Here is a 53,427-nt window from a genome sequence, read left to right on the forward strand (position 1 = left end):
GAGCGCGCGTTCGCGCGCAAGGACGAGGAGGGCAGCGTCGGTCCCGCCGCGCCCGACGACGCGCTCGCCGGGGAGTACGACGCGCTGGTCGAGGCGACGCCGACGACGCTGGGCGACGCCCAGCCAGGCTTCGACCACGTCCGCGCCGCGCTGGAAGCCGACCGTCACGTCGTGCTGGCGAACAAAGGTCCGGTGGCGGAGCGCTACGACGACCTGCGCGCGCTCGAACGCGACAGCGCCGGCCGCGTCCGGTTCGAGGCGACCGTCGGCGGCGCGATTCCGGTGCTCTCCACCATCGACGCGCGCGGTCCGGAGAACGTCACCGCGGTTCGAGGCGTGCTCAACGGGACCGCGAACTTCATCCTCTCGCGGATGGCTGCGGAAGGACTGAGTTACGAGCACGTGCTCGCGGAGGCCCAGGACCTCGGCGTCGCGGAGGCCGACCCCACCTTCGACGTCGACGGCACGGACGCGGCGCTGAAGTGCGTCATCCTCGCGAACGTGCTCACGTCCGGCGGGTACTCCCTGGAGGACGCGACGGTCGCCGGCATCCAGGACCTTCCGGGGAGCGCGCTCGACCTCGCCGCCGAGGACGGTCGGACCGTTCGACTCGTCGGCGAAGTCGACGACGGCGTTCGGGTCGGTCCGCGCCTCGTCCCGGAGCACGGGACGCTGGCCGTCTCGGGCACGCGCAACATCGTCCAGTTCGAGACGCGTCGCGGCGGCCGACTGAACCTGAGCGGCCGCGGTGCGGGTGGTCCGGAGACGGCGACCGCAGTCCTCGCGGACGTGAATCACCTCGAACGGAGGTCGTAAAGCGGCGGTTTCGCCACTTCAATCGAGATGTGAACCGTGCCAATCGTTGGCAACAACCGCCAGACGGCACGGAGATGGACTGCATAGCGTATCGAAATGGTTTTAACCGCTTCTGCCAAATCATTCCGACAGAGCGCGTCTGCGCGTGAGATAATAATGAGCGAAGACAAACCGCACCAGAATCTGGCCATTATCGGCCACGTCGACCACGGTAAGAGTACGCTGGTCGGGCGTCTCCTCTACGAGACGGGGAACGTACCCGAGCACGTCATCGAACAGCACAAAGAAGAGGCCGAAGAGAAGGGCAAGGGCGGCTTCGAGTTCGCCTACGTGATGGACAACCTCGCCGAAGAGCGCGAGCGTGGTGTCACCATCGACATCGCCCACCAGGAGTTCGACACCGACGAGTACTACTTCACCATCGTCGACTGTCCGGGCCACCGCGACTTCGTGAAGAACATGATCACGGGCGCGTCCCAGGCCGACAACGCCGTGCTCGTGGTCGCCGCCGACGACGGCGTCGCACCCCAGACCCAGGAGCACGTGTTCCTGGCCCGCACGCTCGGTATCAACGAGCTCATCGTCGCCGTCAACAAGATGGACGTCGTCGACTACAAGGAAGACACCTACAAGCAGGTCGTCTCCGAGGTCCAGGACCTGCTCAAGCAGGTGCAGTTCAACACCGAGGACGCCTCGTTCATCCCGATTTCGGCGTTCGAGGGCGACAACATCGCCGAGAAGTCCGACCAGACCGACTGGTACGACGGCGAGATCCTTCTCGACGCCCTCAACGGTCTCGAGGCTCCCGAGCCGCCGACGGAGGCCGACCTTCGCCTCCCCATCCAGGACGTGTACACGATTTCGGGCATCGGTACTGTCCCGGTCGGACGCGTCGAGACGGGGATGCTGAACACGGGCGACAACGTCAGCTTCCAGCCCAGCGACGTGGGCGGCGAGGTCAAGACCATCGAGATGCACCACGAGGAAGTCCCGGAGGCCGGCCCCGGCGACAACGTCGGGTTCAACGTCCGCGGCATCGGCAAGGACGACATCCGCCGCGGTGACGTCTGTGGCCCCGCCGACGACCCGCCGTCGGTCGCCGACACGTTCACGGCCCAGATTGTCGTGATGCAGCACCCCAGCGTCATCACGGCCGGCTACACGCCGGTCTTCCACGCCCACACGGCGCAGGTCGCCTGTACCATCGAGTCCATCGACCAGAAAATCGACCCCTCCTCCGGCGAAGTCGAGGAGGAGAATCCGGACTTCATCCAGAGCGGCGACGCCGCCGTCGTCACGGTGCGCCCCCAGAAGCCGCTCTCCATCGAGCCGTCCAGCGAAATTCCCGAGCTCGGCAGCTTCGCGATCCGCGACATGGGCCAGACCATCGCCGCCGGTCGCGTCCTCGAAGTCAACGAGAACTAAACGATGCAGCAGGCACGAGTCCGTCTCGCAGGTGCCAACCCGTCGGACCTCGACGACATCTGCGACGACGTTCGCGAAATCGCCGAGAAAACCGGCGTCTCCCTGAGCGGACCGATTCCGCTCCCGACGAAGACGCTGGAGGTTCCCACCCGCAAGTCCCCCGACGGTGAGGGGACCGCGACGTGGGAGCACTGGGAGATGCGCGTCCACAAGCGCCTCATCGACCTCGACGCCGACGAACGGGCGCTGCGGCAGCTGATGCGCATCCAGGTTCCCAACGACGTCAGCATCGAAATCGTCCTCGAGGACTAACTCCCCAACTTCTCTCCCTTTCTTTCCGACTTCCAGCCGTGGCTGTCGCGTTCGCGCCGCGAGCCGCGGCGACCCCACCCGCTCGGCACGCCGTCCGTCACGACCTTTTTGCCGACTCGACGACAACTCGGGTGTATGTGTGCGTCCCGCAGTCCGACGATCCAGACGCTGACCGTCTTCGTCGTCGTGTTCGCCGTGCAGTCGGGCGTCCGGCTCGTCGCGCCGGCCGCAGCGGTCGGCCTGTTCGCGCTCGCACCGCCGCTCGCGGTGCGGCCCTGGACCCTTCCGCTGAGTGTCTACGCCCACGCGAACCTGCCGCACCTGGTGTCGAACGCCGTCGCCCTGTTGTTCGTCGGCCTGCTCGTCGAGCGCGTCACGACGACCGTCCGCTTTCACCTCTTTTTCCTCTCGATCGGGATGGCGGCCGGCGTCGCGCAGGTGTGGATCGGCGGCCTCTTCGGCCCCCCGACGGCCGTCCTCGGTGCCAGCGGCGCGGTGTTCGGCCTCTTCGGCTACCTGCTCGCCGCGAACCCGGTGACCCGGGCCGTGGTCGGACGGCTACAGCTCTCGCGCGGCGTCCAGGTCGCGCTCGTCGCCGGCCTCGCGCTGGTCGTGACGCTCACCACGGCCGCCCCGGGCGTCGCGCTCGTCGCGCACTTCGCCGGTCTCGCACTCGGCCTCGTCGCGGGACGGCTTCACCTGCTCCGTACCGAAACACAAGGTACTAATAATCGCCAGCCGGTATGAACATGCGAGGGCTCGTAGATCAGCGGTAGATCGCTTCCTTCGCAAGGAAGAGGCCCGGGGTTCAAATCCCCGCGAGTCCATACGCGAACGAGCTTTTTTGCGAGCGAGCGAATGGCGAGCAGGATTGTATCAGCAGTGTCGAACTTCGGAACGCATTTATAAATAGCGTGAAACGATTGCCGTACGCCAGGCCCCGTCTTCGTCAGCGGCGAAACCGTTTCCTTGCGTACCCTCGAACGCGAAGACCTCCCGTTCCTTCACGAACATCGCAACCGCCCCGATGTCCGCCGGTCGTTGGGTCGCGTTCATCCGCAGAACCGCGAGAAGCTGGACCCGGACTTCGAGGGGTACATGGCGAATGCGGTCAATCTCCTCGCCTGCGTCGACGGCGACCCCGTCGGATTCGTCGCGCTGTTCGACTGGGACGAGTCGTCGGGACGGGCCGAATTAGCCTACTGGGTTGCCCCGGACCACCAGGGTAACGGCTACGGTACTGAGGCGACCGAACTCGCCGTCGAGTACGCTTTCGACGAGCGCCGGTGTCACCGACTCGTCGCGGGAGCGCACGAGACCAACGACGCCTCGCGGGCACTCCTCGAAACGCTCGGATTTCGGGAGGAGGGCCGCCAGCGTCAACACGTCTTCGTCGACGGCGAGTACGTCGACACCGTACTGTACGGCCTGCTAGCCAACGAATGGCGGAACTGACTCGCTCTTCTCGGAGTCAGTTCGACACGACTCTGTCGGCCAACGAGGGCTTAGCAGAACACGCTCATAACAGGGGTGACTGACTCTTCGCCTTTCGACCTCCCCAACGCGTCGAGAAGGAGGGCTGTATATTGGCTTCGGAATACCGCTTCCGAGAATCATATAACTAACGACTCATCATAAGATATTTTATAAATAGTGCTTTCTACCACCGGTGTATGCATCGGCGAACGCTTCTACGCTCAATCGGTGTCGCTGGCGTCGCTTCTCTGGCCGGATGTTCGAGTAGCGGCAGGTCGACGGGCGAAACTCAGCCGGAACCGCGAACGAGCGGTACCGACGGCACGCAGTCGACCACTACCGAGACCTCGACGGCCCCGACTCCGACCGACGACGCGGGGACGACGATCACCGCGCGAAACGACCTTCGTCTCACTCTGTCCGACTTCGTCGTCACCGACCAGATCGTGTACGGTGACACCCGCAAGCAATCCGGTGACGGAAAGCAGTACTTCCTCACCCGGCTGAAGGTCAGGAACAACGGCACCGAGTCGGTCGACCCGCCAGCGCAGACCGACTTCATAGTCGAAGATGGCAGCGGAATCCGATACGGGGCGCTCGAACTGGGCGGTTTCAGTTACGGTAGCGACGAGCGGTCGTACGAGCAGCCGATCTCGGGGTCGGCGTACCAGGCCCCCCGTTCGCTGAAACCGGGGAAGATCACGGAGGGTCTGGTCGCCTTCGAAGCGCCGGCCGATATTAGCGATCCGACGCTTGCCGCACCGAATCTGGAGGGAGAGGACGTAGATACGGTTGCATGGGAGCTCTCGACCGCTTCCAGCCACGTGGTCTCGTTCGACACGGACGTCACTGCCCCCGACGGGAATATCGTCCAGCATCGCCAGTACACGTACGAAGTGACCGTGACGAACGCAGGGGGACGCGCCGGAAAGTACGAGTCAACCTTCTCGTTCAGCGGTGCCACCGTCCTTTCCGGGTCCACGACCGTTTCGGCGACGCTCGACGGCGGCGAATCGGCCACGCAAACGGTCACCGTCAGAGTGGTCGACGACGGGTCGTTCCGTGCGGACTTCGGAACGGAGACCATCACCGAGGCGACGATCGAACCCCCGACCAACGCTTTCGGGGACACGTGGACGACACCTGGCGGTCTCGAAGTAACCGTCCAGAATGTTCAGTTCACGGACGGCATCAGATACAGGGAAGACAACGAGACGCACACCGCGACGCCGAACGGTGGTCGGAAGTTCCTCGTCTTCGAAGTCATAAGCCGATACACCGGGACGGACGACAGCGTCGGATTCCCCGAGGATTTCACCGTGGAACTCCCGTCGGGAACGCGCTCGGACACCTACGACTTCCCCCTATGGAGCCGAACTGGACGACGGTACCGTCGACTCGCTGTACTCGCCGAGCACATTGTACGTCTACGAACCGGGCTCGGAAGAGCGAGGGTGGGTCGTCTTTACCGTCGGTCAGTCGGTCTCGCTCTCCGACGTCACAATCGCTACTACATGGGCTACCGGGCTCGGAAGCCCCCGCGATTTCGCCGAATGGACTGCCTCCGGTGAGTGACGTGCCGCCTGCTCCGGCGTTTTCCGTCGCGGGCGACCGGTTGCGCTGACGTCCCTGCGGGCCCACGTTCTCGCTTCAGCGGATGTCGGCCGATGGATTCGCTGTTCCTCGCGAACGTCTGGCGTTTCTGACCTGGCGCGTATCCCCGTCTTCTGTTGCGGTCGGTCGCTCGATGGCACCCGTTCGGTGGCGTCTCGACGCCGCGGAACGGACGGCGGTCGGACGACGCCGGAACTTCTCGCGAGTTGACCGTTTCACGACCGACCCGGCGCGTGAGCGTCGAACGCTGCCACGTGCGCGGAATGAGCGCGGTCGACGAACGGGACCGTTACACACTGTTTTCGCTCGCCCGCCCGCGGTTAGCCGAGGTATAACAAAGGGCGTGTGACGCCTTGGCTGAACCACGCCCGGTGCCCGGGTGTACCCGACCGACCGTCCGACGTCGCCGGAGGCTCTGGTGGTGAGCTGGCCTCTCACCGGGTTTCGGCCACGCCTCCTACGAAAGTTTGTCGTCTCGGGCGCTCGGAGTTCCCCTGTGGGTCGCGGATCGAACTTCTCGCCGGCCCACAGTTTGAAACCGCTCGATGGCCCACTGTCTGGTAGTAACTAACCATGCCCTCTGACAGGCTTGACGACGTGGACGCAGGCATTTTGCACCTACTGCAGCGTGACGCCAGAAATACGACCACGACGGAGATGGGGGATGCGGTCGGCGTGTCGGCGAGCACCGTCGGCAATCGCATCCAGCAACTCGAAGAGGACGGGATCATCGACGGCTACCATCCGCGAATCGACTATCACGACGCGGGGTTTCCGCTTCGGGTTCTGTTCGTCTGTACCGCGCCGATTCCGGAGCGCTCCGAACTCTCCGAACGGGCGCTCCAGATCGACGGCGTGGTGGACGTCAAAGAGATAATGACTGGCGTCGAGAACGTCCACGTCGAGGCGGTCGCGACCGACCGCGACGACGTGACCGTCATCGGCGGGGACATCGACGCCCTCGGTCTCGACATCGTCACCCAGAAGCTGGTGAAGAACGAACACATCCAGCCGTTCGACCACTTCGGCGACGACACCGCCGACGAGTAGTACCGGGTCCATCGCTGGCGACGGTGCTACCGGACGGACGGGCGACTCTGCCAATATCCTTATTCACCGGGGTTCCGTTCTATCCACCGTCGAAATGTCTCGTACGTCCTATAGCCGCAGTGACGGCGAGCGGCCCAGTACGGCCGTCGTCAACGCCCTCGCGGCCCACGAAGACACTGACGTCGGCGAAATCCGCCCACAGCTGTACGACGTGGTCGACCCGGACGCGCTCGACGCGCTGTTCGGCCCGCGTCTCGACGGTCGGCCCCGGACGAGCGGTCACGTCGTCTTCACGTATCTCGGTCATCGCGTAACCGTCCACAGCGACGGTCACGTCTACGTAGGTGAGGTCGACGAGACGGCCGAGTCCGGCGTCACTCCGGTGGACGAGTAGTCAGACGTGCGCATCGAGCTGTGACGCGACCGCGGCGACGTACCCCTCGCGGTCGTACCCCAGCCGCGCTCGCCAGACGTTCTCGTAGGAGGGGTGGAGTAGCGGCAGCGCCGTCACACCCAGTCGCTCGCAGTCGACGGGGTCGAGCACGTGCGCGAGGAATCCGTCCATGGGTATCGACTCGAACTCCAGCAGCGCCGTCGTCGCGTGCTTGCCGGTCGTCGCCACGACGCTCGGCTCGACCTGCGCGATCTCGGTCCGCAGGTGTTCGAAGCAGTTCGCCCGCTCTTCTGACCGGGGTTCGCGGTTGCTCCCGTCCTCCCCTTCCGGGAAGCACTTCACCGCGTTCGTCACGTAGAGGTCGTCAGGACCGTAGCCGGCCGCCTCGAACAGTTCCCGGACGCGCCGCCAGGAGTGGCGCGAGGTGTAGGCCATCCCCGTCCAGTTGCCGCCGCGCCAGCGGTCGGCGTCGGCGTCGCCTGCTCGCGGCTGGTCGCCGCTCGCCGTTTCCGTCGAGCGCGGCCCGTCGCCGAACGCCGGGGCCTCGCCGACGACCATCACGTCGGCGTCGAGCGAGCCGTTCCCCCACGCGATGCGGTTGCGGCACTCGACGAGTTCGGGACAGCGCGAGCAGTCGGGTTCGAGGACGTTGCGCGAATCCGGGTCCGGGAACTGGGGCACGGTCGGCGTTGGCGGCGTTGGGTACTCAATCCTCCGCTCGCGGAACCTATTTGTCGCCCGTCACACGAGTAACGCGCATGGACGACCCGACCGTCCGCTCGGCGACGGCCGACGACGTCGCGGACATCCGGCGCGTCACGCGCGAGTCGTGGCACGCCGCCCACGACGACGTCATCGGTACGGACGCCGTCGAGAGCGCGCTAGACGAATGGTACGACGTGGACAGCCTCGCGGAGTCGGTGACGCGAGACGACGGTCGGTTCCTGGTGGCGTGCGCGGACGACGACGTCGCCGGCTTCGCGCAGGCCGTCCTCGGCGACGAGGGGGAACCGGCGTGGCTCGCGCGCATCTACGTCGCGCCGGACCGGTGGGGCGACGGCGTCGGCACCGTCCTGCTCGACCGGATCGAAGGCTGGCTCCGCGAAGAGGGGGTCGACCGCCTCCGGCTGGCGGTCATGGCCGGCAACGACGTCGGCAACGCCTTCTACGAGAAACGTGGGTACGCGGTGGTCGAGGAGCGCGAACAGGACCTGTTCGCCGCGACCTTCGACGAGTACGTCCGCGAGAAGGAACTCTAGTCCTCCTCGACGACCTCGATACCGCGGTTGTTGACCGCGGCGGCGTCGAGACCGACTTCTTCGAGGAACTGCTTGTACTCGCGCTCGCAGGCCTCGGCGTCGGCCTGCTTGTCGCTGGCGCGATCACAGAGCGCCACGAGGTCCTCGGGCACGTCGTTCGTGTAGACTATCCAGTGGTTGATGAGGTCGCTGAGACGACGGATGGGGCTCGTGAAGTGGCCGTATATCTCGAAGTTGAGCGCGTGGTGACCGCCGAAGGGGTCGTTCATGTACTTCGCGCGCGGCATCACCTTCATCACCGCCCACTGAATCTTGTCGAGCTGGCGGCTCGGCGCTTCTTCGAGCGTGGCGTTGACGGCCTTCCGGGGGTCGTCCCACGCGCTCCCGGGGATGGAGACGCCGTCCAGGTCCTGTATCTCCTGGAGCGCCTCGTTCCACTCGTCCGGCGTCGGCTGGGGGTGGACGCGGTACATCGCAGAGACGCCCCGGTCCCACATGAGTTCGTGCGTGACCGCCTTGTTCGCCTTCAGCATCGACTCCTCGATGATGGTGTGGGCGCGGTCCCGGCGCGGGTTGAGAACGAGGCTGCCGTCCTCCTTGCGCTGTTCGTGCATCTGGTCGGCGAGTTCGAACGCGAGCTGGTTCTCCTCGTGCAGCGGCGCGCCCTCGTCGTCGATGCGGTTCTCGGCCTGCGTGTAGGTGAGCCGTTCGTCGCTACGGATGACGGACTTGTAGATGTCTATCTCCTCGTAGCCCAGCGTCTCCTTGTCGAGGTGCATCTCGACGGTGTGGGCGAGGCGGTCCTCGTCAGGGACGAGCGAGCAGACGGTCTCCGCCAGCATCGGCGGGAGCATGTGGATGGTGTAGGCGGGCAGGTACACCGTGTTGGCGCGTTCGACCGCCTCCTCCCACATGTTGGTGTCGGGCGTGACGTAGTGGGTCACGTCGGCGATGTGGACCCAGAGGACGTACTCGTCCTCGCGCTCCTCGACCGAGAGCGCGTCGTCGAAGTCCTGAGCGTCGACGGGGTCGGTGGTCCACGTCGTCATGTCCCGGAGGTCGCGGCGCTCGTCGACCTCCTCCTGTATCTCGGACTGGATGTCCTCGGTTCGTTTCTCGGCCTCGGTCATGACCTCCTGGGGGAACTCGTCGCGGATGTCGAACTTCTCGAACAGTTCCTCGCGGTGCTCTTCGAGTTGCTCCGCGATTTCGGGAGATATCTTGACGGGGCCCTGGCCTTCGGCCGTTCCGGCCTCGGCCTGTGCGTCGCTGGTCATGGCGAGACGTAGGAGAGTCGGGCAGTTAGGCGTATCGACTGGTCAGCCGCTGGTCCCGGTCGGCTCGACGGTCAGCCTTCCTCTTCGAGCGGCCCGTACCGGTCCCTGACCGTGGTCTCGTACCGGGCCAGGAACTCCTGCCGGTCGACGGTGCCGGCGTCGATTTCGACGAGGATGCCTTCGAGTTCGTCTCGGGGCTGGTGACAGAGGTCTCGGTGACAGTTCTTGCAGAGATGCTCGAACGTCTTGTCCTTGCGCTCCCAGCGGTTGCCCTCCTTGTCGTACTCTCTCGCGGCGTCGCGGCGAACGGCGGTCCCACAGGCGATGCAGACGACCGACTGCTTGTCCCCGTTCTTCCGGGAACCCCACATACCACTCCATTCGTTCCGCCCCTACTTCGCCCTTTTGACGACTTTCCGATACGTGTCCGGCGGTCGTCGTCCCGAAGGTCGGGGCTTTAAGCCGTGAAACGACGGACGGTGTGGTATGCAGGTCAAGTCACGCCACCACCTCCGGAGCGACGAGGTGCGCGAGATCGAGGACGCGCTCGCGACGACCCTGGGCGTCGACCTCGACGCCGACACGTACGAACTCGTCGAACTCGAGGACACGAAGTTCGACCTCGTGCTCGTGAACGGCGAGCAGCACGTCATGTACCTCGACGACGAGCCGTTTCTCACCGTCGAAGGGGCGAACGCCTACCCGCCGGAGCGTCGCGTCGTCACGGTCGACGCGGGCGCAGTGTCGTTCGTCAGCGACGGCGCGGACGTGATGCGGCCCGGCATCGTCGACGCCACCGAGGACGTCTCGGCCGGCGACCTCGTCGTCGTCGCGGAGGAGAGCCACGGCAAGGTGCTCGCGGTCGGCCGCGCCAAGACGAGCGGCGACGACATGGTCGGCGACTCCGGGAAGGTCGTCGAGTCGCTCCACCACGTCGGCGACGACCTGTACGAGTTCACCGTCTGACGGCTCGTCCCGGCCTACTCGCCGTCCCCCTCGCCCGCTCCCGGTTCGTCCGCCTCGCCCCCGTCGAGTTCGTCCGCCTCGTACGCCTCCTCGTAGCGCTCGACGGCCATCTCGTACCCCTCCCGGGCGAGTTCGTACGTCTCGCGCAGGTCCTCGACCGGCGTCTCGGTGGCGTCGACGCGCAGGTCGTCGTAGTATGGCTCCATCTCGCGGTCTTCGGTACGCTCGACCAGCAGCGCGGCGCTCTGGACGTAGAGGTCCTCGCGCTTGTCGCCGCCTTCGGCGTGGCCCGCCGCGAGCGCGTCGACCAGCCGCTCCGCCAGCGGCGCGTCCTCGTCGTCGCCACGGCCCGTCGGCTCCTCGCTCGCGCGCTCCTCGTACGCCCGCGCCGTCGCCTCGACGACGGCCTCGCCGGTCAGCAGGTTCCCGGCGACGGTGTAGTTCTCGCCGCTCGCGTGGCCGTACCAGCCCTTGCACTCCTCGCCGGAGAAGGCGAACGTGCCCTCCGCGTCGACGCCGTGAAGCTGGCGCTGGTCCGCGCCGTCGTCGGCGTGCAGGAGCGCCGGGAGGGCGTCCTCGACAGCCAGGCCGTCGTCCAGATACCGGATTCCCTTCCGCCCGAGTTCGACGTTGACGAGGCTCTGGGTCGCCACCGCGCCGTTCTCGCTGGCGAACGGGCACAGCGTCCCGACCGCGGGCAGGCGAGTCGTCACCGCGACGCCGAAGCGGCGCTGCTCGTCGCACGACTCGTCTTCGTACTCCTCGCGCACGCAGATGCTGAACGTCACGGTCGGGGCGTGGCGGCGCGACGGCGTGGCGGTTCGAGTCCGTTCGTCCCGCGACGCCGCCCGAGTCGAGAGCGAGAACTTCTTTGTCGCGCCCCGACCAATCCCGCCCATGGACGAAACCGAAGTCGTCGTGCGAGCCGTCCGGGAGGTCGGCGAGGACACTGTCGCGCTGGAACTGGAGACGCCGCCCGCGTTCGACGCCCGCCCGGGGCAGTTCGTGCAGATCCGCGGCGAGGTGGACGGCGAAGCGATAACGCGCCACTACACGCTCTCGTCGCCGGACGTCTTCGAGTCGCGCTCGAACGGCTCGTCTGACGAGTCCGAGGGCGGGGCGGAGACGTTCGAGATAACGGTCGGCGTCGACCCGGAGGGCGACCTCAGCCCCTGGCTCGCCGACCGGGAGGCGGGCGATACGGTCGGCGTCGACGGCCCGTACGGCGAGGCCTACTACGAGGGCGAGGAGTCGGTCGTCCTGCTCGCCGGTGGCCCCGGCGTGGGACCGGCGGTCGGCATCGGCGAGCGCGCGGTCGCGGACGGACACGACGCGGTCGTCGTCTACCAGGACGACGCGCCGGCCCACGAGGACCGACTGCGCGCGCTCTCCGACCGCGGAGCGACGGTCGTGATGACCGACCGGGCGCTGGCCGACGACGAGCGCGTCAGGGAGACGCTACGGGAGGCGACGGGCCAGCTCTTCGTCTACGGGTTCGCCGACTTCCTCGACGCCGCCGAGGAGGCGCTGGCGGAGTCCGGCCACGACTTCGCGGACGCGAAGGCGGAGAACTTCGGTCCCAGCTGAATGAAGCAGTACCCTTTTAGTACCCCGTGAAAATAACCCACTGCTAATGGGTCTCAGGTGTTCGCTGCTGGGGCACGACTACGCCGAATCCGAAATCGAGCGCGAGCGCGAGGAGGATGGCAACGAAGTCGTCGTCACCGTCCGGGAGTTCAAGGAGTGCAAGCGCTGCGGCGAGCGGAGCGTCGTCAGCGAGAACAAGGAAGTCACGGCTATCGAGGACCCGGAACCGAATCCCGAGCCCCCCGAGAGCGAGGCCGTCGACACGGAGCCGGCCGAGTCCGTCGCGACGAGCGCCGGGGAGTCGACGGAGCTGAGCGGCGACTTCGAGCCGCCGGAGACCGCCGAGGAAGACGACGGCGTCATCCTCGACGACGAGGACGACGTGGACGAGGAACCGGCGGAGCGCGACCACGGCGAGTGGCCGGAGTCCGACGACCACGGTCAGGAGTCGGCCGACCGCAGCCACGGCGAGTGGCCCGAAAGCGACGCGGACGACGAGGGTTTCGACGCCCAGGTCGACGACGGCGAGGACGCCGACGTGCAGTTCGGCGGCGGCCTCACCCCCGAAGCCGAGGAGGACGTCCAGTTCGTCGAGGCCGAACCGCACGAGTCCTCGACGCCCGACCGCGAGCAGGACGAGACCGGGTTCACTCGCGCCCGGGCGGCACCCCAGCCCGACCAGGCGACCACGTCGAACCCGGACGGGGAACTGGTCTGTCCGGAGTGTGGGAACGTCGACGAGATGGCCGACTCCTCGCTTCGAGCCGGCGACATCTGCCCCGAGTGTCGTAAGGGATATCTTAGCGAGCGCGACTGAACGCGAAAAGGGTATACATCCCGCTGTCCAACGTGTGTCTATCCATGAAGAAGTACAAGATGCGCCGCGGTGAGCATCTCGAGGACCGTATGCCGGACCTGAAAGCCGAGATAGAGGACTACTTCGGGCCAGTCACCGGCACCGAAGAGGTCGACGGCCACGAACTGTACGTGGTCGAGGAGCCGGAGAACCCGGTGTTCGACCGGATCGTCGCCGGGGCCGCCGAGTACAGCGGCAAGAAGGACAAGCTCGCGGTCCACTTCGACGAACGATCCGCGGAAGAGGTCATCGCCGAGGGGCACGCTGACGCGGCGGCGGAAGCCGTCAGCAAGAAAAACGAGTTCCTCCTCGAAGCGACCGGTCGTGACGCGAAAGCCCGTCGCGACTCGATGAAACGCGCCGTCGAGGACGACGCCGACGCCCCCGACGACGTCTAGCGACCGAGCTTCTCCCGACTGATACTGACGCCCGTCGGCGTGACGATAAGCTGGTCGTCACCCTTCTGGACGATGTCGCCGTCGACCTCGCGGGCTACCTGCTGGAGTTCGTCGGTGATGCGCTCGACGGTCGTGTCCTCGGTCCGGAGACGGGTGATGTCGGCGACGACGAGGTCCCCGTCGTAGATGGCGTCTTTTATGTCGATGACGTCCTGTTGCCCCTGAATCTCGGCGATGTGTACGCTCATCCCGGCGTCGTCGGCCGTCGTCTCGAAGTCGTCCAGGTCGAGTTCGACGTAGTCGTCGACGCTCCCGGTGGGCCGGTCTCCGAGGATTTTGCTCATGAAACCCATAGGAAAACTCCGCTCTTGAGCGAGTATAGTTCTTACGTCAGACGAATCGGTCCGTTCGTCGAGAGGCGCGCCCTCGGAGCGACCGCGAAACGAGTCGTCCGTCGACGCGCCGCGTTACTTCTCGACGACGACCGCGACCTTCATCCCGAGCGAGCGGTGGGGGTCGCAGTAGTAGAGGTACGTTCCGGTCACTTCTCGGTGTAGTCCCACCCGGACACGTCGTTCGACAGGAGTTCGCCGTTGACGTTCCACGTCCGCGGCCGGTAGGCGACGACGAGCAGTCCGGCGTAGAACGCCGCGACGCAGGCCGTGACGACGGTGCCGGGGATCCAGCCGATGGCCGCGCTGGCGGGCCACTCCTCCCCCGAGACGTACGCGGTCAGGTGGAAGAACCACGCCGCGAGCAGGACGAGAAAGAGCGGCAGGTACACCCGTCGCAGGCGATGGGCCAGCGCCTCTTCGAGGGTCACTTTCATCTTCGGCGTGTGGTAGTCGCGGCTCAGCTTCTCGCGCCAGTCGTCGTCCTCGACGTCCTGGCCGGGGTCGAGCCCGTAGGACCACACGTTCTGCTGGAGCATCCGCACCCTGGACCGCCAGATGTCGTACGCGCGGTAGCGTCGCGCCTCGATGAGCAGGAAGATGCTCACCGTGACGATGGCCAGCAGGACGATGTAGTGCGGGTTGGACCGGTTCGAGAACGCCCACGTCAGGATGGCCGCCATCAGCGTAATCGCCCAGTTGCTCGTCCGATCCAGTCGCTCGCGCCAGAACTTCATCCGGTGAATCTCGCCACGGTAGAGGTGCGCGAGCGACGAGCCCGGACCCATACTCTCCCGGAAGACGCCCTCGCCGAGTCGCTCGTCGACGGCGTGGCTGTCCGGGTTCGCCTCCTCGGTCACTTCCTCACTCTGGTCGGTCATGGTCAACGTCTCCGGAGTTCGCCCGCGGTTTCCGCTTCGATAGTCCTGTACGGGCGTGTAAAAACCGTGTGCTTCCGGTCAGTGGTGACGGCTCGCTCTCTCCCGGCCCCGGGACCACGCTTTTATTCGAGACGCGCCTAATCGGGCGTATGACAGACTGGTACGCGGTCGGAGTCGGATTCGTCGTCTCGGTGATCGCCGGCGTCTTCGCGTTCGCTATCCCGGGCGTCGGTCACGTCGGGGCGGGGCTGATCGGCGGCTTCGCGGCGGGCTACGTCGCCGGCGGCGGCCTCGGCCGCGGATTCTGGCACGGTCTGCTCGCCGGCTCCGTCGCCGGCGTCGCCGTCGCGCTCCTGCTCGGCCTGGCCGGGTCGGTGTTCGGCGGCCTCGCCGGCGGCCCCGTCGGGTCGCTGTTCGGCGGCGCGGGACTCTTCCTGGTCGCCGTCGTCGTCACGCTCCTGATGGCGCTTGACAGCGCGGTCGGGGGTGCCGTTGGCGGCTGGCTGAAGGCCCAGTAACCCGAGCCGTTTTCACTCGCGCGGTCGAAACCGCAGTCATGGCAGCGATAGACGCCGACACGATTCTTCCAGCGGAGCGCGTTCGCCAGGCGGTCGCGTCGGGGCGCGTCTCACAGCTCCACCGCGGCGACCGCTACGCCGACGAGGGCGACACCTTCGAGATAGACGGCGACCGCTTCGAGGTGGTTTCGGTGACCGAGCGAACGCTGGGCGACCTGACTGACGAGGACGCCCGGGCGGAGGGGTCGGAGGATTTGGACGCGTACCGGGAACGGCTGGACCGCGCGCACGAGAACTTCGAGTGGGACGACGACGCGACGGTGTACCGCCACCGGTTCGAGCGCGTCGAGTGAGGACGCTAGCGTCGTTCGGCCAGTTCCGAACGCAGGTCCGCGACGTCCATGTCTTTCATCGCCAGCAGGACGAGCAGGTGGTAGACGATGTCGGCGCTCTCGTGGGCTATCTCCTCGCGGTCGTCGTCTTTGGCGGCCAGCACGAGTTCGGTGGTCTCCTCTCCCAGCTTCTCCAGGACGGCGTTCTGGCCCTTCTCGTGGGTGAAAAGCGATGCGGTGTAGGAGTCCTCCGGCAGCGTCTCCTTTCGGTCCTCGATGACGGCGAAGAGGTCGTCGAGCACGTCGTCGGTCGGCGTCCCGTCGGCGTCTCGCCGCCCCGTCATGGACCGATCTCGGCGACGTCCCGGATGTCCTGGAGGTCGTCGAACTGCGCGCGCGACTGACGGCCGTCCTCGAACACTTCCTCGGCCACCTCGACGTTCGCCCCGGTGCGCGCCGCGAGCGCGAGCGAGTCGCTCGGTCGGGCGTCGATGACCGTCTCGCCCCGCGGCGTCTGGACGTGCAGCTCGGCGATGTACGTGTGGTTGGAGAGTTCGCTGACGACGACGCGCTCGACGCGCCCGCCGAGTTCCTCCATCACGTCCAGCAGGAGGTCGTGCGTGAGCGGGCGTCCGATGTCCTCTGCTTCCATCCCCCGGGCGATGCTGACGCCTTCCTCCAGGCGGATGAAGATGGGCAACACGTCGTCGTCGTCGTCTGGTGCGAGCACCACGATGGGCTGTGGCCCCTCGTCGGTCACGGCCACGCGCACCGCGTCGATTGTCACGTCCATAGCGCAATCGTCGGTCGCCATCGTCAAAAACTTGCTCACCCTCCGTCGAATCCCTCTCCGAGTTCCCCTCGTCCCTGCTCCTACCGGAGCATCCTTCCGGGATGCGACCGTATCTACGTCCATGTCGGAGACCAATCGGAAGTTCCTGCTGGCGAAGCGCCCCGAGGGGAAACCGGACCGCGACACGTTCGACCTGGTCGAAGCGGACGTGCCGGACCCGGGACCGGGCGAGGCGCTGGTTCGAACGCTCTACCTCTCGGTCGACCCCTACATGCGCGGTCGGATGGACGCCGGCGAGTCGTACGCCGAGCCCTGGTCGGTCGGCGAACCCCTCAAGGGGGGCGTTGTCGGCGAGGTCGTCGCGTCGAACGGTGCGGACGTCGAGGAGGGCGACGTGGTGACGGGCAACCTGGAGTGGGCCGACTACGTCACCGCGCCGGGGACCGACCTCCAGCCCGTGAACCCCGACCTCGCGCCCATCTCGACCGCGCTCGGCGTGCTCGGGATGCCGGGACGGACCGCTTACTTCGGCACGCGCGAGGTGGCCGAACCGAAGGCCGGGGACACGTTCGTCGTCACCGGGGCGGCGGGCGCGGTCGGCTCCGTCGCGGGCCAGATAGCCAAGCTGTCCGGCGCGCGCGTCGTCGGGTTCGCCGGCTCCGACGAGAAGGTCTCGTTCCTCGAAGACGACCTCGGCTTCGACGCCGGAATCAACTACAAGGACACCGACGACTACCGTGCCGCGCTCGACGATGCGGCTCCGGACGGCGTCGACGCCTACTTCGACAACGTCGGCGGCGAGATAACTGACGCCGTCTTCTCGAAACTCAACGTCGACGCCCGGGTCGCGGTCTGCGGCCAGATATCGCTGTACAACGCCGAGGAGATGCCGACGGGGCCCCGAAAGCTCCCGAAACTGATCGAGACGCGAGCGCGAGTGCAGGGATTCCTCATCGGCGACTTCGCGCCACGATTCGGTGAGGCGACTCGGAAGCTCGGACGGTGGGTCTCCTCGGGCGACGTCGAGTACCGCGAGACCATCACGGAGGGCCTGGAGAACGCTCCCGACGCCTTCCTCGGACTGTTCGAGGGCGAGAACATCGGTAAACAGCTCGTGAAGGTCGGCGAACGCGAGGCGTAGGTTCGTCGACGGAACGGCGAAAAGAGCACGTGGGCGACGCGTTACTTGTTGCGCAGGTGGATACGGTCGTCGTCGATGCGGTCGACGTGTTCGTTCCGCACCTCGTGGCTGTCGTCGGAGTCGCCCCAGCCGAGCATCGATTTGACCTTATCGGTCAGGTCCGCGTCGTCGTCTCGGTCTACTCGGGCGTTGCCGTCGTTGACGTTCGTGACGCGGCCGATGCGGGTACCGTCGCTGGTGACGACCGACTTGTCGACGTCGTCGGAGTTGATGTCTCGTGCCATTGCGTCTTACATTATCGTCCCTTCTCCTCTAACCGTGCTGGTTGCGTGTGCCAGCACCTGCTGTAGACGCTCCGGAGACGGCCCGAATCCCCTCGATTCGGTCGACCGGGTGACTCGGCGACGGCCTGGAGCCTCCGTCCGAGCGTGACCTCGGTCCGTTTTCCCTCTCCGTCGCCCGTAATCCGACGGACGACGCCGAACCGACGCCGACGTATCGGGATTCGACGTGAACTGCAGTTCTCCCAACGACTTTGTGGCGTCCGTCCGACGGGAATCGCATGATCGTCGTCCAGACGAGCATCCCGGTAGCATCGGACCGCCGCGACGAAGCGCTCGAAGTGATAGCCGCCCTCGTCGAGCGGTCACGGGAGGAGGACGGCGTCGTCGACTACCGGGCGACGACTGACCTCCAGGACCCCGACGTGGTTCGGTTCTTCGAGCGCTACGAGGACGAGACGGTGCTGGAGGCGCACGTGCGGACGGACCACTACCGGGCGTTCGTGGCGGACCTTCCGGACCTGACCGACGGTCGACTCGAAACCGTCCGGTTCGAACTCGACGAGGAACCGGAGGTAGTTCGGTTCGACGCCGCAGAGGCGAGCCTTCCCGACGCGGAGGGTGCCGAGAGGGCGTAAGAGCGCGTTTCGACCGCCGGGCAGCGATTCGATACAGCGTAGTTCGGTTTATCCGGGGTGCGACGCTCCGTCGGCGTCGCTCTCGGTGCCGACGTATCCCGTGCGAAACGTCTAGACGCGCAGCTGGGGATGGTGAGAGAACGGTCGAGAACGAGGGAACCGTTACTTCCCGCGGCCCTTGTCCTTCGTGTTGCTGGGCCGGGTGTGCTCGGTACCCTTGCCGCGCTGCTGGAGTCCCCGGTTGCCCTTACCGGCGCTGGTCAGGCCGCGGAACGCGCGCCCGCGGTGACTGTCGTCGCAGATCCAGTTGAGGTCGTCGTCGTTCTGGATGGCCGGGTGCTCGGGGTCGAGCAGAATCACTTCGTGCCACTTCTGGCTACCGTCCTCGCCGACCCAGTAGGAGTTCAGCACGCGGAGGTTGGGGAACTTGCGGCTGACCCGCTCCTCGGCGATGCGCTGGATGTTCTTGCGTCGACCGATGCGGTTGACGCCCTGGCGCTTGGACCGCCGGCCGGCCTTGAACCGCTGCTTGCGCGCGCCGCCCTTGCGGACGCTGGCGCGCGCGACGACGACGCCCTGCTTGGCCTTGTAGCCGAGTTCGCGGGCGCGGTCGAGCCGGGTCGGGCGGTCGATGCGCTCGATAGCGCCCTGGTCGCGCCACTCCTGTTTGCGCTGCCACTGGAGTTCGGCGAGCTTGCCGTCGTCCGGGTCCTTCCATGCATCTCGGATGTGCGAGTAGAAGCTCTTTGCCATGGTTATCACCACGGGCGTTGGATGGTTCAGCGAGTTCGGCGCGAACGCCTCCCGCGGTTCGAGACCGCGTACGCCACATTCCGACCTGCGTTCGCAGGCGCCCGCTGGTGCCCGTCGTCCCAGCGAGTCGTTCGTTCGTTTACCGTCTCGGGCTTTAAGGCCTTCGTCTTCCCGCCGAACCGGTCCCAACGGTTCGTCGCCGTTTCGGCGCTGTTGTCGCTAGCGGTCCCGGTCGCGTTGGTTTCTGAAACCGGCCAGAAACCCCAAACGTCTCCCCGTCGAAATACGACTATGAATCGAATACTACTATACAGAATCGCCGAATCGGAGGGTCGCTGATGGCCGTCCTCGAACTCGCAATCGCGTTCTTTGTCCTCGCGATAATCGCCGGTGCGCTGGGCGCCGGTGGCGTCGCCGGGATGTCGATGGATATCGCCAAGTGGCTGGTAATCGTCTTCCTCGTGCTGGCGATCGTCTCAATGGTCCTCTGAGAAGTCGCGGACCGTCTCGAACTCGCCGCCGGCGATTCCCGCGGCGAGCGCCGCCGCGTCCACCCCCGGAACGCGCCCGGGGTACTTCCGCTGGAAGTAGCCGACGACGTTGGACACGTCGCGTTCGAGGAACTCGTCGGCGTTCTCGTGGTCCGTGTCGACGGCCTGGGGCCAGTCGAAGATCGTGATGCCGTCGCTGGCGACGAAGACGTTGTACTCGCTCATGTCGGCGTGGACGTAGCCGAGTTCGTACGCCTTCGCCATCTCGCGGAGGATCAGGTCCAGGACGGGGACGACCTGTTCGTCCTCGAACTTCGCCCGGGCCAGTTCCACGCCGTCTATCTTCTCCATCACGATAGCGTGCCGGTTGTGGTCCACCGGCCGGGGAACGCTGACGTCCGGATAGAGCGCCTCCAGAGCGCCGTGTTCGCGCTCGGCGGCCTTCCGCGCGGTGTAGAGCCAGGAGACGTGCTCCCGGTCGGACGTGTAATCGCGCTCTTTCATCACTTCGCGGAAGTTGGTGTACCCCTCGCGGTGGTACTTCAGCGCCAGCGGGCGGAACGACTGCACCTCGTACACGTCGCTCTCCTTGCCGACACCGAGCGGCGAGCCGACGCCGTCGATGGTGTCCCGTTCGGCGAACGTGTGCAGCGCCAGCGCGTCGTACCCCTCGAATTTGAGCGTGTACCCCTCGTACTGGATGGTCTGCCGTTCGAGTAGCTCCCGGTCGAGACACCGGTCCAGCCGGTAGTCCACCTCCTCGGGCGTGAGCCGCGAGAACTCCGGTATCTTGCTCTTCTGGACCCACTCGCTGAAGCGCATCCCCTGCTCGACGCCCGACAGGAGGTGGAAGTCCTCCGCCTCCAGGTCCGCCATCTCGGGGGCGACGTTCCGCACCATCGCTTCCCGGTAATCGCCCGTCGCGTAAGGCGCTTGCGACCCCGAACGGCGTTGCCGTCGGAGACGTCGTTCCCGGGACGACTCGCGTCCTCGGAGGGCCGCCGTGCGTGCGCCGTGCGTGCACGCGTCAGACGAGCGTCATCCAGAGGGGAAAGATAATTAATCTGCGTTTGTAAAAGAAGGCCCAAGGATGGACTCCATTGTCGAAGACGCCATTGAGGAGGCTGAGGGGGAGCAACAGCCGCCCCAGCAGTCACAGATGGGTGGTGGCACGGACGCGAAGAAAGACCCCTCGCCCTCGGGGGCGATGACGGACGAAGAACTGAAAGACGTCCTCCAGGATCTCCAGACGAACATCACGGTCGTCGGCTGTGGCGGTGGTGGCGGGAACACCGTCAACCGGATGGCCGAAGAGGGCATCCACGGCGCGACGCTGGTCGCCGCGAACACGGACGTCCAGCATCTGGTCGAAATCGAGGCAGACCAGAAGATTCTGATGGGCGAGCAGAAGACGAACGGCCGCGGCGCGGGGTCGCTCCCGCAGGTCGGCGAGGAGGCCGCCCTCGAGAGCCAGGAGGAGATTTACGACGCCATCGAGGGCTCGGACATGGTGTTCGTCACGGCCGGTCTCGGCGGCGGCACGGGCACCGGAAGCGCTCCGGTCGTCGCCAAGGCGGCCCGCGAGGCCGGCGCGCTCACCATCGCCATCGTCACGACGCCGTTCACCGCGGAGGGCGAGGTCCGGCGCACCAACGCCGAAGCCGGCCTGGAGCGTCTCCGGGACGTGAGCGACACGGTCATCGTCGTCCCGAACGACCGCCTGCTCGACTCGGTCGGTAAACTCCCCGTCAAGCAGGCGTTCAAGGTCGCCGACGAGGTGCTGATGCGCTCGGTGAAAGGCATCACGGAACTCATCACCAAGCCCGGCCTCGTCAACCTCGACTTCGCCGACGTTCGCACCGTCATGGAGAAGGGCGGCGTCGCCATGATCGGACTCGGCGAGTCCGACTCCGACCAGAAGGCCCAGGACTCGGTGAAGTCCGCGCTGCGCTCGCCACTGCTCGACGTGGACATCAGCGGTGCGAAGTCCGCCCTCGTCAACGTCACCGGAGGTAACGACATGGCCATCGAAGAGGCCGAGGGCGTCGTCGAGCAGATTTACGACCGCATCGACCCCGACGCGCGCATCATCTGGGGGACCTCCATCGACGAGGAACTCGAGGGGACGATGCGGACGATGATAGTCGTCACCGGCGTCGAGTCGCCCCAGATATACGGCCGCAACGAGGCCGAGCAGGCCCAGCAGGCCAAGAGCAACGGCGAAGACATCGACTACGTCGAGTAACCGCAACCCAGTCTCTGACTTCGTTCTATCGCGCTCTCGTCGTTCGACGGTCCGCGACGACTCGCCAGCAGTCGCAGGTCCGACGACCGGAGGTAGTTCCGCTGGCAGCGCCCGGTCCTCGACACCGACCGCTCGCGCGAGATTTCCGACGAGCGTCTGCGCTGGCCGCGTCTCTCGTCAGCGATCCGACTACCTTGGAAAGATAGAAAACCCCGCATGGCCAAGTGGGGGTAACATGGACGTCAAACTCGACCTCTCGTCGTACGTTCGCGTGCTCAAACTGGCGAGCACGCCATCGTGGAACGAGTTCTCGAAGATATCGAAGATCGCCGGCGCGGGCATCATCCTCGTCGGCCTCCTCGGCTTCGTCATCGCCGCCGTCATGAGCTTCCTTCCGACATAACCATGGGCATCTACGCAGTCAAAACCACGGCCAGCCAGGAACGCACCGTCGCGGACATGATAATGAACCGCGAGGAGGAGGACATACACGCCGCCCTCGCGCCCGACTCGCTGACGAGCTACGTGATGGTCGAGGCGGACGACGACGGCATCCTGTCGCGCGTGCTCGACGAGATTCCCCACGCCCGGAGCATCGTCCCCGGGAACAGCGACATCTCGGAGGTCGAGCACTTCCTCTCGCCGACGCCGGACGTCGAGGGTATCGCGGAGGGCGACATCGTCGAACTCATCGCCGGCCCGTTCAAGGGCGAGAAGGCGCAGGTCCAGCGCATCGACGAGGGCAAAGACCAGGTCACCGTCGAACTGTACGAGGCGACGGTTCCGATTCCGGTCACCGTGCGCGGCGACCAGATTCGCGTGCTGGACTCGGAAGAGCGCTGACGCGCTCTTCGGCTCCCGCTCGCTTCGCTCGCGGGAACAGCGAGGAGCGGTGAACGAAGCGAACCGCTCCTCGGAACGGCGATAACGCGGCACACCAGTTCTCGGACACGCAGACCGCGTAGCCGCGCACACCGGAGACGTATCCGGACGGTTCTCCGTCAGTCGCGGGCGTGGACGGTGAACTCCAGCGCGTTGACGAGGTAGTGAGCGACGACGACCACCGGCAGGCTCTCGGTCAGGACGAACACGGCGGCGAGCGCGCCGCCGAGCAGGCCGGTCACCAGGATTCCGCCCGGACCCTGTGCGCCGTGGCCGAGCGCGAACGCCACCGTCGACCCGGCGGCGAGCAGCCACGGCGAGACGCCGAATCCGGCCGCGAACGCGCCGATGAGCGCGGCGCGAAAGAGCAACTCCTCGAACCCCGCGATGATGGGGAGGACGAGGAAGAGGAGGACGAACCACCCGCGCGCCGAGTCCGGCGTGAGTAGTTCGCGCATCCCCTCGGCGTAGTCGATGCCGAGAGCGTCGGCCACGTGCTGGCCGAGTTCGTTCGCGGCGAACAGCGCGACGCCGATCGCGACGCCGAGGGCGAGCGTCCGGAGCGTCACCGTCCCGACGCCGAGCGCGCCGGGCGGAACGGAGCCGATCCACGCCGCCGCGACCAGCACCGCACCGAAGAGGCCCTGGCTGACCGCGACGTTCACCAGCAGCAACTCGGGCGTGAGCGTCTCGCGGTCGCCGGTCGCCTCCCGACCGGTTTCGCCGTTACCGGTCGGTCGGTCGTCGCCCGCCTCGTCGTCGCTCGTCGGCGGCTCGCCCGCTACGGTTCCGGCTTCGCGCGCCGGTGCGCCGGTCCCGCCGGGAGAGTCGCCGTCGTGGGGCTCCGGCGCGGAGAGCGACGACTGGGAGGCCCGCGCGAGCGCGACCAGCATCGCGAGCACGAGGAGCGTCACCCCGGCGAACGACTTCCACTGCGGTGCCGGCATCGTGACCTTCTTTCTCACGGGCGGCGAAAAGACGTCCGGCTTCGGTCACGGGCGGGGGCGTCGTAGTGGCACCGTGGTTTCTGAGCACCCGGGTTCGACGGCTCGTCGTCCTCAGCGGCGATCGACGACGGTGAGGAGGCCGGTCGTCGCGTTGCTCTGTGAAACAGTTCGCATCGAACGGAGCGTCCGCTGACGGTCTGTCGAAATCGAAAAGGAAAAGCGGCGATTCGAACGTGTCGGCTACTGCGGACTGGGGTTGCCGTGGCCCGACGAACCGCTGCTGATGTCGTGTTCGAGGGCGCTCCCGGTGATGTTCTTCAGGCGGTCGACGAGGCTGTCCTGCTCGGGTTCGCCCGCGAGGGCGACCTCCAGGACCTCGCTGATGTGGCTGACGGGGATGATCTCTATCATCTCCTCGTACTCCTCCTCTATCATCACGTCCTGCTCGTTGGCCTTCGGGATGATGACCCTGTCGAGGCCGGCCTTCGCGGCCGCCTCTATCTTGTGGGTGACGCCGCCGACGGGGAGCACGTCGCCCCGGACCGACAGCGAACCGGTCATGGCGAGGCTCTGGTCGATGGGGGCGTCCTCCAGCGCGCTGATGACCGCGGTGGCGACCGTGATGGACGCCGAGTCGCCGTCGACGCCCTGCTGGCCGGCCTGGACGAACTGGATGTGGACGTCCTTCTCGCTCAGGTTCTCGTCGCTGTACTTCTTGATGATGGCGGAGACGTTCTGCACGGACTCCTCGGCCATCTCCTTGAGCTGGCCGGTGGCGATGACCTCGCCGGGACCCTGGCTGGGCGTGACCTCGGCCATCACGGGCAGCATGATGCCGGAGTCTTCGCCCATCACCGCCAAGCCGTTGACGCGGCCGACGACCTCGCCCTGCGAGACGGTCATCTCGTAGTCCTTGCGGCGCTCGATCATGTCGTCAGCGATCTGCTGTTCGATAGAGCGCGAGCGGCGCTTGGCCTGCAGGACGTGGTCGCGCGTCGTGAACTCGGCGTCCTCGGCGCGAGCGATGTCGCCCGCGACCCGGACGAGTCCGCCGAGGTCACGCAGTTTGAGCGTGAGGTGGTCCTTGCGCCCGGCGCGACGCTGGGCCTCGAGGATGACCTCCTCGATGGCGTCCTCGTCGAAGTGGGGCAGGCGACCGTCCTTCTCGACTTCCTGGGCGATGAACCGCGCGTACTTGCGGCGCATCTCCGGCGTGTCGTCGATGGTGTCGTCCATGTACACCTCGTACCCGTACCCCTTGATGCGCGAGCGGAGCGCGGGGTGCATGTTCTCCATCGCGTCGAGGTTGCCGGCCGCGACCATGACGAAGTCCGTCGGGACGGGTTCGGTCTGGACCATGGCACCCGAGGAGCGCTCGGACTGCCCCGTGATGCCGAACTCGCCCTCCTGGATGGCCGTCATCAGCTTCTGCTGGCTGCGGATGTCGAGCGTGTTGATCTCGTCGACGAACAGCACGCCCTTGTTGGCCTTGTGGATGGCGCCCGGTTCGACGCGGTCGTGGGACGGCGTCTCCATGCCGCCGGACTGGAACGGGTCGTGGCGGACGTCGCCCAGCAGTGCGCCGGCGTGCGCGCCGGTCGCGTCCTCGAACGGCGCGCTGGTCACGTCGCTGTTGTTGACCAGCAGGTTCGGAATCATGGCGTCCGACCCGCGCGAGCCGTAGCGGAACGCGAGGTAGATGACGCCGGCCGCGAGGATGCCCAGAAGTGGACGCTGGGCGATGAGGAGGGCGTACCCCACCACGATGGCGATGATGACCCACATGAGGAACGAGCGCATCTGGTTGCGCTTGCGGGCTTCCTCCTTGTGGGCGTCGATTATCTGTTCGCCCTTTCCGGCGGGGACCGTCCGAACTTTCGGCTCGTTCCCGTCGTCGGGATTGTGGTAGACGAGCACGTCCTGCAGGTCCTCCTTCGGGAGGAGCTCGCTCATCGCCTTGGCCAGCATCGACTTCCCGGTCCCGGGGGTGCCGATCATCATCACGTGGCGGCGCTGCTTCGCCGCCTTCAGGACCACGTCTCGGGCGTGGTCCTGGCCGATGACCTGGTCGACCAGTCGGTCGGGGATGTCGATCTCGTCGGTGCTCTCGATTTCGAGCCCACCGAGCAGGTCGTCCTCGGCGACCTCTTCGTCGACGTCGGCGTCGATGTCGCTGCCGAGTTCCTCGCCGAACTCCTGCTCGGTTTCTTGCTCCGATGGCGGAGCTTCGGTGTCGTTGCTCATAGAAATCGCTTCGTCGTATACGATTTGAGGGCTGGCGAACTGATATACTTTCTCCCTCCGGTCGACCCTACCGGTCCTGACAGACGAGCGTAAGGGCCGCCAACGACGACGTTACGGGCAGGCTAACGACTCGTCAGCCTTATTAAAGCACCGTACGACTTCCCGCGTATGACCCGCGGCTTCTACATCGGTCGCTTCCAGCCCTATCACAACGGCCACCAGAGCGTGGTCGAGAACATCGCCGAGGAGGTCGACGAACTCGTGGTCGGCATCGGCAGCGCCGGGGACTCCCACTCGCGTCACGACCCGTTCACGGCCGGCGAGCGCATCATGATGATAACGAAGTCGCTCGTTGACCTCGACCTCGTCACCTACGCCGTCCCCATCGAGGACCTGGACCGCAACTCCGTCTGGGTGAGCCACGTCCAGAGCATGAGCCCGGACTTCGACGTCGCCTACTCGAACAACCCGCTCGTCATCCGGCTGTTCCGTGAGGCGGGCGTCGAGGTGCGTCAGTCGCCGATGTTCAACCGCGGCGTTCTGGAGGGGACCGAGGTCCGCGAACGCATGGTCGAGGGAGAGGACTGGGAGCGACTCGTCCCGGACGCCGTCGTCGAGGTCGTCGAGGAGATAGATGGTATCGACCGCATCCAGCAGGTCAGCGACTCCGACGCGAACGGGGAGTGAACGCGGTCCGCTTCGTCCCGGTGCGAGGAGAACCGATTAGGCGCAGGCGTCCGAACCGCCGCCCATGATAACGCTCGCTTCCGACTTCGGCACGCCGTACCCCGCGGCGATGAAAGGCGTGATGCTCCGACGGACCGACGCCCGACTCGTCGACGTGGCCCACGACTTTCCCCGGCAGGACGTGCGCGCCGCCGCCTTCTGGCTCCGCGAGGTCCTGCCGCAGTTCCCGCCCGCGGTCCACCTTGTCGTCGTCGACCCCGGCGTCGGCACCGACCGCGCAGCGCTCGCGGTGCGGGCGGGCGACCACGCCCTCGTCGGCCCGGACAACGGCGTCCTGGTGCCGGCGGCCCGCGAACTGGCCGACGAGTCCGGCCTCGACGCGTTCGAGGTGGACGACGAGGACGCGGCGAGTTCGACGTTCCACGGTCGGGACGTGTTCGCTCCCGCCGCGGCGCGAGTCCACGAGGTCGGCGTCGACGCTCTCTCCGATCTCGACGGGGTCGCGCCGACCGACGAGTTCGTCGACCTGCGGTTCCCCGACCCCGTCGTCGGCGACGACGAGGTGACCGGCGAGATTCTCGCGGTGGACGACTTCGGCAACGCCGTCACGAACGTGCCCGGCGGGTTCGTCGACGGCGCGGACGAGGCGGCCGTGAACGGCGAGCGAGCGCCGGTCGCGCCGTCCTACGCCCACGTCGAGGCGGGCCAGCGACTCGTCACGGTGGGGAGTCACGGCAACGTCGAACTGGCGGTGAACCGCGGCCGGGGCGACGAGGCGTTCGCCGTCGCGCCGGGGGACGCGGTTCGACTGGAGACGTAGTCGGCCTACCGCACTTCGTCCCGGGCCGCCGCCAGCGCCGGGCCGAAGGCGACGAAGACGATGCCGGTCCAGAGGACGGCGAACACGAGCGCGCCGCCCTGCTGGTTCACCAGATAGCTCCCGAACGCCGTCCCGGCGTCCGGGTCGTACTGGTTCACGACGACGTAGAACGCGCCGATGGTGGGCACGTTCGCGACGAACATCGACGCGACGACGGCGAGCAGGTCGCGGGCCGGTCGCCACTCCGACTGCCAGTTCTCCGAGGCGAAACGAGACATGGGAGTGGCCTGCCGCCGCAGGGACAAAACGGTTGATACCGAGGCGTCGCCGGGACTGCGACGGCGGCCCACCGACCGAGACGGTCGCCGACCACGACCGAGACGGTCCGCCAACCATTAAGACTCGCCCACGCGCACTGAGAAGTATGTTCGACGCGGACGACTTGGAGGAGATACGCCGGGGGAAAGAGCAGTGGAAGGCGGAGACGCTCGAACCGACGCTGGAACGGTTCGGCGAGCGCAAGGAGGAGTTCGAGACCGACACGGGCGGCCAGACCGTCGAACGGCTCTACACGCCCGACGACGTCGCCGACTCGGAGTACGACGAGGACCTCGGATTCCCCGGCGAGAACCCGTACACGCGCGGCGTCTACCCGACGATGTACCGCGGTCGGCTGTGGACGATGCGCCAGTACGCCGGGTTCAGCACGGCCGAGGAGACCAACGAACGCTACCACTACCTCATCGACGAGGGCCAGACCGGCCTCTCCGTCGCCTTCGACCTGCCGACCCAGATGGGGTACGACTCCGACGACGAGATGGCCGCGGGCGAGGTCGGGAAGTCCGGCGTCGCCATCGACTCGCTCGCGGACATGGAGACGCTGTTCGACGGCATCCCGCTGGACGAGGTGAGCACGTCGATGACCATCAACGCGCCCGCCTCCGTCCTGCTGGCGATGTACGTCGCCGTCGGCGACGAGCAGGGCGTCGACCGGGAGGAGCTTCGGGGCACCATCCAGAACGACCTGCTGAAGGAGTACATCGCCCGGAACACGTACATCTACCCCCCGGAGCCCTCGATGCGGATCATCACCGACATCTTCGAGTTCTGCGCCGAGGAGACGCCGAAGTTCAACACCATCTCCATCTCCGGCTACCACGTCCGCGAGGCGGGAGCGACCGCCGCACAGGAGCTCGCGTTCACGCTCGGCAACGGCATTGAGTACGTCGAGGCCGCCATCGACGCGGGCCTCGACGTCGACGAGTTCGCTCCCCAGCTCTCCTTTTTCTTCAACGCCCACAACGACATCTTCGAGGAGGCCGCCAAGTTCCGCGCCGCCCGCCGCATGTGGGCCGAGATAATGGAGGAGCGGTTCGGTGCCGACGACCCCAAGTCCAAGCAACTGAAGTTCCACACCCAGACCGCCGGGTCGACGCTGACCGCCCAGCAGATAGAGAACAACGTCGTCCGGGTCGCCTACCAGGCGCTGGCCGCCGTGCTCGGCGGCACCCAGAGCCTCCACACGAACGGCAAGGACGAGGCGCTGGCGCTGCCGACCGAGGAGAGCGTCCGCACCGCGCTCCGCACCCAGCAGATTCTCGCCCACGAGTCGGGTGCCGCAGACACCATCGACCCCCTGGCCGGGAGCTACTACGTCGAGAGCCTCACCGACGACCTCGAAGCGGAGGCGTTCAACATCCTCGACACCGTCGACGACAAGGGCGGCATGCTGTCGGCCATCGAACAGCAGTGGGTCCAGCGCCAGATACAGGACGTCGCCTACGAGCGCCAGCAGGAGATAGAGGAGGGCGAACGGATAATCGTCGGCGTCAACGAGTTCGAGAGCGAGGACGAGGAGAAGGAGATGGACATTCAGGAGGTCACCGAGGAGGACGAACGGCGCCAGATAGACCACCTGAACGAGGTCAAGGCCGAGCGCGACGACGAGGAAGTGACGGCGACGCTCGACGCGCTCCGGGACGCCGCCGAGGGCGACGACAACCTGATGCCGTACATCGTCGACGCCGTGAAGGCGTACGCGACGGTCGGCGAGATATGCGGCGTGCTCCGGGACGCGTTCGGCGAGTACCGCCCCGGCGGAGCGGTGTGAACCGACTCCCGTCGCAGTAGTTCAGTCCAGTTCGCGCCGCCCTGCGACGTTCAGCGTCGCCGCCTACGTGGGCAGGGCGGGGAGCACCGTCTCGATGGGGCCGCGGTTGAACGTCTCGAACAGCTCCTGCAGTTCGGTTATCGTCGCCTCGTCCGTCCCCCTCGTCCGGAGGTCGTCGGGCGCGATTCGGGGCGGGTACGGCACCGAGTCGACGAACGCCTCGGTCGTCTCGTGCGCTCGCTCGCAAGCGCGGTCGAATGCCGGCGACTCGAACGCGGGTTCGAGGTCGTCCCACGCCGTGCGGAGGTACGCCGGCCACTGCGCGAGACAGCGGTAGATGCTCGGCAGGTCGTCGTCCAGGCCGTGGAACGCTCGAACGCCGCCGGCGGTGTCGGCGAGTTCCGCCGGCACGTCGTCGACCATCGTCGGCGAGCGGCCCCGGTCGCGGTCGAGCCAGGCGGGCATCGGTTCGGTCGCCGCCGCTCGCTCGTCGTCCCCGTCGCCGACCGGGTCGCCCCGCAGCGACCGGTCGACGACCTCGAACAGCACCGCGAGGCGCGGCGCGACGACGTCGAAGGTCTCCGCCTGCCCGGCGAGTTCCCGGAACTCGGCGGGTTCGAGACCGAGTTCGGCGCGCCGATAGCGGGGCAGGTCCCGGTCGCCGCTCTCGACCGCCGAGAGGACTGCGTCCCGGTACGCGACGGAGTACTGCCCGAACGCGCGCGTCGTGAACGTCGGCTTCACCTGCCCCACAGGTACCGGGTGAGTTCCGGGTCGTTGGCCATCAGCGTCCGGAAGATTCAGTTGACCACGGGCGCGTGGAACGTCGCGCGAACGTCGTCGTACACCCCGGCTCGCCACCCCGTTGCCTGGCTCTCGTACAGCTGTCGGTCGGTGTCCATGCAGGGTGTGCGGCGAGGAGGTCAATCAGTCTTTTCGCGCGACGGTCTGGCCCGGCGGAATCGGTCGGGTCGCCACCGAAAACGGTGGTCGTACTAGAGTGCCTTGACCCACCCCGGAATCGACGCCATGCCCTCTTTGTCCTCCCAGCCGTGCTCGCGGAGGTACTCCTCCAGCGTCGTGAACTCGAAGCCGAACGTCTCCTCGAGCGCGTCGACGTCGGCGTCGTAGCCGACCTCGTTGAACCACTCACACATGACGGTGAACTCCTCGCCGAAGTCGTCGTAGGCGTCCTCGATGGGGACGTGGTACGGCTCCACGTCGACGCCGGTGACCTCCGACAGCACGTCGGCCGTCTCGGCCAGCGTCTTCTCGTCGCCCGCGAGTTCGAACCGTTCGCCGACGAACTCGTTGGGGTTCTCGAAGGCGGCCGCCGCGGCGCGTCCGACGTCGTCCACGTCGACCATCTGGAGCGAGACGCCCTCCTCCAGCGGGAGGGCGACGGTCCCGTCCTCCACGACGTCCTCCGCGAAGGCCTCGAAGTTCTGGAAGAAGAACACGGGCTGGAGGACCGTCATCGGAAGGTCGAGGTCCTGGGCGTGCCGTTCGATCTCCCAGGCCGAGTCGAAGTGCGGAATGCTGGTGTCGCGTTCGTGGCTTCCGACGCCGCTGTAGACGAAGTGGTCGACGCCCTCCTCGTCGGCGACCTGGGCGAGGTTCTTGCCCTGACGGACCTGTGCGTCGTAGCCCTGCGTCCAGAAGTTCGTCACCGCGAACACCGCGTCGGCGTCCGCGACGTGGGACCGGAACGACTCCTGGTCGTTCAGGTCGCCCTCGACCATCGTCACGCCGCGGTCGGCGAGTGCCCGCGCCGCGTCGCCGTCGGCGTCGCGGGTCAGTCCGCGAACGTCGAACTCCGTATCGGACGCGAGCAGGTTGTCCACGACCGCGCCGCCCTGATTTCCGGTCGCGCCCGCGACGAGGACGCGCGTTCGCTCGGCGGTCATCGTTACGCCCACCCCCGCGCGCCGGTGACGGAATCGGCGTGCGATGCGACCGTTCTCGTATCGACTCCGGAGAGTGCTCTCATTGCGCTAGTCGGTTCGCTCCGGAACCGCTTGTACGCTATGTGACGCCGACACAACCACGTAACAGAGATGTTAGCGGGCGGCCATCGCGCCGATAGCAGTCGCTCAGAGCAAAGCCAGCAACTCGTCGACGTCCCGCTCGGCGTTGAAGACGTGAACGGACGCTCGCACGGCCCCCTCGGGATACGGCAGCGCGCGAATCGTGATCCCCGCCTCGTCGGCGCGTTCGACGAACGCCTCCGGGTCGTCGACTTCGAACGTCACCAGTCCGGACTCGTACTCGCGGGGACTCAGCAGGCGAGCGTCCCCGGCCGCGGCGATGCCCTCCTTGAGCTGGTCCGTCAACCGCTCGATGCGGCCCTCGATGGTGTCGTAGCCGAGCTCTTCGACGACGTCGATGGCCTCCCGGAGGCCGGCGTACGGCGCGGGCGAGACGGTCCCCACTTCGAGGCGGTGGGCGCCGGGTTCGTAGGCGTACTCCTCGGCGTTGGGGTCCTCGACGCTCCGGTAGCCGACGTGTGCGGGTTCGAGGTGACGCTCCGCGCCCTCGGCCACGTGGAGGAATCCGGCGCCGAACGGTCCGAGCAGCCACTTGTGGCCCGCGCCGGCGACGAAGTCCGCTCCCCAGTCGGTCACGTCGACCGCCATCTGGCCGGGGCACTGGACCGCGTCCACGAGCACGAGCGCGCCGGCGTCGTGTGCGACGTCGACGACGTCGGTGACCGGGAGCAGCGTCCCGTGCGTCCAGGTCAGCGAACTCAGACAGACGAGCTTCGCGCCCTCGACCGCCTCCCGCATCGCGTCGACGTCGAGGCGACCGCCCTCGGTCTCGACCACCTCGACCCGAACGTCGTGTCGAGCGAGGCGCTTCCACGGTAGGATGCCCGAGGAGTGTTCGAGGTCGGTTCGGACGACCGCGTCGCCCGGTTCCCAGTCGAGCGCGGCGGCGATGCGGTTGATGCCGTCGGTGGTGCTCTGGGTGAGCGCGATCTCCTCGGCGGTCGCACCGAGGTGGTCCGCGACCGCCTCGCGCGTCCGGTCGAACGCGTCGAACGCCGCGGAGTACATCCCCTCGCCCGCGGGCGCGTCGTACTCCTGATACTCCAGACACGACTCGACCGCGTCCACCACGCGCGTCGGACTCGGTCCGCTCGCGCCGGTGTTCAGATACGTCGTCCGCTCCAGCGCCGGGATGTCCGAACGGAGTTCTGTCGGCGTCACAGTGGGACGGCTCACGTTGCCCCGACGTAATAGCTCCCCGGTTGGTCGCGTCGGCCTCCGGGGGCGGCCGACGCCTCCGCGAGCGACGCGCGACGGTTTCAGGAGAACTATTGTCGGAGCGGCCGTCGGCTCGGATATGCAGCTCGACCACGTCGGCGTCGCCACCGACGACGCCGCGGAACTGGCGGATCTGTACGGCGAACTCTTCGACGCACCGGTCGCCCACGAGGAGGAGTTCGACGGCATGCGCGTCGTCTTCCTTGCGTTCGACGGGGGCTACTTCGAACTGCTCGAACCGATGGAGGACGGGACAATCGCGCGGTATCTCGACCGGAACGGGCCCGGCGTCCACCACGTCGCGCTCCGGACCGAGGACGTAGAGGGCGCGCTCGAAACCGTTCGGGAACGCGGCGTCGAACTCGTCGACGACGAGCCCCGACCCGGCGCGTGGGGCCACGACGTGGCCTTCCTGCATCCGAAGTCGACGGGCGGCGTGCTCGTCGAGTTCGTGGAGCACTGATGGTCGAGACGGCGGGTGAGAGGGAGAGCGCGGCGCGTCGACGCCGCGCGAGGGCGTTCACTTGAAGCGGAACGTCTCGAGGTTCTTCGGCGCGAACGTGCGGATGTTGTGTTCGTGGTACAGCGACGAGGAGAGGTCCTGGGTCGCGGACTCGTCGCCGTGGACGCAGAGCACCTTCTCGGGGCGCGGGTTCATCGTCTTCACGAAGTTCATCAGCCCCTGGCGGTCGGCGTGGCCGGAGAAGCCGTCCACGGTCTCGACGTCCATGTTGAGCGAGAGCGTCTTCCCGCGGCTGCGGCCGTTCAGCGGAATCTCGTCCCAGCCGTTCTGGATGCGGCGGCCGAGCGTCCCCTGGGCCTGGTACCCGACGAACACCATCGTGTTGTCCGGGTCGCTGCCGAGATGTTCGAGCCAGGACATGATGGGGCCGCCGGTGACCATGCCAGACGTGGAGAGCACGATGCACTGGTCGCCGTCGGCGACGTCCTGGCGCTCCTCCTCGCCGCCGTCGATGTGGTTGAACTGGGGCGCGAGGAAGGGGTTCTCGTCCTCGTGGAAGATGCGGTCCCGGAGTTCGTCGCGCAGGTACTCGGGATACGTCGTGTGGATGGCCGTCGCCTCCCAGATCATCCCGTCCAGGTGGACGGGCATCGTCGGGATGTCGCCGCTGCGCATCGCCTCTTCGAGGACGAGCATCATCTCCTGGGACCGGCCGACCGCGAACGACGGGATGACGACCTTGCCGCCCTCCTCGTACGTCTCGTTGATGACCTTCTTCAGGTGGCGCTCGCTGTCCTCCTGGTCGGTCTGGTAGTCGTTGCGACCGCCGTACGTGGATTCGAGGACGAGCGTCTCGACGCGCGGGAAGTCGTTGACCGCGCCGTTGAACAGTCGCGTGTCGGTGTAGTGGATGTCGCCGGAGAACGCGACGTTGTACAGGCCGTCACCGATGTGGAAGTGCGAGACGGCGGAGCCGAGGATGTGGCCTGCGTTGTGGAACGTGAGCTTCACGTCCGGCGCGATGTCGGTCACGTCGCCGTACTCGAGCGGGATGGTGTGCTTGATGGCCTCCCGGACCATCTCGCTGTCGTACGGCGGGGTGCGACCCTCTTTCGCCGCGACGTCGAGGTAGTCCAGTTGCAGCAGTCCCATCAGGTCGCGGGTCGGCTCGGTCGTGTAGATGGGGCCGTCGTAGCCGTACTTGAACAGGAGGGGGATGAGCGCGCTGTGGTCGAGGTGGGCGTGGGTGAGCACGACGGCGTCGATGGTGCTCGGCCCCGCCCCGAGCGCCTCCTCGACCTGGAGGTACGGCACGTCGTCGGAGCCGGGTTTGTCACCGCAGTCGATGAGGATGCGCGTCTCGGGCGTCGAGAGGATGAAGCTCGCGCGTCCGACCTCGCGACAGCAGCCGAGCGTCGTGATGCGAACCCACTCCTCGTCGCTCATCTCCTCGCGGTGTATCTGGCGACCCACCTTCTCGAGGATGGTGCGTCGCTCCTCGCGCTCCTGTTTCAGGAAGTTGCGCACGTTCGACACCGTCGACGATTCGATGGGTGGCGTGCGAACGACTTCGGGCGTCCAGCCGACCTGCTGGGTTATCTCGCGCAGCGTCGACCCGTGCTTCCCGATGACCATCCCGGGCTTCTCGGCCTCGACGACGACTTCGCCGGTGTCGGCGTGGAAGTCCAGGTCGGTCACGCCGGCCTCTTCCGGGACGACGTCCATAATCTCCTCCCGCGCGTCGTCGGGGCGCGAGAGCACGTCCGGGTCCGGACGCACGGTGATGCGCTTGCGAAGCTGGCTCGCCAACTTCCGGATGAGGTCGCCGTTGCGCGCGAACTTCTTCGGGTCGCGCGTGTAGACGACCAGTTCCGGGCCTTCGTACTTGACGTCCGACACTGAGATGTCGCTCGGTAACTCGCTCGTGATCTCTTCTTTGAGGTCCTCGAGTTGTTGTTCTACTTGGCTCATGGTGAGAAAGGTCCACTTCGTCCGTTCGGACAGCGTGTGCTGGAGGGTGTCGTCCGACGCCCATCGAGTCGTCGCAGCCAGCGGTCGACCACTGCACCGTGCAACGGCCTATCACCGTGACCACTACGACTGACAATACAGCACAGCATAGATTGTCTCGGTTTTCCGCGGGATTGCGCGCGAAGCGCGTGGTGTCCTCCCCGGAAGTGTATGGGGAGACGGAGGAAAACCCGCTTAGCAGAACGTAGACGGTGCGGTTATAAAAGCTTTCTCAAAATCCCTAAATCAACCGTGACCGTCGGTTCCCCCATGAACCTCTCGCCCGACGCCGTCGCCGACGAGCGCGACTGGGTCCGCGACCGAACCGAGGTGGTGACGCTCATCAACCGCGTCCGCGCCGACCTCGGCGAGACGTTCGACGTCGACGTCGACGCCGTCACCGAGGCCGCGTATCGCGAGGAGGTCGACGCCGTCTTCGCCGACGGCGACCTCGCCGTCAACGTCGCGGCGCTGGTCGGCCTCCTCAGGGACCTGGACGTCGAGGACGACTACCCCGGCTTCGTGGTCGACGAACTCCTCGGCCGCGAACTCGCCGGGATGCTCGCCGGCAACCAGCCCCTGCGCCTGCTCGGCGAGGCCACCTTCCACTACGCGGATGTTGGCCACCACCCCGACGCCGAGACCGCACCGGACCGCGAGGCGGCGGAACCGGCGGGCGTCGACGACCTGGAGGCCGCGCTCGCCGCGGGGTTCCAGACCCGGCTTCCGGGGTGGGACTGGCGCGAGGAGCAGAGTCCGTTCTCGGTCGAGTAGGCCGGTCACCGTCGCCCGGACCGGTCCCGACGCGGCGGGGCTAGTCCAGTATCGCCGCGTCTCGAAGTCTGCGTCGTCCCAACCGCCGAAAGTCTATCGCCTCCGACCGGACCGACTCGACGGGCACGAACCGGGCGTCCGCGGCGTCGGAATCGGCCGTCGCCTCGCCCTCGGTCGCGGCGCGGTCGACGCGGTAGTTTATCGAGCGACGGTTCGCCCGCGGACCTTCCGACATGACCGTTCCGACGAGTTCCAGGTCGGCGGGGTCCGCGACGAGTCCCGTCTCCTCGGCGAGTTCGCGGGCGGCGGCCTCGCGTGCTGGTTCGTCGTACTCCGGATGGCCAGCCGGGAGGTCCCAGCGACCTGCGTCCCGGCCTCCGGCGCGCCGAATCAACAGCACGCGGTCGTCCTCGCGGACCGTCACGCTCGTCGTCGGTACCGACTGTCGCCACCACGTACGGTCGCAAGACGGACAGTGGTCCCGGTCCCTCCCTTCGAACTCGACGGTCGCCAGTTCGCCACCGCAGTCGGAGCAGTAGTCCGGAGCGACTGCTATCATCGAGTTCGACCGCGCACCGCGTCCCCATCAATTCCAGGTAATTCGATAAGTCTATTCGGCAAGGGTTCGAGCGAGCGCCCGTGCAACACGCGACGCTCTGTTACCCCATCGAGGACGAACGCGTCCTGCTCATCCACAAGAAGCGCGGTCTCGGCGACGGGAAGTACGTCGGTCCCGGCGGCAAGCTGGAGGCGGGCGAGACGCCCCGCGAGTGCGTCGTCCGGGAGGTCGAAGAGGAGGTGGGCGTGACGGTCCGGGGCCCGGAGAAGGTCGGCGAGTTCCGGTTCGTCTTCGGCGACGACCCTCGGATGCACGTTCACGTCTTCCGCGCGTACGACTCTCGAGGGGACGCCGACGGAGACGCCCGAGGCGGACCCCGAGTGGTTCGCGTTCGACGACGTTCCGTACGACGAGATGTGGGACGACGACCGACTCTGGCTCCCTCACCTGTTCGAGGGCGAGACGTTTGAGGGGACGTTTCGCTTCGACGCCGACGGCGAAGAGATGGTCGACCACGAACTGACGTTCGGTGTGGCACTCTGACGCGACGACCGTCCGTCGCCGGCCCCTCGTCGCGTCCTCTAGCGCCGTCCCGTCAGCGTCGAACACGGCGGGTTTATTATTCTCGTGACTGACCATCGAGTATGAGCGACGACGAACAGGAACTCGGGATAACCGAGCGCAAGGAGTACAGTCCCGGCGAGTGGTACGCCGAAGTGGTGAAGAAAGCGGAACTCGCCGACTACGCGCCGATGGGCGGGTTCATCGTCACTCGGCCCCGGGGGTACGCGCTGTGGGAGGGCCTCCAGGACCACCTCGACTCGTGGTTCAAGGACACCGGGTCGCAGAACGCCTACTTCCCGGCGCTCATCCCCGAGAGCTACCTCGAACGCGAGAGCGACATCGTCGAGGGGTTCGACCCCGAGGTGGCGTGGGTCACCCACGGCGGCCACGACGAACTCGACGAGCGACTCGCCTTCCGGCCCACGAGCGAGAGCATCATCACGCCGTTCATGAGCAAGTGGGTCCGCAGCCACCGCGACCTGCCCATGCGGTTGAACCAGTGGTGTAGCGTCGTCCGCTGGGAGGCGACGGAGACGAAGCCGTTCTTCCGGACGAAGGAGTTCCTCTGGCAGGAGGGCCACACCGCACACGAGACCGAGGAAGAGGCGTGGGACGAGACGATGACCCGTCTCGGCCAGTACGAACGCGTCATGGAGGAGGTGCTCGCGGTGCCAGTCATGCGCGGGCGCAAGCCGGCACACGACAAGTTCCCCGGCGCGCACACGACGACGACGGTGGAGGCGCTGATGCCCGACGGCAAGTCCGTCCAGAGCGCGACGAGCCACTATCTCGGCCAGGGGTTCGCGGAGGCGTACGACCTCGTCTTCACCGACGAGAACGAGGACGAGCGGGTCGCCCACACGACCTCGTGGGGGCTGTCGTGGCGCGCGCTCGGCGCGCTCATCATGACCCACAGCGACGACCAGGGGTTCGTCTGTCCGCCCACCATCGCGCCCGAACAGGTCGTCATCGTCCCCATCTGGAACGAGGAGAACCGGGAGGAGGTGCTGTCGTACGCCGAGGGTGTCGCGGACGACCTGGAGGAGGCCGGCATCCGCGTCGAACTCGACGACCGCGACGAGCGCAACCCCGGCTTCAAGTTCAACGAGTGGGAGCTCAAGGGCGTCCCCGTGCGGTTCGAGATCGGCCCGAACGAGGTCGAGGACGACGAGGTCACCGTCGTCCACCGTCCCGACGGCGAGAGCGTCACCGAGGAGCGCGTCGACATCGTCGAGACCACCCGCGACCACTTCGACGCCGTCTTCGACAAACTGTACGAGGCCGCGGAGGAGAACTTAGAGGAGAACGTCCGCGAAGCCTACGAGGTTTCCCAGATTCTCGGCACCATCGGCCAGCACGGCGGCTACGTCAAGACGCCGTGGTGCGGCGACGAGGCCTGCGAGACGGTCGTCAAGGACGAGATCGCCGCCGAAATCGTGATGCTCCCGCTGGACCGCGACGAGGAACCCATCGGCGAGGAGTGTGCGGTCTGTGGCGACGCGGCCGAAGAGACCGCGTACTTCGCGAAGTCGTACTGAGTCCACGACCGCTCTTTCGCGACGGTGCGTTTCTCACAGCGGGGTTCGCTCTGGCCCGTACGAACCACGTACACCGAGACCCGGATGCCGTTCGTTCTGTCAATCTTCCGATTACCTCCGATTCGGGGCGTTCAGAAACCGGGGTCTCCGAGTTTACGGAACCGGCGTCCGCGGCTTCGGGCGCACGAACGAGGACTCGTGGACGGGGAGTTCCGCCTGAGTGCAATCGAATCGGCGGCATCGTCGGCGCCAGAGTTTATCAAAAACCGAAATGTTAGAAACGTTTTAGATACGCGGGTGAGGTAGAGGAGACATGGCCGAAGTCAATCTCGACGAGAAAGATTTCGATATCCTTCGCTGGCTGGACAGGGACGGCGACATCGACGTCGACGAGGTGAGCGAGGAGCTCGGCATCAGCACCTCGACGGTGTACTATCGCCTCGACAAGTACCGAAAGCAGGGCATCGTCTCGGGCACCGTCTCGAAACTGGACGCCGACGAACTCGGCCTCGAACTGACGGCCATCACCGAGATACGGTGCGATTACGAGTCCGAGTACGACGAACTCGGCGAGCGACTCTGCGACGTGTCGGGCGTGCGGACGGTGTACTTCGTGCTCGGGGAGCAGTCGTTCACGCTCGTCTCGCACCTCCGCGACCACGACCACCTCCAGGAGTACGTCAACCGCATCGTCGACATCGAGGGCGTCGACCACTCCTCGACGCGGGTGGTGCTGGAGACGTTCAAAGACGAGGAGCGCCTACTCGTCAACTACGACGAAAACGACTTGGAAGCGCTCATCGAAGGCGCGTAACCGCTACGACTTCTCGGTGACCGTTCATCTTCTTATCTCGAATAAAGGGGAAGAACGAACTTTTTTCTCCGGATACGATTCTGTATTTCGAAAATTTTTGCCATACTGTCACCGTTCGTTCACTATATAAGGGGGTATATTTGACAATAACATACCCTTGGTCCTTCAGGAGTAGCCTCTTGTATCGGTTCGCCATCCGTCCGCACATGACGCAGTCGACTCTCGCCGACCCGACCGACCAGCGGTCAAACTGCGGCGTCGGCGTCGTGATGGACCTCGACGGTGACGGGGGTCACGGCGTCGTCGCCGACGCACTCGAACTACTTGCGAACCTCGAACACCGCGGCACCACCGGCGCGGAGCAGAACACCGGTGACGGTGCGGGCGTCCTTCTCCGGCAACCGCGCGCGTTCTTCGACGCCGAACTCGACCGAGACCTCCCGGCCGAGTACGCCGTCGGCCAGCTCTTTCTTCCGCAGGACGCCGCCGCGCGCGACGAATGTCGGACTCTCGTCGAGGACGCGCTGGCCGAGGAGGGCCTCGACCTCTTCCACTGGCGCGAGGTACCCACGGACGACGAGGGGCTCGGCGCGACCGCGGTTGCGTCCGAGCCGGCCGTCTACCAGTGTTTCGTCCGCCCGGCGGCGGGGCAGTCGACCGACGAGTTCGACCGCTCGCTGTACGTCGGCCGGCGCGCGGTCGAGCGGGCGGTCGACGAGCGCGCGGCCGACCCGGACGCGGACGTGGACGAGGCCGCCGCCGACCGCTTCTACGTCTGCTCGCTCGACCGCCAGACCCTCGTCTACAAGGGGCTCCTGAAAGGCGACCAGCTGGCCGACTACTACCCGGACCTCACGGACGACCGCCTCGGGTCGGCGTTCGCGCTGGTCCACGCTCGCTTCTCGACGAACACGCTCGGAGCGTGGCATCTTGCGCATCCGTACCGCAACGTCGTCCACAACGGCGAGATAAACACCATCCAGGGGAACGCCAACTGGATGGCGGCCCGGGAGAGCGACCTCGACAGTGACCGCTTCGACGTGGACAGGCTCACCCCGGTCACGACCGCCGACGGGAGCGACACGGCCGTCCTCGACGACGTGATCGAACTGCTGGTCGAGGACGGTCGCGAGTTGCCCCACGCGCTCCGGATGCTCGTCCCGGAGGCGTGGCGCGGACGCGACGTGAGCGACGACCGCGAGGCGTGGTACGACTTCCACGCCTCGCTGGTCGAACCCTGGGACGGCCCCGCGCTGGTCGTCGCGACCGACGGCGAGCGCGTCGGCGCGGTGCTCGACCGCAACGGGTTGCGCCCGTGCCGGTACGACGTGACGACCGACGGCCGGCTCGTGATGGCCAGCGAGGCGGGAGCGCTCGACCACGACCCCGGGACCGTCGCCGAGCGCGGCCGGCTCGAACCCGGCCAGCTGTTTCTCGCCGACCCCGAGCAAGGCCGCATCGTACCGGACGAGGAGGTGTTCGCCGACCTCACGGACGAGCGGTACGCCGAGTGGGTCGACGCCGAGCAGGTCGAACTCGACGACCTGCCGGACGCCGCGGCCGACGTCGCACCCCGGAACCGGGTCGAGTCGCTGCGCGCCCACCAGGCGCTCTACGGCTACAGCCGCGACGAACTCGACGAACTGCTGGAGCCGATGGCGACCGCGGGCAAGGACCCCGTCGGCTCGATGGGCGACGACACGCCGCTGTCGGTACTGTCCGACTTCAACCGGCCGCTGTTCTCGTACTTCAAGCAACTGTTCGCGCAGGTGACGAACCCGCCGCTGGACTACATCAGGGAGGAACTCGTGACGAGCCTCGAGAGTCGGCTCGGACCGCAGCGTAACCTCCTCGACGAGTCGCCCGCCCACGCCCGGCAACTGGTCGCCGACTCGCCCGTGCTGTCGGACGCCGAGACGGCCGCCATCCGGAACCTCGACGGCGACGGCGAGGCGCTCCGGAGCGAGACGGTCGACGCGACCTTCGACCCCGCCACCGCGCTCGAAGACGCGGTCGAGCGACTGCGCGCCGACGCCCGCGCGGCGGTCGAGGGCGGTGCAGACCTGGTCGTCCTCTCGGACCGGGCGGCCGGCGAGGAGCGCGTGCCGATTCCGAGTTTGCTGGCGACCGGCGCGGTCCACCACGACCTCGTCCGTCGCGGTCTCCGCGCCCGGACCGGCCTCGTCGTGGAGTCGGGTGACCCGCGGACCGTCCACCACCTCGCGACCCTCGTCGGCTACGGCGCGGGCGCGGTGAACCCCTACCTCGCCTACCAGTCCATCGCCGACCTCGTGGCCGGCCCCGACGGCGCGGACGCCGAGGCGGCGGTCGCGGCGTACGTCTCGGCGCTGGAGGACGGCCTGCTGAAGACGATGGCCAAGATGGGCATCTCGACCGTCGAGAGCTACCAGGGGGCGCAGGTGTTCGAGGCGGTCGGCCTCGACTCCGACTTCGTCGCGGAGTACTTCGAGGGGACCGAGAACCGCACGGAGGGCGTCGGCGTCGAGGAGATAGAGGCCGACCTCCGGGAGCGCCACGAGGCGGCGTTCGACGACCCCGACGTCGAGCGTCGCGGCGAGTTCGAACACCGCTCGAACGGCATCCACCACCAGTGGAATCCGAGCACTGTGGGCGCGCTCCAGAGCGCGGTCCGGCGGGACGACCCGGAGCAGTACGCGGAGTTCGCCGAGCAGGTCAACGACCAGGAGGGACGGCTCCAGACCCTGCGCGGCCTGCTCGAATTCGACGCCGAGGACCGCGAGTCGATTCCGGTCGAGGACGTAGAACCCGTCTCCGACATCGTCGAGCGGTTCTCGACGGCCGCGATGAGCCTCGGGTCGCTCTCCCCGGAGGCCCACGAGAACAACGCGGAGGCGATGGCCCGCACGGGCGGGAAGGCCAACACCGGCGAGGGCGGGGAACCGCCGGAGCGGTTCGGCACCGACCGGGAGTGTTCGGTCAAGCAGGTCGCCAGCGGTCGGTTCGGCGTCACCAGCGAGTACCTCGCGTCGGCCGACGAGATTCAGATAAAGATGGCCCAGGGGTCGAAACCCGGCGAGGGCGGCCACCTCCCGGGGAGCAAGGTGAACGAGATGATAGCCGACGTGCGCTACGCGACGCCCGGCGTCGGTCTCATCTCGCCGCCGCCCCAGCACGACATCTACAGCATCGAGGACCTGAAACAGCTCGTTCACGACCTCAAGGTGGCGAACGAGGACGCCGACGTGAACGTCAAACTCGTCTCGGAGGCCGGCATCGGCACCATCGCGGCGGGCGTCGCCAAGGCCAACGCCGACGTGGTCCACGTCTCGGGCCACTCCGGCGGGACGGGCGCGAGTCCGCGCACCTCCATCAAGCACGCCGGCCTCCCGTGGGAACTCGGGCTGGCCGAGGCGAACCAGATGCTGCGCCAGACCGGCCTGCGCTCGCGCATCCGGGTGAGCGTCGACGGCGGCTTGAAGACCGGCCGCGACGTGGCGGTCGCCGCGCTGCTCGGCGGGGAGGAGTTCGTCTTCGGCACCGCCAGCCTCGTCACCAGCGGTTGCGTGATGGCCCGCCAGTGCCACGAGAACACCTGTCCGGTCGGCATCGCCACCCAGGACGAGGACCTCCGCAGCCGGTTCCCCGGCGAACCGGAACACGTCGTCAACTACATGCAGTTCATCGCGACCGAACTCCGGGAGATAATGGCCGACCTCGGCTTCGAGACGGTCGAGGAGATGGTCGGCCGGGTGGACGTCCTTGACCAGCGCGACACCGACCACCCGAAGGCCCGGGACCTCGACCTCTCGGCCGTTCTAGCGGACCCCGAGACGGCCGCGAGCGAATCGGCCGGCGATGCAGGCGGGCACGCGGCGTCGACCGCGCGCACGAAGATTCGCGAGCAGGACCACGACATCGGCGACCACCTCGACCGCGACCTGCTCGCCGACGCCGAACCCGCCCTGGCGGACGGCGTGCCGGTCGAACTCGACCGCACCATCTCGAACGAGGACCGGTCGGTCGGCGCGATGCTCTCCGGAGAGATATCGAAGCGCCACGGCGGCGACGGACTCCCGGACGGCACCGTCACCTGTCGGTTCGAGGGGACCGCCGGCCAGAGCTTCGGCGCGTTCCTCGCGTCCGGCGTCTCTATGCACCTTGACGGCGCGGCCAACGACTACGTCGGCAAGGGACTGTCGGGCGGTCGCGTGGTCGTCCGCACGCCCGACGAAGCGCCGTACGCCGCCGACGAGAACACGCTCGTCGGCAACGTCGCCCTCTACGGTGCGACCCAGGGCGAGGCGTACGTCAACGGCGTCGCGGGCGAGCGCTTCGCCGTCCGCAATAGCGGCGTTACGGCGGTCGTCGAGGGCGTCGGCGACCACGGCTGCGAGTACATGACCGGCGGCGTCGTCGCCGTCCTCGGCGAGACGGGCCAGAACTTCGCGGCCGGGATGAGCGGCGGCGTGGCGTACGTCCTCGACGAGAGCGGCGACTTCGCCGACCGGGCCAACCCCGGGATGGTGTCGGTGCGCGACGTGAGCGAGCGCGACGAGCGCGTGCTGCGCCGCCTCGTCGAGAACCACGCCGCGTACACGGACAGCGAGAAGGCCGAGGAACTGCTCGCGAACTGGGAGACCGCCCTCTCGCAGTTCGTGACGGTGATGCCCGAGGCGTACGAGCGGGCCGTCACCGAGGACGGCCGCGAGGACGTTCGCACGTCGCTGCCGGACGCGGTCGCCGAGCCGTCGGACGTTCCCCCGCTCGCCGGCGGGGCCGACTGACGGCGGGCGGAGATTTATACCGGAAGCCGGGACCAACCTCGGCGTGAACCGACGAACCTACCTCGCGCTGGCCAGCACCGGAATCGCGTCGCTCGCCGGCTGTTCTGACGTGTTCGGGAACGGAACGCCGATCGACGCCCCGTGTCCGACGTTCGACGACGCCGACCGGACGATATGCGCCCACACTGCCGACGACCCGCCGGCGCTCCTCGACCCCGGCCGCTGGACCGTGACCGAGGGACGGCAGACGGTGCTCCGATTCACGCTGACGAACCGTACCGACGACGAGGTGACGTTCAACCCGCAGCCGACGCTCGAACGCCGCGAAGACGGCGACTGGACCCGCGTCGCGCCGCTGGTTCGCAGCGCCGACTCGAAGGCGCTTCGTCCGGACGGGGAGTTCGACTGGCGACTCGTGTTCGGTACTCTCCCCGACCGCGTTTCCTCAACCGGCAGTGGAAACGCGACCGAGAGCGGACGAACGACCGAGAGTAGACAAACGACCAGCGACGCGTACACGGTCCCGGCGCTCGGCCTGGACGCCGGACTGTGCGCGCTGACCGTCAGCGTCTCGCTCGCCGGTGACGCGATTCGCTGCGTCGCGCCGTTCCGGGTTACGGCGGCCGGGACGACCACCGACGGCTGACCGGCGGTCGACCGGGATGTCAGAGGTACGAAGCGTCCCAGCGGGCGGCCTTGCGCTTGTTGCCGCACTCGTTGCAGTGGATGCGCTCCATGCTGTCCATCGCGTTGTCGACGCTCTCGCAGTTCGCACAGAAGTAGCCGTAGCGGTTCTCGCAGGCCTCGTCGCTGAACGTGACGAAGAACGGTCCCTTCGACCCGCGACTGCTCTCGGCGCGGTTGATGTAGAGGGTCTTCCCGTCGAACTCCCGGGTTTCCAGAATCTCGGCCTCCTCGGTCCTGGCGTAGACATTCTCGTCGAACTCCTCGCCGGCGATTTTGGCGGTCCGCTCGCCGACCTTCCTGAAGCCGTGGCTCTCGTAGAACTCGACGCCGTCCTCGTTGTCGGCGAGCACGTAGCCCGACAGCGTCTCGTTGCCGCGCTCCTCGAGTTCCTCCTGGGTGCGCCCGAGCAGCGTCGTCGCGACGCCGCTGTCGCGGTGGTCGGGGTCGACGTGTAGCCAGAGGACGTTCGCCTCGGGAACCTCCGGCAGCACCTCGCTCTGGGAGAACCCGACGACGTCGCCGCCCTCCATTGCTACGAGGAATAGCGTCCCCTGGCTCTGGAGTTCGGACTCCAGGCGGTCCTCGGCGTACCACTCCTCGACGGCGTGTTCGATGACGTCCTCGTCGAGGACGTGGGAGTACGACGCGGTGAGCGACCGGGCGGCGACGTCCTGAATCCCGGCGAGGTCTTCGGTTCGTGCTTCGCGCACTTGCATAGTACCGGAGTACTCGCTCCTTTGGGGTAAACGTTCTGTCGGCCGTTCCGACACGGGCGTCCCCGCGCCGGACCGTTCCGCCGGTACGCGCCGCTTCGCCGCCTCCGGTATCGTTTTCCGCTCCGCAACGCAACCGATTCGGCATGGACACCGCACTCGTCGTCGGCGGCACGCGGTTCATCGGCCGCCATCTCGTCTCCGAACTGCTCGACCACGGCTACGACGTGACCACCTTCAACCGCGGGAACCACGACGACCCGTTCGCGGACGACGACCGCGTCGCTCGCGTCGAGGGCGACCGGACGAACGACTCCGCCCTGGAGCTGGCCCGCGACGAAGTCGACCCCGACGCCGTCTTCGACTGCGTGGCGTACAAGCCGAAAGACGTGCGGGCCGCCACGGAGATATTCTCCGACGTCGACGCCTACGTCTACATCTCCAGCGGGGCCGCCTACGGCGCGGAGGAGATTCCGAAGCGGGAGGACGAGACGGAGCTTCGAGACTGCACGACCGAACAGGCCACCGACGACTCTCAGGAGTCGTACGGCGCTCGCAAGGCGGAGGGCGACCGCGCCGTCTTCGCCGCCGCGGGGCGGGGGAGTCGGGGGTCCGGCGGAGGGTCGGAGCGGTCGCGGTCCGGCGACGGCGTGAACGCGATGAGCGTCCGCCCCTGCATCGTCTACGGCCCCCACGACTACACCGAGCGCCTGGACTTCTGGATCGACCGCGTGGCGAACTACGACCGCGTCCTCGTGCCGGGCGACGGGACCAACGTCTGGCACCGCGCCTACGTCGAGGACGTGGCGAGCGCGCTCCGCTTCGTCGCCGAGGAGGGGACGCCCGGCGAGGCGTACAACGTCGGCGACCGCCGCCTCGTGACGCTCGGCGAGATGGTCGAGGTCATCGCCGACGCGCTGGACACCGACGTCGAGGTGGTCACCGCCAGCGACCGGGAACTGTCCGCAGGCGACATCTCGACGGACGACTACGTGCTCTACCGCGAGTACCCGCACGTCCTCGACACGAACAAACTCGCCTCGCTGGGCTGGGAGTCGACGCCCCTCCGCGAGGCGATGGCGCGCTCCGTCGCCGACTACCGGGAGAGCGACCGGGACGGCAGCGAGCACGATCCCGGCCGGGAGAACGAGGAGCGCGTCCTCGGCGTCCTCGACACTATCTGAGCGGTTTCGCCGGACCCTCCGGTGCGGGTCGGCGCTTTCGGCGTGACGATACCGGCCGGCACAGAATCGAGCGGCCGTTCAGTCCAGCGCGGACGGCGTGAAGTCGGGATAGACGAGCAAGACGACTCCCAGGGGGGTGAACGTCAGCGGGTCGTACGGGACGGCGAGCGGACCGTCCGTCATCGTCGAGAGTCCGACCAGCAACAACGGGACGCCGGCGACCGTCGTCGCCCGGCGTTCCCACGCCGGCACAAGCTCGCGGTGCTTTTCCTCCGGACTCTGGAGGAGTCTCGCGATGGCTCGACCGACGAGGGCGAAAGCGGACAGCGACGTGAGCGCGTTCACGACTCCGGCGAACGGAGGCATACGACGACTGACGTGTAAGGGATGGAAAACGTTTCGCAGCGGTCCGAACACCCGCCGGATGCGCGTACTCCGTCTTCGCGGCGAGTTCTCGTCGGAGAACGTGCGTTCAGAAAGTGCCCGCGAGGCGACCTTCAGTGAACTCTGGCGACGACCGTCGCCTGCAGCGACGGTGAAAGCGAGTCCAGGACGATTCGGCGGCCATCCCGGACTATCGTATCACGTCGACCGGATCTTCGGCGCTTATCCATGCGCGGACGGAGTCCTCGGCGCGAAGTTCGAACCGGCCGCCGCGGTAGTACCCCACGACGCGAGGTTCGGTCTGCTGCTCGGGCATCTCCTCTCTTCCTACGAGCGCTTCCCGCCTAACTATGAGGCAGTTAACGACCCGGAAGCTGTTGGCTGGAACCGACGCCGTTCCCTACGGAACCGTCGCGCTCGTCGGCACGCGCTCGGAAGAGGTCGACGCCTGCAGCTATTAAGGACCGTCTAAGGGCCGCGACGGACCGGTCGCGTCGCCGGCGAGGCGCTGGTCGCCCTCGACGGTCGTCGCGTTACGCGCCCTCGAAGACGAGGTAGCCCACGCGCTCCGCGGACCAGTGGTTCGTCTCGTCGTCGTCGCTGCGCTCCTCGTCGACGTGGACCTCGACGCCGTCGCTGGAGAGGTTACGGTAGCGCACGGTGGCGGTGTCCGGGCCGTTGTACGTCTGGATGTCCGCGACGAACTGCGGGTCGGCGTAGTCGCCGTCGAAGGATATCTCGTGCCAGTCGTCGGTCACCTGCCAGCCGGTTCGCCCGACCTCGAACGGTGCGCCGTCGAGCGTTCCCCGTCCCGGTTCGACGGCGAGATAGCCGACGGACTCCTCGGTGTGCCAACCGCCGGCCTCCCGCTCCTGGACGCGGACGCCGACGCCGTCGGTGGACACCCACCGATGGCGGCTGACGACCCCGTCCCCGCCGCGCCGGGTCTGGGGCTGGCTGAAGACGACGGGGGTCGAGCCGAACGCCTGGTCGAAGTCGACGTAGGTGAACCGGTGGTCGGTCGTGATGCGACCCACCTCCGCCGCGGGTCCGTCGAGCGAGTGCGTTCCCTCCTCAAGGGCGACGTGCCCCAGTCGCTCGCTGGTGTGGGTACCGTCCTCGTACGCCCACTCGTCGAGGCGGAACCCGAAGTGGTCGTCAGCGACCGAGCGCAGGCGGACGTGGACCGGGTCCGGTCCGTCGTAGGTGGTCGACTTCGCTATCACGACCGGCGCGTCGTACGACTGCGACAGCGACTGGTCGTGCCACTCCCAGGCGGGGTCCTGTCGGACGGTCCTCGTCCCGGACTCGCCGAGCGAGCTGCTGGTCGTTCCGGTACCGTCTTCGGGTAGATGGCCGGCGATCCAGTCCAAAAGCTCCTGGGTGCCGTGGTGCGGTGGTCGCGCCGTCGAGCGCGAGCGTCGGCGTGAACGTGACGCCGACGTCGCCGGCGGCGTACCGGGTCTGGTAGACCGGATCCTCGTAGTCGCTGTCCTTCGCCCGCGAGATGGCGCCCCAGCGATGGTCGACGTCGGAGTCGTTCATCCGGGAGCGCATCTCGTCGTACGTGACCGTTCCGGACACCTGACTCTCGAACATGTCGCGGAAGAACGCCCAGTAGTCGTCGGGGGCGAGGTCCCACGCGCCCATCGCGCACTCGGAGATGCGCGGGTCGCTGTCGGAGATGTAGTAGTACGACGAACCGTGCGAGGACTGTCCCGGCGGCTCGTACGCCAGCGCCCGGTAACGGAGGTCGAGTTTGCCCGGTTCGACGAACTCCTCGACGACCGCTTCGAGGTTGCCGAGCACGAACTCCTTCGTGTACGGGCACTTGAAGTTGCCGTACAGCGTCGCGGTCGGGTTCGACCCTTCACCCATGGTCGCGTACGTGAACTGTCCGGGTTCGCCGGGTACCGGTGCGGTCGACACCGGGTCGGTCGCGTCGTTTGCGCTCGCCGTGCCGGTGAATCCGAACAGTGCTGCACCGCCGGTGAGGCGGAGGAACTGTCGTCGTGTCTCGTTTCGTCCCATTGAAGGTTTTCCGGGGTGGAGAGTCTACCATAAATGGGAAGAATAGTTGAATTTTCTAGACGGGGTCTAAATACGTTCCAGACCGTTGCAAACAGTTGTATGGAGATTCGGACCTGTTCGAAAGGGGGTCTTACCAGTTCTGGCCACGGCTCCGTCGGCGCGACCGTTGGACCAACCGTTAGGTACACGTCGGTTCAGGTGTTCGTGTCTGTGAATGGTTCGGCGCAGTTCGAGACGACGGTTTCTCGCCGCCTGTGCGACTGGCGCGTCGGTGCTCGGCGGTTGCATCGGTGCCGGTATGGATCCTCCGCCGGTCGACGTGCGCGGCGCGATGTACCTCCCGGCGCGGGCGTTCAACACCTACCAGATGTGGGGCACTTACGAACCCGGCGTCACCGAGCGTGACCTGCGGTTCGCCGACCGACTGAACCTCAACGCCGTGCGAGTGTGGCTGAACTACGAAGCGTGGAATCGCGACCCGGAAGAGGTGGGGCGGGCGCTCGACCACTTCCTGAAGACGGCCGACGACCACGACATCCGCGTCGTGCTCGGCATCTTCGAGGGCGTCGGCCGGCCGCCGATTCCGAAGAACCTCCACGACACGGACCCGTGGACGGCTCCCTCGGTCTTCTCGCCGCGCATGGTGGTGATGAAGAACCGCGACCGGTGGGACGGTCCCCGTCGGTTCGTGCGCTGGGTGATGGACCGCCACCGCGACGACGACCGCCTGCTCGCCATCGAGGTGATGAACGAACCCGGCTGGCGCGACTGGAAGAAGCGGTTCGCTCGCGCGATGTTCGAGGTCACCCGTCAGGAGCGCGGTCGCATCCCGCTCACCATCGGCGCGACCAGCCTCGCCAACGCCGCCGAGTACTACGACTGGGGCATCGACGTCGTCCAGTTCCACTACAACTTCGCGGGCTCGCAGGCCACCTTCCGGGACGTACTCCAGCAGGCCGTCGACCTCCGGGAGAGCACCGACACGCCGGTCTGGCTCTCGGAGTGGCAACGGGTGGTGGACTTCGCCTGGCGGGAGGTCCCGGTACTGCAGCGCGGCCCGAACTACTCCTCGCTCGCCCCGCTCATCCGGGAGACCGGGGTCGGCAACTTCTTCTGGTCGCTCATGCTCAAGCCGGCGTACATGCTCGGCCAGCGTCGCAGGGGCATCCTCAACGGCGTGTTCCACGAGGACGGCGCGGTCTGGAGCACCGACGACGCCCGCGCCATCAAGTCGATGTCCGGCGAGGAGACCTTCGAGGGCGAACAGCGCCGCGAGTGGCCCGACTGGGCCGCCGAAGTGAAACGCCGCGTCTGACCGTCAGCGTTCGAGTCCGGCGTACGCCAGTACGTCGCCGTAGTCCAGGTTGCCGTCGTCGTCGAAATCCAGTCCCAGTCGCTGGTCGGCGGTCACCGCGTTCGCGCCGAGGTAGTGGGTAGTCACGACCGCGGGGAGCGCGGCGACGTCCCAGACCCCGACCCGGCCGTTCCCGGTCAGGTCCTCGTACCGACCGTCGCCGTCGGCGTCCAGCGGCGGTCCGAGCGAGACCCCGACGCCGAACGCCTCGACGCCGAACGGCGCGTAAACGCCGACGACGTGGTTTCCGCGCGTCTCGGTCCGCCGGAGGACGTCGTCGCCGGGGTCGGCGAGCGCGACGCCGTGCAGGTTCCTCTCGGCCCTAACGCCGACCACGCGCGCGTCGGCGTTCCGGACGTCGACGCCGATGGCGTTCTCGACGGCGGTCACGCCCCGCACCGTCACGTCCGACGCGTCGCGCACGTAGACGCCGCGGTTCCAGTCGGTGACCCGGAGGTTCCGAACGGTCACGTTCGAGACGTTGGCGACAAGGACGCCGGTCGTGTCGCTGACGCCGTTGCCGTCGACGGCGTGCCCGCGTCCGTCGAGGGTCACGTCGCTCGCCGCGACCTCGATGCAGGCGCTCGAGAGGGGTGGGTTGCCGTTCACGTCGCCGGCGAGGACGTACCGGCCGGGCTCGCCGATGGTCGTGCAGGAGTCGATGCGCGTCGGGGTCACGGCGCGGTCGGCGCTCGCGTCGTCGACCGCCGCGCCGGTGCCGTCGTCGAGAGCATCCGTCACGTCGCGTGCGCCGGCGGTGACGCCGGAGACGACTCCCGCGAGGACGACTGCGAGCGCGAGTCCGACGACGAGTCCGGACCTGCTGGAGGGCATCATGGACTGTGGCACGCCGTTGTCCCCGTTATAACCTGCGAATCCGCGGTCGGTCGCCGGGGTTCGCCGCCCTCGTTCCGCGGAGTGTCGGTCGGGGCGTCGGACGCTCCACGCTCCTTTTATTGTGTCGGCGCGTACGAAATGGCATGTTGCTCATTCGCGGCGAGGCAGGGGGCACCACCCTGACGGGGACGCTGTACGAGCGCGGCGAGCGCGCGCCCTCGTTCAAGGGTGCGCCGGACGAGGACGCCCCGTACGTGTGGGTCTGCGACGAGTTCTACGAGGTCGAGAGCGGGGGGACCGCCCAGATGGTCAAGGGCGAGGAGGTCAACGTCGCCTTCGAGTCGCCGATGCCGCGGGGGTTCGACACGCGCGACCAGGCGCTGACGGCGGCCCGCGAGCACGTCCGCACCCAGTTTCTCCGTATCGGCATCGACGCCGACGACGTCGACGTCACGGTCGAGAAGGCCGAACTTCAGTAGTCCCGTCCCCAGCGGACGGCGTTGTAGTTCTCGTCCAGTTCGCTGTCGAACGACTCCTCGAACCGGTCCAGCAACGAGCGCGTGCTGTCGTGGCTGATGCGGGCGAGTTCGTCGGCCTTCGCGATGACCGTCGGCGGGCCGCGCTCGACGGCGATGGCCTTCAGCACCTGGCGCTCTATCTTCCGCCGACACGCTTCGTCGCGGGTGAACGCGTGCGGCGCTTCGATCTTGTACACCAGGTCGCGCCGCGGGTCGTACACCATGCAGAACGTGACGTCGTACCGGTCGCGGTCCAGGTCGCGGTCGAGGTACCGGTCGGCTTCGCTGCTGCCGAAGAACGCGTCGGACCCGGCCCGCGAGCGGAACCAGTTCGTCAGCGTCAGGTCGTCGGTGACGCGCTCGTACTCGTCGCCGACGCGCTCGCGGCGTTCGAGCACCTGCGAGAAGAAGCCGGCGTCGTGGGCCCACGGTGCGAGCATCTCCTTGTCCCGGAGCGCCCGGACGACCGCTTTCGCGGATATGTTCTTGACGAACCCGGCGAGCGGCACGTCGCGCTCGACGAACCGCTCGACCAGTCGGACGTAGTTGTCGAGGACGGCGTGGACGGTGGCCGAGTCGTCGAACAGCGCGGGGAGTTCCGTCCCGCGGTCGCGCCAGCGCAGCAGCCCCTTCGGGTAGATGGGACCGTCGAGCAGGAGGAAGTCGGCCACGTCGTCGGCGTGTTCGAGCGCGTGCCGACTCTCGGCGACGTAGAGCGCGAGCGCGTGAACCACGTCCTCCTCGTACTGGTCGCAGCGCGGCGCGTGGACGATGCGGCGCTCGCTGGCCTCGCCGTCGCCGTATCGTTCCCACTCCGTGTCGAAGTCGCGGGAGGTGTCGTTCGTGTGGACCGCCTTGACGACGGTCCGGGAGTCGTGGAGGTCGAGGTCGGAGGGCGTCGCACTCATGGCGGCGTGGGCCACGTCGACCACGAGTCCGTTCTTGAACACCTTCGGGTTGATGCTGCCCGAGTCGAGGCCGTGCATCGTCGGGAACCGGTCGGCTTCGAGCGCCACGTCCTCGACGTCGACGCAGCGCCGCCGCAGGTCGTCGAGCGGTTCCAGAATCCGCGTGCCGTTCGCGTCGACCAGGGGGTCGAGGAAGTCGTTCCAGACGGTCTCCGCGAGTTCCCGGTGGTCGCGCTCCTCGCCCTCGTAGTCCACCCTGTCGGCCAGCTCTGCGATGCCGTCGAAATGCACCGGGTCGAGGGTCATATCGTCCGATTCCTTCGCAGCGAAAAAAGTGCCCCGATGAGCGGTCCGGCGGTCGAGCGGTCACGGCGTCCGGCGGAGCGGTCCCATCGGTCCGGCTACCGCGAGAGAGACGTCTCCGTGCTCAGGCCGTAGACGCGCTCGGGTGTCTCGACGTGGGCGTTCCGGA

At 67.2% G+C, this 53,427-nt stretch carries 61 protein-coding genes, 1 tRNA gene and 1 pseudogene (2 of these 63 running past the window's edge); 35 read left to right on the top strand and 28 right to left on the bottom strand.

Annotated features, from left to right (window positions below; translation table 11 throughout):
• The 9 genes from ACRYA2_RS09330 to ACRYA2_RS09370 all read left to right on the top strand — a co-directional run.
• Positions 1–816, top strand: the 3' portion of a protein-coding gene (locus ACRYA2_RS09330) for a homoserine dehydrogenase (protein WP_433626863.1). It extends 132 nt beyond the left edge of the window; only the last 816 of its 948 coding nucleotides appear in the window; its start codon lies beyond the left edge, outside the window; it ends in the stop codon at positions 814–816.
• Positions 817–972: 156 nt separating this feature from the next.
• On the top strand, positions 973–2,241 hold the full coding sequence (gene tuf, locus ACRYA2_RS09335; RefSeq protein WP_433626866.1) for a translation elongation factor EF-1 subunit alpha: 1,269 nt from the start codon (positions 973–975) through the stop codon (positions 2,239–2,241).
• Positions 2,242–2,244: 3 nt separating this feature from the next.
• Positions 2,245–2,553 (top strand): 30S ribosomal protein S10, encoded by a 309-nt coding sequence (gene rpsJ / locus ACRYA2_RS09340; protein WP_113274978.1) that lies wholly within the window; start codon positions 2,245–2,247, stop codon positions 2,551–2,553.
• 135 nt (positions 2,554–2,688) lie between these two features.
• Entirely contained in the window at positions 2,689–3,300 is a 612-nt protein-coding gene (locus ACRYA2_RS09345; RefSeq protein ID WP_433626869.1) for a rhomboid family intramembrane serine protease, read from the top strand.
• 8 nt (positions 3,301–3,308) lie between these two features.
• Positions 3,309–3,380, top strand: a tRNA-Ala gene (locus tag ACRYA2_RS09350).
• Positions 3,381–3,522: 142 nt separating this feature from the next.
• Positions 3,523–4,008 carry a GNAT family N-acetyltransferase gene (locus ACRYA2_RS09355; protein ID WP_433626872.1) on the top strand — a complete coding sequence of 162 codons (486 nt, stop codon included), beginning with the start codon at positions 3,523–3,525 and terminating at the stop codon, positions 4,006–4,008.
• A gap of 218 nt (positions 4,009–4,226) precedes the next feature.
• Positions 4,227–5,600, top strand: a complete 1,374-nt coding sequence (locus ACRYA2_RS09360) for a hypothetical protein (protein ID WP_433626875.1) — start codon at positions 4,227–4,229, stop codon at positions 5,598–5,600.
• Between the two features lie 616 nt (positions 5,601–6,216).
• Positions 6,217–6,693: an Lrp/AsnC family transcriptional regulator gene (locus tag ACRYA2_RS09365; protein WP_433626877.1), complete on the top strand. Its 477-nt coding sequence runs from the start codon at positions 6,217–6,219 to the stop codon at positions 6,691–6,693.
• A gap of 94 nt (positions 6,694–6,787) precedes the next feature.
• On the top strand, positions 6,788–7,087 hold the full coding sequence (locus tag ACRYA2_RS09370; RefSeq protein ID WP_433626879.1) for a HalOD1 output domain-containing protein: 300 nt from the start codon (positions 6,788–6,790) through the stop codon (positions 7,085–7,087).
• On the opposite strand, the gene ACRYA2_RS09375 is transcribed toward ACRYA2_RS09370, so the two are convergent.
• Positions 7,088–7,768 carry a uracil-DNA glycosylase gene (locus ACRYA2_RS09375; protein WP_433626881.1) on the bottom strand — a complete coding sequence of 227 codons (681 nt, stop codon included), beginning with the start codon at positions 7,766–7,768 and terminating at the stop codon, positions 7,088–7,090.
• Between the two features lie 77 nt (positions 7,769–7,845).
• Here ACRYA2_RS09375 and ACRYA2_RS09380 point away from each other — a divergent pair, with 77 nt between their 5' ends.
• Complete coding sequence (locus ACRYA2_RS09380; RefSeq protein ID WP_433626883.1) at positions 7,846–8,346, top strand: GNAT family N-acetyltransferase; 501 nt, start codon at positions 7,846–7,848, stop codon at positions 8,344–8,346.
• Here the strand turns inward: ACRYA2_RS09380 and ACRYA2_RS09385 are convergent.
• Entirely contained in the window at positions 8,343–9,623 is a 1,281-nt protein-coding gene (locus ACRYA2_RS09385) for a ribonuclease catalytic domain-containing protein (protein WP_433626885.1), read from the bottom strand. The genes ACRYA2_RS09380 and ACRYA2_RS09385 overlap by 4 nt on opposite strands.
• Positions 9,624–9,694: 71 nt before the next feature.
• The gene (locus ACRYA2_RS09390) at positions 9,695–9,994 is read right to left on the bottom strand and encodes a DUF7562 family protein (RefSeq protein WP_113274987.1); all 300 of its coding nucleotides are present in this window, start codon (positions 9,992–9,994) and stop codon (positions 9,695–9,697) included.
• A 115-nt stretch (positions 9,995–10,109) separates the two neighbouring features.
• On the opposite strand from ACRYA2_RS09390, the gene ACRYA2_RS09395 reads away from it, so the two are divergent.
• Positions 10,110–10,589, top strand: a complete 480-nt coding sequence (locus ACRYA2_RS09395) for an RNA-binding protein (RefSeq protein ID WP_113274988.1) — start codon at positions 10,110–10,112, stop codon at positions 10,587–10,589.
• 14 nt (positions 10,590–10,603) lie between these two features.
• Here the strand turns inward: ACRYA2_RS09395 and ACRYA2_RS09400 are convergent, their stop codons facing one another.
• Complete coding sequence (locus ACRYA2_RS09400; RefSeq protein ID WP_433627119.1) at positions 10,604–11,377, bottom strand: DUF1028 domain-containing protein; 774 nt, start codon at positions 11,375–11,377, stop codon at positions 10,604–10,606.
• A 109-nt stretch (positions 11,378–11,486) separates the two neighbouring features.
• Here ACRYA2_RS09400 and ACRYA2_RS09405 point away from each other — a divergent pair, with 109 nt between their 5' ends.
• Genes ACRYA2_RS09405 through ACRYA2_RS09415 form a run of 3 tightly spaced genes read left to right on the top strand, consistent with a single transcriptional unit; the run spans position 11,487 to position 13,430 of the window.
• Positions 11,487–12,176 (top strand): FAD-dependent oxidoreductase, encoded by a 690-nt coding sequence (locus ACRYA2_RS09405; RefSeq protein WP_433626889.1) that lies wholly within the window; start codon positions 11,487–11,489, stop codon positions 12,174–12,176.
• A 46-nt stretch (positions 12,177–12,222) separates the two neighbouring features.
• Positions 12,223–12,993, top strand: coding sequence for a DUF7093 family protein (locus tag ACRYA2_RS09410; protein ID WP_433626892.1), 771 nt, complete (start codon positions 12,223–12,225; stop codon positions 12,991–12,993).
• 44 nt (positions 12,994–13,037) lie between these two features.
• Entirely contained in the window at positions 13,038–13,430 is a 393-nt protein-coding gene (locus tag ACRYA2_RS09415) for a DUF5611 family protein (protein WP_433626894.1), read from the top strand.
• Here ACRYA2_RS09415 and ACRYA2_RS09420 read toward each other — a convergent pair.
• The 3 genes from ACRYA2_RS09420 to ACRYA2_RS09430 all read right to left on the bottom strand — a co-directional run bounded on the left by ACRYA2_RS09420 (position 13,427) and on the right by ACRYA2_RS09430 (position 14,703).
• Positions 13,427–13,783, bottom strand: a complete 357-nt coding sequence (locus ACRYA2_RS09420) for a cell division protein SepF (RefSeq protein WP_113274993.1) — start codon at positions 13,781–13,783, stop codon at positions 13,427–13,429. The two genes, ACRYA2_RS09415 and ACRYA2_RS09420, sit on opposite strands and share 4 nt — an antisense overlap.
• A gap of 114 nt (positions 13,784–13,897) precedes the next feature.
• Positions 13,898–13,993 carry a plastocyanin/azurin family copper-binding protein gene (locus ACRYA2_RS09425; RefSeq protein ID WP_433626898.1) on the bottom strand — a complete coding sequence of 32 codons (96 nt, stop codon included), beginning with the start codon at positions 13,991–13,993 and terminating at the stop codon, positions 13,898–13,900.
• Positions 13,972–14,703, bottom strand: coding sequence for a DUF2270 domain-containing protein (locus tag ACRYA2_RS09430; RefSeq protein WP_433626901.1), 732 nt, complete (start codon positions 14,701–14,703; stop codon positions 13,972–13,974). Before ACRYA2_RS09430 ends, ACRYA2_RS09425 begins: the two co-directional genes overlap by 22 nt.
• Before the next feature lie 149 nt (positions 14,704–14,852).
• Between ACRYA2_RS09430 and ACRYA2_RS09435 the strand changes: the two genes are divergently transcribed.
• The gene (locus tag ACRYA2_RS09435) at positions 14,853–15,221 is read left to right on the top strand and encodes a DUF5518 domain-containing protein (RefSeq protein ID WP_433626904.1); all 369 of its coding nucleotides are present in this window, start codon (positions 14,853–14,855) and stop codon (positions 15,219–15,221) included.
• Positions 15,222–15,259: 38 nt separating this feature from the next.
• Complete coding sequence (locus ACRYA2_RS09440; RefSeq protein ID WP_433626906.1) at positions 15,260–15,574, top strand: ASCH domain-containing protein; 315 nt, start codon at positions 15,260–15,262, stop codon at positions 15,572–15,574.
• Positions 15,575–15,579: 5 nt separating this feature from the next.
• On the opposite strand, the gene hisE is transcribed toward ACRYA2_RS09440, so the two are convergent.
• Positions 15,580–15,897 carry a phosphoribosyl-ATP diphosphatase gene (gene hisE / locus ACRYA2_RS09445; protein WP_433626909.1) on the bottom strand — a complete coding sequence of 106 codons (318 nt, stop codon included), beginning with the start codon at positions 15,895–15,897 and terminating at the stop codon, positions 15,580–15,582.
• Entirely contained in the window at positions 15,894–16,346 is a 453-nt protein-coding gene (locus tag ACRYA2_RS09450) for a bifunctional nuclease family protein (protein ID WP_433626912.1), read from the bottom strand. The genes hisE and ACRYA2_RS09450 overlap by 4 nt, the downstream gene beginning before the upstream one ends.
• A gap of 121 nt (positions 16,347–16,467) precedes the next feature.
• On the opposite strand from ACRYA2_RS09450, the gene ACRYA2_RS09455 reads away from it, so the two are divergent.
• Positions 16,468–17,487 (top strand): NADP-dependent oxidoreductase, encoded by a 1,020-nt coding sequence (locus tag ACRYA2_RS09455; RefSeq protein ID WP_433626914.1) that lies wholly within the window; start codon positions 16,468–16,470, stop codon positions 17,485–17,487.
• A gap of 41 nt (positions 17,488–17,528) precedes the next feature.
• Here ACRYA2_RS09455 and ACRYA2_RS09460 read toward each other — a convergent pair whose 3' ends face one another.
• Positions 17,529–17,771, bottom strand: coding sequence for a hypothetical protein (locus ACRYA2_RS09460; RefSeq protein ID WP_433626916.1), 243 nt, complete (start codon positions 17,769–17,771; stop codon positions 17,529–17,531).
• A 278-nt stretch (positions 17,772–18,049) separates the two neighbouring features.
• Between ACRYA2_RS09460 and ACRYA2_RS09465 the strand changes: the two genes are divergently transcribed.
• On the top strand, positions 18,050–18,406 hold the full coding sequence (locus ACRYA2_RS09465) for a putative quinol monooxygenase (RefSeq protein WP_433626919.1): 357 nt from the start codon (positions 18,050–18,052) through the stop codon (positions 18,404–18,406).
• A gap of 162 nt (positions 18,407–18,568) precedes the next feature.
• Here ACRYA2_RS09465 and ACRYA2_RS09470 read toward each other — a convergent pair whose 3' ends face one another.
• A complete protein-coding gene (locus ACRYA2_RS09470) occupies positions 18,569–19,159 on the bottom strand; it encodes a 50S ribosomal protein L15e (RefSeq protein WP_113275002.1) in 591 nt (196 codons plus the stop codon).
• Between the two features lie 338 nt (positions 19,160–19,497).
• On the opposite strand from ACRYA2_RS09470, the gene ACRYA2_RS09475 reads away from it, so the two are divergent.
• Positions 19,498–19,650, top strand: a complete 153-nt coding sequence (locus ACRYA2_RS09475; protein ID WP_113275003.1) for a DUF1328 family protein — start codon at positions 19,498–19,500, stop codon at positions 19,648–19,650.
• Here ACRYA2_RS09475 and ACRYA2_RS09480 read toward each other — a convergent pair.
• A complete protein-coding gene (locus ACRYA2_RS09480; protein WP_433626924.1) occupies positions 19,636–20,550 on the bottom strand; it encodes a serine/threonine-protein kinase RIO2 in 915 nt (304 codons plus the stop codon). The two genes, ACRYA2_RS09475 and ACRYA2_RS09480, sit on opposite strands and share 15 nt — an antisense overlap.
• A gap of 190 nt (positions 20,551–20,740) precedes the next feature.
• Here ACRYA2_RS09480 and ftsZ point away from each other — a divergent pair, with 190 nt between their 5' ends.
• The 3 genes from ftsZ (at position 20,741) to ACRYA2_RS09495 (ending at position 22,738) form a co-directional block, all read left to right on the top strand.
• Positions 20,741–21,895, top strand: coding sequence for a cell division protein FtsZ (gene ftsZ, locus ACRYA2_RS09485; RefSeq protein WP_113275005.1), 1,155 nt, complete (start codon positions 20,741–20,743; stop codon positions 21,893–21,895).
• A 235-nt stretch (positions 21,896–22,130) separates the two neighbouring features.
• The gene (locus tag ACRYA2_RS09490; protein WP_433626927.1) at positions 22,131–22,298 is read left to right on the top strand and encodes a protein translocase SEC61 complex subunit gamma; all 168 of its coding nucleotides are present in this window, start codon (positions 22,131–22,133) and stop codon (positions 22,296–22,298) included.
• Between the two features lie 2 nt (positions 22,299–22,300).
• Complete coding sequence (locus tag ACRYA2_RS09495; RefSeq protein WP_433626930.1) at positions 22,301–22,738, top strand: transcription elongation factor Spt5; 438 nt, start codon at positions 22,301–22,303, stop codon at positions 22,736–22,738.
• 158 nt (positions 22,739–22,896) lie between these two features.
• Here the strand turns inward: ACRYA2_RS09495 and ACRYA2_RS09500 are convergent, their stop codons facing one another.
• Together ACRYA2_RS09500 and lonB are read right to left on the bottom strand one after the other, a co-directional pair.
• On the bottom strand, positions 22,897–23,724 hold the full coding sequence (locus tag ACRYA2_RS09500) for a CPBP family intramembrane glutamic endopeptidase (protein ID WP_433626932.1): 828 nt from the start codon (positions 23,722–23,724) through the stop codon (positions 22,897–22,899).
• Positions 23,725–23,964: 240 nt separating this feature from the next.
• The gene (gene lonB, locus ACRYA2_RS09505; RefSeq protein WP_433626935.1) at positions 23,965–25,968 is read right to left on the bottom strand and encodes an ATP-dependent protease LonB; all 2,004 of its coding nucleotides are present in this window, start codon (positions 25,966–25,968) and stop codon (positions 23,965–23,967) included.
• 168 nt (positions 25,969–26,136) lie between these two features.
• On the opposite strand from lonB, the gene ACRYA2_RS09510 reads away from it, so the two are divergent.
• Both ACRYA2_RS09510 and ACRYA2_RS09515 read left to right on the top strand, forming a co-directional pair.
• Entirely contained in the window at positions 26,137–26,655 is a 519-nt protein-coding gene (locus ACRYA2_RS09510; RefSeq protein WP_433626937.1) for a nicotinamide-nucleotide adenylyltransferase, read from the top strand.
• A 64-nt stretch (positions 26,656–26,719) separates the two neighbouring features.
• On the top strand, positions 26,720–27,475 hold the full coding sequence (locus ACRYA2_RS09515) for an SAM hydrolase/SAM-dependent halogenase family protein (RefSeq protein ID WP_433626940.1): 756 nt from the start codon (positions 26,720–26,722) through the stop codon (positions 27,473–27,475).
• 5 nt (positions 27,476–27,480) lie between these two features.
• Here the strand turns inward: ACRYA2_RS09515 and ACRYA2_RS09520 are convergent, their stop codons facing one another.
• The gene (locus ACRYA2_RS09520) at positions 27,481–27,753 is read right to left on the bottom strand and encodes a hypothetical protein (protein WP_433626943.1); all 273 of its coding nucleotides are present in this window, start codon (positions 27,751–27,753) and stop codon (positions 27,481–27,483) included.
• A 146-nt stretch (positions 27,754–27,899) separates the two neighbouring features.
• On the opposite strand from ACRYA2_RS09520, the gene ACRYA2_RS09525 reads away from it, so the two are divergent.
• Positions 27,900–29,585: an acyl-CoA mutase large subunit family protein gene (locus ACRYA2_RS09525; protein WP_433626946.1), complete on the top strand. Its 1,686-nt coding sequence runs from the start codon at positions 27,900–27,902 to the stop codon at positions 29,583–29,585.
• 63 nt (positions 29,586–29,648) lie between these two features.
• On the opposite strand, the gene ACRYA2_RS09530 is transcribed toward ACRYA2_RS09525, so the two are convergent.
• The 3 genes from ACRYA2_RS09530 to ACRYA2_RS09540 all read right to left on the bottom strand — a co-directional run bounded on the left by ACRYA2_RS09530 (position 29,649) and on the right by ACRYA2_RS09540 (position 32,794).
• Entirely contained in the window at positions 29,649–30,338 is a 690-nt protein-coding gene (locus ACRYA2_RS09530) for a halocarboxylic acid dehydrogenase DehI family protein (RefSeq protein ID WP_433626949.1), read from the bottom strand.
• A gap of 242 nt (positions 30,339–30,580) precedes the next feature.
• Complete coding sequence (locus tag ACRYA2_RS09535) at positions 30,581–31,492, bottom strand: NmrA/HSCARG family protein (RefSeq protein ID WP_433626951.1); 912 nt, start codon at positions 31,490–31,492, stop codon at positions 30,581–30,583.
• 186 nt (positions 31,493–31,678) lie between these two features.
• Positions 31,679–32,794, bottom strand: a complete 1,116-nt coding sequence (locus ACRYA2_RS09540) for an aminotransferase class V-fold PLP-dependent enzyme (RefSeq protein WP_433627121.1) — start codon at positions 32,792–32,794, stop codon at positions 31,679–31,681.
• Positions 32,795–32,930: 136 nt separating this feature from the next.
• On the opposite strand from ACRYA2_RS09540, the gene mce reads away from it, so the two are divergent.
• The gene (mce, locus tag ACRYA2_RS09545; protein WP_433626954.1) at positions 32,931–33,314 is read left to right on the top strand and encodes a methylmalonyl-CoA epimerase; all 384 of its coding nucleotides are present in this window, start codon (positions 32,931–32,933) and stop codon (positions 33,312–33,314) included.
• 57 nt (positions 33,315–33,371) lie between these two features.
• Here the strand turns inward: mce and ACRYA2_RS09550 are convergent, their stop codons facing one another.
• Positions 33,372–35,285, bottom strand: coding sequence for a beta-CASP ribonuclease aCPSF1 (locus tag ACRYA2_RS09550; protein WP_433626956.1), 1,914 nt, complete (start codon positions 35,283–35,285; stop codon positions 33,372–33,374).
• A gap of 309 nt (positions 35,286–35,594) precedes the next feature.
• On the opposite strand from ACRYA2_RS09550, the gene ACRYA2_RS09555 reads away from it, so the two are divergent.
• Entirely contained in the window at positions 35,595–36,098 is a 504-nt protein-coding gene (locus ACRYA2_RS09555) for a DUF7984 family protein (RefSeq protein WP_433626959.1), read from the top strand.
• A 40-nt stretch (positions 36,099–36,138) separates the two neighbouring features.
• On the opposite strand, the gene ACRYA2_RS09560 is transcribed toward ACRYA2_RS09555, so the two are convergent.
• Positions 36,139–36,657, bottom strand: a complete 519-nt coding sequence (locus ACRYA2_RS09560) for an NUDIX domain-containing protein (RefSeq protein ID WP_433626962.1) — start codon at positions 36,655–36,657, stop codon at positions 36,139–36,141.
• Between the two features lie 80 nt (positions 36,658–36,737).
• Here ACRYA2_RS09560 and ACRYA2_RS09565 point away from each other — a divergent pair.
• From ACRYA2_RS09565 to ACRYA2_RS09585, 5 genes and pseudogenes are all read left to right on the top strand, one after another.
• A pseudogene (locus tag ACRYA2_RS09565) lies at positions 36,738–37,200 on the top strand (8-oxo-dGTP diphosphatase).
• A 101-nt stretch (positions 37,201–37,301) separates the two neighbouring features.
• The gene (gene proS, locus ACRYA2_RS09570) at positions 37,302–38,759 is read left to right on the top strand and encodes a proline--tRNA ligase (RefSeq protein WP_433626964.1); all 1,458 of its coding nucleotides are present in this window, start codon (positions 37,302–37,304) and stop codon (positions 38,757–38,759) included.
• 313 nt (positions 38,760–39,072) lie between these two features.
• On the top strand, positions 39,073–39,573 hold the full coding sequence (locus tag ACRYA2_RS09575; RefSeq protein WP_433626967.1) for an Lrp/AsnC family transcriptional regulator: 501 nt from the start codon (positions 39,073–39,075) through the stop codon (positions 39,571–39,573).
• A gap of 206 nt (positions 39,574–39,779) precedes the next feature.
• Positions 39,780–44,339: a glutamate synthase large subunit gene (gene gltB / locus ACRYA2_RS09580; protein WP_433626970.1), complete on the top strand. Its 4,560-nt coding sequence runs from the start codon at positions 39,780–39,782 to the stop codon at positions 44,337–44,339.
• A 43-nt stretch (positions 44,340–44,382) separates the two neighbouring features.
• Positions 44,383–44,985 carry a hypothetical protein gene (locus tag ACRYA2_RS09585; protein WP_433626973.1) on the top strand — a complete coding sequence of 201 codons (603 nt, stop codon included), beginning with the start codon at positions 44,383–44,385 and terminating at the stop codon, positions 44,983–44,985.
• A 19-nt stretch (positions 44,986–45,004) separates the two neighbouring features.
• Here ACRYA2_RS09585 and ACRYA2_RS09590 read toward each other — a convergent pair whose 3' ends face one another.
• The gene (locus tag ACRYA2_RS09590) at positions 45,005–45,742 is read right to left on the bottom strand and encodes a GNAT family N-acetyltransferase (RefSeq protein ID WP_433626976.1); all 738 of its coding nucleotides are present in this window, start codon (positions 45,740–45,742) and stop codon (positions 45,005–45,007) included.
• A 143-nt stretch (positions 45,743–45,885) separates the two neighbouring features.
• On the opposite strand from ACRYA2_RS09590, the gene ACRYA2_RS09595 reads away from it, so the two are divergent.
• Positions 45,886–46,923: an NAD-dependent epimerase/dehydratase family protein gene (locus ACRYA2_RS09595; RefSeq protein ID WP_433626979.1), complete on the top strand. Its 1,038-nt coding sequence runs from the start codon at positions 45,886–45,888 to the stop codon at positions 46,921–46,923.
• A gap of 78 nt (positions 46,924–47,001) precedes the next feature.
• Here the strand turns inward: ACRYA2_RS09595 and ACRYA2_RS09600 are convergent, their stop codons facing one another.
• The 4 genes from ACRYA2_RS09600 to ACRYA2_RS09615 all read right to left on the bottom strand — a co-directional run bounded on the left by ACRYA2_RS09600 (position 47,002) and on the right by ACRYA2_RS09615 (position 49,338).
• Positions 47,002–47,289: a hypothetical protein gene (locus ACRYA2_RS09600; RefSeq protein ID WP_433626982.1), complete on the bottom strand. Its 288-nt coding sequence runs from the start codon at positions 47,287–47,289 to the stop codon at positions 47,002–47,004.
• 208 nt (positions 47,290–47,497) lie between these two features.
• Positions 47,498–47,623 carry a hypothetical protein gene (locus ACRYA2_RS09605; protein WP_433626985.1) on the bottom strand — a complete coding sequence of 42 codons (126 nt, stop codon included), beginning with the start codon at positions 47,621–47,623 and terminating at the stop codon, positions 47,498–47,500.
• A 217-nt stretch (positions 47,624–47,840) separates the two neighbouring features.
• Positions 47,841–48,533, bottom strand: coding sequence for a hypothetical protein (locus tag ACRYA2_RS09610; protein ID WP_433626988.1), 693 nt, complete (start codon positions 48,531–48,533; stop codon positions 47,841–47,843).
• Complete coding sequence (locus ACRYA2_RS09615; RefSeq protein ID WP_433626991.1) at positions 48,466–49,338, bottom strand: DsbA family protein; 873 nt, start codon at positions 49,336–49,338, stop codon at positions 48,466–48,468. Before ACRYA2_RS09615 ends, ACRYA2_RS09610 begins: the two co-directional genes overlap by 68 nt.
• Positions 49,339–49,552: 214 nt before the next feature.
• Here ACRYA2_RS09615 and ACRYA2_RS09620 point away from each other — a divergent pair, with 214 nt between their 5' ends.
• The gene (locus tag ACRYA2_RS09620) at positions 49,553–50,653 is read left to right on the top strand and encodes a glycoside hydrolase 5 family protein (RefSeq protein ID WP_433626993.1); all 1,101 of its coding nucleotides are present in this window, start codon (positions 49,553–49,555) and stop codon (positions 50,651–50,653) included.
• A gap of 3 nt (positions 50,654–50,656) precedes the next feature.
• Here ACRYA2_RS09620 and ACRYA2_RS09625 read toward each other — a convergent pair whose 3' ends face one another.
• Positions 50,657–51,526: a right-handed parallel beta-helix repeat-containing protein gene (locus ACRYA2_RS09625; protein ID WP_433626995.1), complete on the bottom strand. Its 870-nt coding sequence runs from the start codon at positions 51,524–51,526 to the stop codon at positions 50,657–50,659.
• Positions 51,527–51,672: 146 nt separating this feature from the next.
• Between ACRYA2_RS09625 and ACRYA2_RS09630 the strand changes: the two genes are divergently transcribed.
• Positions 51,673–52,008: a DUF7113 family protein gene (locus ACRYA2_RS09630; protein ID WP_433626997.1), complete on the top strand. Its 336-nt coding sequence runs from the start codon at positions 51,673–51,675 to the stop codon at positions 52,006–52,008.
• Here ACRYA2_RS09630 and ACRYA2_RS09635 read toward each other — a convergent pair.
• Both ACRYA2_RS09635 and ACRYA2_RS09640 read right to left on the bottom strand, forming a co-directional pair.
• Positions 52,002–53,261, bottom strand: coding sequence for a DNA double-strand break repair nuclease NurA (locus ACRYA2_RS09635; RefSeq protein ID WP_433626999.1), 1,260 nt, complete (start codon positions 53,259–53,261; stop codon positions 52,002–52,004). The two genes, ACRYA2_RS09630 and ACRYA2_RS09635, sit on opposite strands and share 7 nt — an antisense overlap.
• 95 nt (positions 53,262–53,356) lie before the next feature.
• Positions 53,357–53,427, bottom strand: the final stretch of a protein-coding gene (locus ACRYA2_RS09640) for a TatD family hydrolase (RefSeq protein WP_433627002.1). Its footprint extends 778 nt past the window's final position; 71 of the gene's 849 nt are visible here — the last part of the coding sequence; the start codon falls outside the window, past its right edge; it ends in the stop codon at positions 53,357–53,359.

The sequence above is a fragment of the Halomicrococcus pelagicus genome (assembly GCF_050954125.1).

Bases quoted from the DNA above. Each gene is read 5' to 3' on its own strand.
- tuf (WP_433626866.1), top strand. From the start codon at position 973: ATGAGCGAAGACAAACCGCACCAGAATCTGGCCATTATCGGCCACGTC.
- rpsJ (WP_113274978.1), top strand. From the start codon at position 2,245: ATGCAGCAGGCACGAGTCCGTCTCGCAGGTGCCAACCCGTCGGACCTC.
- ACRYA2_RS09345 (WP_433626869.1), top strand. From the start codon at position 2,689: ATGTGTGCGTCCCGCAGTCCGACGATCCAGACGCTGACCGTCTTCGTC.
- ACRYA2_RS09360 (WP_433626875.1), top strand. From the start codon at position 4,227: ATGCATCGGCGAACGCTTCTACGCTCAATCGGTGTCGCTGGCGTCGCT.
- ACRYA2_RS09365 (WP_433626877.1), top strand. From the start codon at position 6,217: ATGCCCTCTGACAGGCTTGACGACGTGGACGCAGGCATTTTGCACCTA.
- ACRYA2_RS09370 (WP_433626879.1), top strand. From the start codon at position 6,788: ATGTCTCGTACGTCCTATAGCCGCAGTGACGGCGAGCGGCCCAGTACG.
- ACRYA2_RS09380 (WP_433626883.1), top strand. From the start codon at position 7,846: ATGGACGACCCGACCGTCCGCTCGGCGACGGCCGACGACGTCGCGGAC.
- ACRYA2_RS09385 (WP_433626885.1), bottom strand. From the start codon at position 9,623: ATGACCAGCGACGCACAGGCCGAGGCCGGAACGGCCGAAGGCCAGGGC.
- ACRYA2_RS09390 (WP_113274987.1), bottom strand. From the start codon at position 9,994: ATGTGGGGTTCCCGGAAGAACGGGGACAAGCAGTCGGTCGTCTGCATC.
- ACRYA2_RS09395 (WP_113274988.1), top strand. From the start codon at position 10,110: ATGCAGGTCAAGTCACGCCACCACCTCCGGAGCGACGAGGTGCGCGAG.
- ACRYA2_RS09405 (WP_433626889.1), top strand. From the start codon at position 11,487: ATGGACGAAACCGAAGTCGTCGTGCGAGCCGTCCGGGAGGTCGGCGAG.
- ACRYA2_RS09410 (WP_433626892.1), top strand. From the start codon at position 12,223: ATGGGTCTCAGGTGTTCGCTGCTGGGGCACGACTACGCCGAATCCGAA.
- ACRYA2_RS09415 (WP_433626894.1), top strand. From the start codon at position 13,038: ATGAAGAAGTACAAGATGCGCCGCGGTGAGCATCTCGAGGACCGTATG.
- ACRYA2_RS09420 (WP_113274993.1), bottom strand. From the start codon at position 13,783: ATGGGTTTCATGAGCAAAATCCTCGGAGACCGGCCCACCGGGAGCGTC.
- ACRYA2_RS09430 (WP_433626901.1), bottom strand. From the start codon at position 14,703: ATGACCGACCAGAGTGAGGAAGTGACCGAGGAGGCGAACCCGGACAGC.
- ACRYA2_RS09435 (WP_433626904.1), top strand. From the start codon at position 14,853: ATGACAGACTGGTACGCGGTCGGAGTCGGATTCGTCGTCTCGGTGATC.
- ACRYA2_RS09440 (WP_433626906.1), top strand. From the start codon at position 15,260: ATGGCAGCGATAGACGCCGACACGATTCTTCCAGCGGAGCGCGTTCGC.
- hisE (WP_433626909.1), bottom strand. From the start codon at position 15,897: ATGACGGGGCGGCGAGACGCCGACGGGACGCCGACCGACGACGTGCTC.
- ACRYA2_RS09450 (WP_433626912.1), bottom strand. From the start codon at position 16,346: ATGGACGTGACAATCGACGCGGTGCGCGTGGCCGTGACCGACGAGGGG.
- ACRYA2_RS09455 (WP_433626914.1), top strand. From the start codon at position 16,468: ATGTCGGAGACCAATCGGAAGTTCCTGCTGGCGAAGCGCCCCGAGGGG.
- ACRYA2_RS09460 (WP_433626916.1), bottom strand. From the start codon at position 17,771: ATGGCACGAGACATCAACTCCGACGACGTCGACAAGTCGGTCGTCACC.
- ACRYA2_RS09465 (WP_433626919.1), top strand. From the start codon at position 18,050: ATGATCGTCGTCCAGACGAGCATCCCGGTAGCATCGGACCGCCGCGAC.
- ACRYA2_RS09470 (WP_113275002.1), bottom strand. From the start codon at position 19,159: ATGGCAAAGAGCTTCTACTCGCACATCCGAGATGCATGGAAGGACCCG.
- ACRYA2_RS09475 (WP_113275003.1), top strand. From the start codon at position 19,498: ATGGCCGTCCTCGAACTCGCAATCGCGTTCTTTGTCCTCGCGATAATC.
- ACRYA2_RS09480 (WP_433626924.1), bottom strand. From the start codon at position 20,550: ATGGTGCGGAACGTCGCCCCCGAGATGGCGGACCTGGAGGCGGAGGAC.
- ftsZ (WP_113275005.1), top strand. From the start codon at position 20,741: ATGGACTCCATTGTCGAAGACGCCATTGAGGAGGCTGAGGGGGAGCAA.
- ACRYA2_RS09490 (WP_433626927.1), top strand. From the start codon at position 22,131: ATGGACGTCAAACTCGACCTCTCGTCGTACGTTCGCGTGCTCAAACTG.
- ACRYA2_RS09495 (WP_433626930.1), top strand. From the start codon at position 22,301: ATGGGCATCTACGCAGTCAAAACCACGGCCAGCCAGGAACGCACCGTC.
- ACRYA2_RS09500 (WP_433626932.1), bottom strand. From the start codon at position 23,724: ATGCCGGCACCGCAGTGGAAGTCGTTCGCCGGGGTGACGCTCCTCGTG.
- lonB (WP_433626935.1), bottom strand. From the start codon at position 25,968: ATGAGCAACGACACCGAAGCTCCGCCATCGGAGCAAGAAACCGAGCAG.
- ACRYA2_RS09510 (WP_433626937.1), top strand. From the start codon at position 26,137: ATGACCCGCGGCTTCTACATCGGTCGCTTCCAGCCCTATCACAACGGC.
- ACRYA2_RS09515 (WP_433626940.1), top strand. From the start codon at position 26,720: ATGATAACGCTCGCTTCCGACTTCGGCACGCCGTACCCCGCGGCGATG.
- ACRYA2_RS09520 (WP_433626943.1), bottom strand. From the start codon at position 27,753: ATGTCTCGTTTCGCCTCGGAGAACTGGCAGTCGGAGTGGCGACCGGCC.
- ACRYA2_RS09525 (WP_433626946.1), top strand. From the start codon at position 27,900: ATGTTCGACGCGGACGACTTGGAGGAGATACGCCGGGGGAAAGAGCAG.
- ACRYA2_RS09535 (WP_433626951.1), bottom strand. From the start codon at position 31,492: ATGACCGCCGAGCGAACGCGCGTCCTCGTCGCGGGCGCGACCGGAAAT.
- mce (WP_433626954.1), top strand. From the start codon at position 32,931: ATGCAGCTCGACCACGTCGGCGTCGCCACCGACGACGCCGCGGAACTG.
- ACRYA2_RS09550 (WP_433626956.1), bottom strand. From the start codon at position 35,285: ATGAGCCAAGTAGAACAACAACTCGAGGACCTCAAAGAAGAGATCACG.
- ACRYA2_RS09555 (WP_433626959.1), top strand. From the start codon at position 35,595: ATGAACCTCTCGCCCGACGCCGTCGCCGACGAGCGCGACTGGGTCCGC.
- ACRYA2_RS09560 (WP_433626962.1), bottom strand. From the start codon at position 36,657: ATGATAGCAGTCGCTCCGGACTACTGCTCCGACTGCGGTGGCGAACTG.
- proS (WP_433626964.1), top strand. From the start codon at position 37,302: ATGAGCGACGACGAACAGGAACTCGGGATAACCGAGCGCAAGGAGTAC.
- ACRYA2_RS09575 (WP_433626967.1), top strand. From the start codon at position 39,073: ATGGCCGAAGTCAATCTCGACGAGAAAGATTTCGATATCCTTCGCTGG.
- gltB (WP_433626970.1), top strand. From the start codon at position 39,780: ATGACGCAGTCGACTCTCGCCGACCCGACCGACCAGCGGTCAAACTGC.
- ACRYA2_RS09590 (WP_433626976.1), bottom strand. From the start codon at position 45,742: ATGCAAGTGCGCGAAGCACGAACCGAAGACCTCGCCGGGATTCAGGAC.
- ACRYA2_RS09595 (WP_433626979.1), top strand. From the start codon at position 45,886: ATGGACACCGCACTCGTCGTCGGCGGCACGCGGTTCATCGGCCGCCAT.
- ACRYA2_RS09600 (WP_433626982.1), bottom strand. From the start codon at position 47,289: ATGCCTCCGTTCGCCGGAGTCGTGAACGCGCTCACGTCGCTGTCCGCT.
- ACRYA2_RS09605 (WP_433626985.1), bottom strand. From the start codon at position 47,623: ATGCCCGAGCAGCAGACCGAACCTCGCGTCGTGGGGTACTACCGCGGC.
- ACRYA2_RS09615 (WP_433626991.1), bottom strand. From the start codon at position 49,338: ATGGGACGAAACGAGACACGACGACAGTTCCTCCGCCTCACCGGCGGT.
- ACRYA2_RS09620 (WP_433626993.1), top strand. From the start codon at position 49,553: ATGGTTCGGCGCAGTTCGAGACGACGGTTTCTCGCCGCCTGTGCGACT.
- ACRYA2_RS09625 (WP_433626995.1), bottom strand. From the start codon at position 51,526: ATGCCCTCCAGCAGGTCCGGACTCGTCGTCGGACTCGCGCTCGCAGTC.
- ACRYA2_RS09630 (WP_433626997.1), top strand. From the start codon at position 51,673: ATGTTGCTCATTCGCGGCGAGGCAGGGGGCACCACCCTGACGGGGACG.
- ACRYA2_RS09635 (WP_433626999.1), bottom strand. From the start codon at position 53,261: ATGACCCTCGACCCGGTGCATTTCGACGGCATCGCAGAGCTGGCCGAC.